We start from the raw sequence: 47,867 nt of genomic DNA, 5'->3' as shown, positions 1-47,867 counted from the left end.
GTAGTGAAATTAAACCACTTTTACCATCCAGAAGAACTTATCGAAGCCCTGGGAAACTTTGTGGACAACTATAACAACAGACGTTATCACGAATCGCTGCAAAACTTAACACCTGCAGATGTCTACTGTGGACGATCTGAAAGAATTTTGGAAAAAAGACAACAGGTAAAAATCGATTCTCTGAATAAAAGAAGACAATTGTATAATCAACAAAAATTAATAAATTTATAACTCGAAAGTCTCCTTAAGGTTTCATCCTAATGTGTCTAATTTAGTTTGAAGACGTACATAGATTCCCAATACCGCGTTTAGCTTAGTCTTCAGCTTGGCCCATATTTCCGGCAATCCGGCCGTATTGGCTCCCGTGCTGGCCTTTGATTTGGGCAGGATATCCACTACGGAAAGGCCCAACGCTTCGGCTACCTCATATACCCTATCTATGGTCCACTTGCTCTCTCCTCTTTCCAGCTTGGAATAGTTTTTCTGGGCTATTCCTATCAGGTTGGCTATATTTTCCTGAGATAAGTCTTTCATACGGCGAACCTGACGGAATCTTTCTCCTATTTCCTTATCAATGTTACTCGGTACACGTGTTTCCATAAGCTTTTCCCTCTAAATAACCATACCCATATCGGCTAAATTATACCTTTTATGTCCTCATTTAGACCCTTAGGGTTTAGCTTAAGCTAATAAATTGGGCAAAATTTGCCTTAAAGGAACAATTAATCATTAGGCAAGGGCTAAAATAGGAAAAATCATGAGAAAGTTACAAGAAAATGAAATGGAAAATTTGAACGGGGGAGAAATAAGTTGTTTAAATGCGGTAATAATTGGTGCAGCAATAGGTGCCGGGTTCGGAGGTATTGGTATTTTTGTTGGAGCACTAACGGCAACGTTTTCTCCATCCTGCATTAGTTAAACAATATCATGCTACCATAAACCAAAACCCAACCAGACAAAAAGCGCCACCAAACTACCGAAAAAATGCCCCCAATGATCTACGTCATCATTGGGGCGTATTTTTGATGCAAAAACCAAAACAATACTCAATACCAATGCACATTGCCAACCATATATTACCGCAACACCAAAAAAATCATAAATTACTTCATTCCTATTAAGAAGGCAAAAATAGGTTATCGTTCCAAAATAAGCACTAGATAACCCCGTTGTACTAAATAAAAAATTGTTTCTGTTCATCAAGGTTGTTCCCAATGCTCCAAAGAAGATCGTAACGAAATACAGAAGAGAGTAGACAAGCAACGATTTATTACCATAATAATCTTGAAATTCTTTTTCAATTCCCACACTCATAACAAGCAAAAACGCCACGTTAAAAATTAAGTGCTGCCACGAATTATGCACCAAACCCATCGTCAATAGCGTCCACCGTCTTTTGCCCCGCCACACGCTATAGGGATGCAATACACAGGCCTTGTACCAAGGGTGATAATAAAAACCTACGACGCTACTGATCAAAATAAGCAGTAGAATAAAAAACGTAGCAGGATGCTGTGGCAGGCCTAGCCACAGTTCCCACAATTCGTCAAATAGTTTCATAAGCCGTTCTTATACCTTTTCAGAAAGAATTACTAAAGTCTGCCATCACGCAACCCGTCCGAACTTTAGCATTCGCTTTTCCAAATATATCCCTAAAGACTTACTAAAGTCTGCCGTCGCATAACCCGTCCGAACTTTAGCATTCGCTTTTCCTTATACCCCAAAGGTATCATTTATACCCTGTAGGTCTAGCAAAAACAAAAACACCTCCTTAAATTTGACTTATACCCAATGCGCAAAGGGAATTACTCAACAAAATGGTTAAACTTTAAAAAAATGAAAAAATGAGAACTTTATCTTTGGAGGAAATGGAATCTGCTGAAGGCGGGAAAGTTACTTTATGTAATGCGTCAGGCGCTTTACTCTCGTCTGGGGCAATCATCTTGGCCGCAGGTATTGCGACAGGGGGTTTGGGCTTTGCAGTTGCGGGAGGACTAGGATTATACTTCAGTGCAGTCACTGGGTTGGGTTGCGCCATGAGCTAATGAACAGTAAAAAAATTAATTACAACAATTTAATAGTCATGAAAAAAATAGATGTTCAAAGAATGGAGGCCCTTGTTGGAGGCCGAGACAAATGGGGAGAGTTTAAAGAAGGACTATGCTGGGGAACGATAATAGGTTTTGGAGTAATTGGTTTTGCTTCATTTTCCGTAGGTGTCGCAAGGGCCTTTAATGTTGCAAGTATAACAGCTGGAGCGATATGTGCTTCATAATTTCCATCCAATAATTTTAAAAGCCTGCTGTGGATGTTTCCAAAGCAGGCTTTTCTTACAAAACGAATGTCTTATGAAATCTTTTTTAATATTAGCAGGAATCTTGCTTTTAGCTGTGCAGCTATATATTTTCTATTCAAAACCTATTTTTTCAACGAATTCAATCCTAAACATCATTCTTAATATATTGCCCGTTATTATTGGTTCGACTCTACTATTTCAAAAAGACACGATAATCAACTATATTAAGAAAAAGAGAAGCAAACAAAAATGAAGGGATTGATATTCAAAAATTTGTATCATGGCTAATTACAGAGGAATTACAACAAAAAACACAACGCTCTTTACGGTACTTATTGCCGTCAGTGCCGTGTGTACCTACATCATCAGCCAGCAACTGCTCACCAAAGAGGTGTACTACAACAGCATGAGCGGACAGCTGAGCATAGACCAGATAAACAATCTCTTGAACACGCAAGAGCAATACCAATGGCTTAGCTATGTCCTACTGGTGCTGTTCTCCGCCATCAAATACGCGCTTATAGCCACCGTGCTGTACACGGGCGTCTACCTCTCGGGATACAAGGCACGATTTGGGCAGGTACTCAAAGTGGTACTGCTGGCCGAACTGCTGCTATTGCTCCCCCTTATCATCAAGATATGCTGGTTCAGCTTCGTGCAGACAAACTATGCCCTGGAAGATATCCAATATTTCTACCCCCTCTCTGCCCTCAGTCTCTTTGACGTGCAGCACCTGGACAACATCTGGATCTATCCCTTCCAATTGCTCAACGTCTTTGAGCTGGCCTACTGGCTGGTGCTGGCCTGGGGACTGCAGCAGGTCATCCAAAAGGACTATGACAGCTCGCTAATGCTGGTCGTGAAATCGTACCTGCCCGCCTTGGGTTTCTGGATCGTATTGGTCATGTTCTTGACCGTGACGCTCAACTAAGCTATAAGTAATAAGCATTAAGTTTTAACAATCGCATTGGTTTTTGCCATTGGAATATTTAATACTTATCACTGATAACGTAAGATTCACTATGAATTTACCTTTATGAAAAAGACATTACCCTTTCTGATTTATGTACTCCTGGCCATCGCCATGGGCAGTCTACTGTACCACACCTTGCAGCGCAGGGCACAGAAAAAACAAGTGACCCAGCAGATGCAGCAACTGCCCGAATTCACTTTTTATAGCCTCCAAGGCGATTCCATCAGCCAAAAGGACGTGGCCAAGGGTAAGCCCCTGTGCATCATCTATATGGATCCCGATTGTCATTTCTGCGAGGAAGAGATGAAGGATATACTAACGCATATAGAGCGCTTCTCCGGCAGCCAACTGCTACTGGTATCGCCAGCCCGCGAGGAACGATTGCAGCAGTATCAAGAGGAGATGGACTTGGTACTGCTACCCGAGGTCCTGCTGGCACGGGACAGGGATTTCACCTTTTCGCAGTACTTCGGCACGGCTACGACGCCCACTATCATCATCTATGGTGCAGATGGCAGGCTACAAAAGAAGTACAGCGGACAGACCAAGATAGAGGCCATACTGGCGCATTTGGACCGTTGACTTTTTTAGTTGTGAGTTGTCAGTTGTGAGTTGTCAGTTGTGAGTTGTCAGTTGTGGGTTGTGAGAATGGTACAAGTTTTAGGCCTTCAGTCTTTCAACTATATAAATGAGATACCCTATCACCCTACATATTGCCGAGGCATACCCGGCGGTGCGCCTGGAGGAAGGCCTGCCACCGGGCTGGGTGGCACAGGTGCCGGAAGTGATGCAGCGCGTGCTGCACTACAGGCACCACGATTTCCAGCTCGTTTGGCAGGACGTGGATGCCCAGCGCGTGTATGCCTGCTACATAGAGGCGCGCTGTGGCAAGCCCATCAGCCTGCCCTTCCAGTGCGAGACGCATGACCTATACATGCTGTGCCAGCTGGAGGGCCAGAGCCATGTATATACCCCGAATCGCACTTCAGTGCTGGAACTGGCAGCAGGTGAATACCAGCTGCCCTATAGCCCACCTGCGCCCTATGTCCTGCGCCTGGGCAAGGGAACCCATCGCTTACTGTTCTTTGCACTGCGGGCCTCGTGGCTGGCGCGCTACCGCCATGGCAGCCTGACAGGTCTGGGTTGGCAAATTGAGGCACTCATCAGTAGGCAGGCACAGTGCATCGGCGGCAATACCAATACACTTTGCACGGAAATGGAAAAGGCCATCCACGATTTCCTGCACTTGGAGAGCCTCTCGGGCCTGGCCCTGGATACAGGGGTAGAGGAGCCACTGGTACGGCTCATAGACCGGCACCTTAACGAGGCAAGAACAAGCACCCAAGTACAAGAAGCAAGCTATCCACCTCACTTCAAGCGCATCACTGCCTTTGTCAACAAGCAAATAGCCAGCGGCGAAGTGCCCAATGCGGTACAACTGGGCGAGCGTTTTGGCTATAGCAGACAAGGCCTGTACCTGTTGTTCAAGCGCCACGTACACATGGGCATCCGCGACTATATACATGGCCTGCGCATGCAACTTGCGCTTGTCCTCTTACGGGAGCAAAAGCTGCCCGCCACGGAGGTAGCAATCCGACTGCACTATGGCGACTATGCCAGTTTTGCCAAGCAGTTCCATGCCTACTACGGCACGTACCCCAGGGCAGCGCAAACTATGGCGGAGGCTCCCACTGCCAAACGTGTACATAAGGACATATAGAGTATACATAGGGACATGCCACAAATGGAAACCAGGGGTTAATTTTGCTTTTCTAGAGAGGAAAGAATGAAAACCCCATTAGTGATGGATATGAAAACCATGGTACATCTGATAGTTAGCGAAAATGCCTGGCGCGATAGACTAAGCAGGAAAAATAGCTTGATCGTTTATTACCTGATTACCGTTGCCTTAGTTGCCGTTTTGGGATTTATCCTAGCAAGCAAGTTGATAGAACACGAAAAATTCATTTTTCAAATGGAACTATCGCCCATGCCCTTGATGAAGGACTATGCCGAATATATCTCCTGGGCGGTTCCCGCTTCCTGCCTGCTTATCCTTAGCCTGCTTTTTGTAAACCATGTGACAAGATGGTGGGGCGTTTTAGCCAGCTTGGTACTATTCGGCACTTTCTCCATATATATCGTTTACATGTTATTGTCTCCCTATTCCCTACCGTGCACCTGCGCCGGATTGGCAAACGGCATATCCTGGGCTTGGCAACTGGTTATCAATATCATTCTCATGCTGCTGGCCTATTGCGGCCTAAAGCTACATCGCCATATCCCCAACACGGAAACCTCATAAAAACAATAAATTTCAAACCATTATTATTTATCAAAAATGAGAACAAAAACAATTAAATTCATCGGAACGGGCTGCATGGCCCTGGCATTGACCCTCAGCTTTGGAAAAGCACTACATGCCAAAATGATGCTCAACAAAAAGGTAGCCCAAGAGGATTCCTACAACTGGCAGGTCAGAACCCCAGGTACAAATGAGTATATCTTGGTCGAAAATCAGACCCGAGCTCAAATCGAAGCGACTTATAGCTGTGGAGGAGCAGGTTTCAGCTGTGCACAAGCGCAAGACGCATTGGGAAATCCTATCCCAGGCGAAACTATTGAGCGATCAACTTTTTAGACACAACTCAGACCTTGAAGAGAGAGCGGTGAGAAAATTTGATGTTTTCTCACCGCTCTGTTTTGCTGAGACATCTTTTGAAACCATTGTAAATACAACTTACTGTTGAAGTAGATCAACATCTATTTCGGATTACCAAAACTTTTAATTTTCGTTTTTCCCTAACCATTTCGATACCGTAATCCCAAAAAATTCTCTTCAGATATTCCGTATCATAATGATGGCTGCCGTTAAAATTCAAGTTTAATGTTATATCTATTGGGTAGCCTATACCTGTTTCATCATAAACTGGCAAGTTAAACATAGTTGTATTAAGTTGATCTACTAGGATGCTAAATCTCTGATCTTGAAATCGATGTAAGGTTGGCCCCTCGTTAGTCCACGATGAATATGGAGTTTTGCCACTTGACCTAGGAACTCTCGATGGATCTACCAATTTCAACACAAAGCAATCTTGATCCTGAAATTCCACAGATGCTTCAACATCAAAAAGGGTATTTAATATCCTAAACATATTCGAAAAGAAAACCTCCTTTGGAAGTCCCTTATCATGCCGTAACTCAAAGCAATATGAATTATGCAAATACCAGTCCTTTATATCATCAATTGATAGTCTGCCCTTTAAACTATCAACAATGTTCGGAGGAAAGTACTTACTTGAATCCTTGACATCGTCGAATTTAATTAAATTGTAATTTGGAAATGATTTGCCATTTGAAAATGCTGAGTAGAATAATTTCAGAATTGGCTGATTAGTAGAAAAATACCTAAACACAGTATCTAATCTGTTCGTTCCAGCACTATCCCTCATAGTAATCATTGTCGGCACATGTAAGTTAGCCTTTTTAAAATTAACAGAGATTAAGGTATTTTCATCTATCTTTAATCCACTATTTGCTTCAAAACTGACATCATCATTTTTGTTGAGGCTAGGAAATTCACCATTTGAGACTGCCAATCTGAAGTTTTCTCCGTTAATTTCGCCCTCCCCAGTCTCCACTCTAACCATTCCTTCTCTATCTATCCAAACACTATGGGGCAACAGCCTATGCGGAAACCAAGTACTGAACAAAGTGTCCGAAAACAGTATCGGAATTGAGGGATTGAGCTTTTTCCGTTCGAAAAAGCCCCTTAGCACAGCTTCGCTCTCATGGCTCACGGCGAGTATCAGTACCTTATCCCCAAAGGCTTGCTGCAGGCTATCGAGCCTCGGCAATGCCTCCACACAGGGCTTGCACCAGGTGGCCCAAAAATCAATGATCAGTATTTTGTTTCTACGAAGCTCTTCCAAGGATCTGCCCGAAAGCTTGCCGTTCAATAGGTTTTCGAGTAGAACATCGGGAATCTTTTGCCCGATGCCGATGCTGTTTTCGTGTTTTTTTACTTGCGCGGATGACCATAAGGCCATCAGCAGCAAAACATATAATGCAAATAATCTTTTCATTCTTCTTAGTTTTAGTATGTATTGGACGCATTGGGCGTCAAGGCCGGATTCTTTTCCATTTCCGACTTGGGGATGGGGTAAAGCATTGCTTCTTGACTCCAATTATGCTTATTGACACCCAATACCTCGTCTACGATGCCCCATCGTTTGAGATCGAAGAAGCGATGCCCCCACTCGGCAAAGAGTTCCCGTTGCCGCTCCTCCACAATGGCAGACAACAGTTCTTCTTTGCCCAGGTCTTCCAAGGGCGCGATGCCCGCTCGTTGGCGCAAGCTGTTCAGATCGTCCACTGCCAATGCCAGCTTGTCCTGCATGGCTCGGGCCTCCGCCCGTATCAGGTATTGCTCGGCCACCCTCAGCAGCATGGCATCCTCTGCCCCAATGCCGGAGGCGGTTACCCTGTTCCGATATTTGTTGAAGTAAGGGTAATCGACGCCTGCCACCTGTATGGCCCCTATCCATTCCCGTTTGCGCAGGTCGGCCTCATCAAAGGCCTCCAGTAAATCCGGTGAGATGATATAACTCGGTATACCGGCTGCAGGGACAAATGAAGCGGCATAATTCACATAGCCCTGTACTTGATGAGCCTGCAGTATAGCCTCGGTACTTCCTCTTCTGAAGGTCAGCTCGGGCGAGCTAAGCGGCGTATACATATCGGAATCGATGACCTCGGAGGCGGCTGCCTCTGCTTCTGCCCATTGTTGCCGATAGAGATAGATACGGGCAAGCATGGCCGTGGCCGTATGACGATTGGCCCGCGTGCGCAAATAGCCGGGATAACTAACGGAAAGCAGTTCCCTGCTTGCCGCCAGGTCGTTCGCCATTTGCCGGAACACCGCTTCCGCGCTGCTCCTTGGCAAGCCTGCCGAAATGTCCAGATCAGTAACGAGTACCAAGGGGACATCACCGAACAGTTGCGTGAGGTAGAAGTAGGAAAATGCCCTCAGGAAGTAGGCCTCCCCCAAGAGTTGTTGTCTCGCCGATGCCGAGATCCCCATGGCACCGGGCAAACCTTCGAGCAGTTCATTGGCCATGTAGATGGCCCGGTAGCACTTGCCCCACACGTTCACAAAGCCGATATGGTCTGCCGTAAAGGCATTGTTATAATAGTCTATGACGCTTTGGTTATTGGGCGAGGGCAAGGCCTCATCGGTGTACAAGGCATTGTATGGCACCAAATTGGCCTCCAGGCCCCCTACTCCGGCTATCTGTACGTATATGTTGGATACAAGCGCGTTTGCCGCACTGTCGCTGGCCAGTACCCTATCCCTGCTCATCAGGGTCTTGGAATCTTCGATCGCGATCATCGATTCGCAGGACAGGCACAGCAATAGGCCAGCTGTGGCTATTAGTTGTAAGTAATGCTTTTTCATGTCGTCATGTGTGCTTAAAGTGTCAGTGAAATGCCAAAGGCCCATGTCCTGTATGGCGGTATCTCGCTCGTGGCCGTCTCGGGATCCAAGCGCCAGCGGCCATTGGCTGCAGCGGTCCAGAGATTCTGCCCCTCTGCATATACCCTTGTCTGCATGCCGTACAGCCACCTGGCAGGCAATATATAGGAAAGAGACACATTCTTGAGCCGGAGGTATGTGGCATCTTTCCAGATGGCGTCCGACTGGGATAGACGCGAGCGGGCGCTGTATTGCTCGGTACCGCTGGTCGTGGTCGCCATCTGTATATCGGTCATATCGCCCGGCTGTTGCCAGCGTTCCAGTACGATATCAAAGTAGTTGTTCATGGGGCCGGGAGCCAGTACCAATGTAGGGGCCAACTGCTTCGAAAACTGGAAGAAGGCCATGGCCTGCCATTGACCAACGCGGAAAGTATTGCCCAGGCCGCCGTACCAGTCGGGCGTGGTCTTGCCTATCACCTCATAGTCCAGGTTGTTGTACAGCCCGTTCCCATCCTTGTCCAGATAGGTGGATATGCCCGTCTCCGGGTCTACGCCAAGGAAACGCAACCGTTGCAATACGGTAAGGTTTTCCCCTACGATGTACTGGCTGGCATAGCTTGTTGCCTCCAGGTTGGGGAAGCTCCTGAGCCTGCTCGATTCAAAGCTGATGTTGGAGTTAATGTCCCAGGTGAACTTGTCCGACTTTATGACCGTGGCACGGAGGCTCAGCTCGGTGCCCTTGTTTTCTACCTCGGCAGGAAAATTGGCCTGATATCCCGTGAAGCCGGTCTGTGCCGGTAGCGGATAGGTGACCAGCATGTTGTCCGTGCGGTTGCGATAGCGTGCGGCGGTCAGCGAAAGGCGATCTTGCCAGAGTCCCAATTCCAATGCCAGTTCCAGCTTCCTATTGGTTTCCCAGCGAAAGGCATCGTTGGCTATCTGATAGGGCGCGAGCGAGGCTGCACCGTTGTACACGGTAGATGCCGTATAAGCAGATAGGTAGCGGTAATTGCCTATGTTGTCGTTGCCCGTGATGCCGTAGCTCATGCGCAGCTTGCCAAAGTGGAGCAGCCCCCTGATGGGCGCCAGCCACTTCTCCTCGGTAAACAGCCATGCGGCGCCCACGGCGCCGAAGTTGCCGAAGCGGCTGCCCGGCCCGAAGCGCGAGGAGCCGTCCCGGCGGAAGCTGGCGTTGACGATGTATCTGTCGGCCAGGTTGTAGGTGAGCCTGGAGAACAGGGAGACATACTTGTACGGCTCGTGCCTATCGGTGCCGCTGATGCTGCCCGCCCCTGCCAAAGTCTCCATCAGCGTCTCGTTGGCATAGTTGGTAGCCGTGATGAAACGGCCCTCCTGCCTGATGTGCTGGTAGCTGGCGCCCAGCAGCAGGTCGAACCGGTTGGCGCCGGTTTGGTAGCGGTAGTTGACCTGCGGGTCTACGGTGAGCGTCTGCGTGGTGCTATTGCCGAAGTTGCTCATGTTGCCGCTGGTGGAGGTGGGCGATAGGGATGCCCTGGGCGTGAGGTTCACCGTGCCCAGCCGGTAGTTGGTATAGCCGCCAGTGAGCTTTATGGTCAGATCGTCGTTTATCCTATAGCCGATATTGGCATTGGTGACCAGGTTGTGCGTATTGGTATTGTTCGTTTGCCGCAATACGCCCAGCGGGTTTGAACTGTACCAGTTGAGGTTGCCGCTTTCGTCGTACAGGGGATAGTTGGGCGGCAGGTTGAGCGATGGGATTACCTTGGGCAGGCCGTTGCCGTCGGCCAGGTAACTGACCGATAGCCCTAGGTCCAGCCTATCGCCTTCGGGCCGGTGGTTTACGGAGAGCATTCCCCCGCCCTTTGTATAGCTAAAATCGCCGGGGAACACGCTGCCCTCGCGGCGGTAATTGCCGCTGAGCAGGATGCCCGTGGTGGCCGTACCGCCCTGATAGGAGGCCTGCAGCTGGTGCATGCCGGCCTTGCCGCCTATAAATTCCCTTTGCCAGTCGATGCCCCTTGTGGTATCCCATACGAGCAGATCCGGGGCATACTGCCGCGAGGTGGGATCGGCCGAGGGCTGCACGCCGTCATTGGCGAATGCCTCGCGGCGCAGGGCCAGGTAATCTTCCAGCCCCAGGTAGCTGGCCATGCGGCTCACCTCGCTCCATCCGCCGTAGTAGTTTATGTTCAGCTTGCCGGCCGTAGCGTCGCCTTTTTTCGTGGTGATGATGATGACGCCGTTGGAGCCGCGCGATCCGTAGATGGCCGTGGCGTCGGCGTCCTTCAGTATCTCTATGCGCGCTATATCGGCCGGATTGAGGCTGTTGAGCGGGCTTACGTTGCCCTGCGCCCCCGTCTGGTTGGCCAGCGAGGTGGTGACGGGACTGGAGTTGAATGGCACACCGTCTATGATGTAGAGCGGTTCCGTGCCTGCCGCAATGGAGGCGGCTCCCCTGATGCGGACACTTACGTTGCCACCCGGCAGTCCGTTCACCGTTTGCACCTGTACACCTGCTGCCCTGCCCGAAAGGGCCGTCAGCACATTGGTCACGGGCTGCGTTTCTATCTCGGCGGCGCTCACCGTGGCCACGCTGCCTGTATTGAGCCTGCGCGTGGTGGTGCCGTAGCCTATCACCACCGTCTCGTCGAGGGTGTTGTCCTGCGGGTCGAGCGCGATATGGATTGGCTCGCCGCTGGCAAGGTCAAATGGCGCCTCCTTGCTTTTGTAGCCAAGATAGGTAATGGTAAAGGTACCTGTCGCTCGGGTGGGGACAATGGTGAACCTCCCCTCCTTATCGGTCAGTACGCCGCTGCTTGTCCCCTTTACCCTGATGGCCACACCTGCCAGCGGGCTGCCATCGGCAGCCGAGGTGACCACCCCGAGTACTCGGGATGGCTCGGACTGCTGCGCCAGCAAGGCGCAGGGACACACAAACAAGAAGGTAATAAGGCCAAAGGCCGAGATTAGGGGCGAAAAATCTTTCGCCCGTACTGCTAGCAGTGTTAAGTAGCATGTAGAGACGTAAGATCTTACGTCTCTACATTGCAAAGCACGGTTTAAATGGTGCAAGAGGCCAAAGGCCGGTTGCTTTATATATGGCGCTGTCAGGTAGTCTGACGTCTGGTGTCTTTTGTCTGATGTCTGAAAAAAGGCACAAAGATGCCCCCTGACGCTTGTAAAAAGCTTCATTTCTGTGTAAGTTTAGATTTCTCATGATTCTGTTGATTAAGAAAAGAATCCTTACAGGTGGGCGCCCTTACCTAAAAGGATAAGATGGCCAAAAGCTAACAGCTCGTCATCCGCCAAAGGCGGACAAGTTTTCGAGCGAAACAAAGTGCAGTCGAGAAATCTCAAATGGCACCGTGCATCCCAGCTTTTGGCTGTCCAGTTACTCTGGGGCTGTGATAAGGTTGCGTAGAAAGTGTTTTTTGGTTTGGTGATTCATGGTTCCCTAAAAGTATGGTCTGAAAACCAGCACTCAACAGAGACAATCACATATATTTTTTGGTGATGGGTGTTCCCTCTATGTACGAGCAAGGAGCCTATAGGAGGGCTAAGTACACGTACAAGAGGGGCCCATCGTTTCTTTTTTGACAAAGATACAATATGGGCACCAGACTCCTGCAACTTGCGTACTTGAAAACTTCCTATATTCCCTTGCACAAGTGCCAGTATCCAAAATGCCTTGGATTATTATTTCGCTATTTACAGTTAAAATTCAATCAATAAGCCTTTGTTTTTATTTACAAAGGCTAAGGTACGTAACTATTTTTAATACTCCAAATTAATATACTCTTATTTAAGAGTAATATTAGATTTTGATTATTGGGAGTTTTAGCGTTCAAAAAGAACATTAGTGGAAAATGGCGAAAAGAACAAAGAAAGAACTCCCTGTTGATGTCAAAAAAATCGGACTAAGGCTCAAGCAAATAAGGAAAGAGCTCGGCTTCGGTAACTCTGATGACTTTGCCTATAAATATGAATTAAATAGGTCTCAATATGGCAAATACGAGGCTGGTTCTGAGGATTTACGTATCAGTTCACTTCTGAATATTCTTGACAGAATTAATATGCTTTTATCTGAGTTCTTTAATGAGGAATATGACAAGATTGATGCAGATAGCGATAACAATTGATGCCATGTTTATACGGTAAATTTAGGCTTTAAATTCGGAAATGAACAATGCTACCCCAATTCGCGCCAGTCTTAGCGGGAAGGGATGGAGCGTTAGCCTGACTAGTGCGCGGAAAAACGTTGCAAAAAGAAAAACAAACGCAAAATGAAAACATTCCAATTTTCATACGCCGTAAATATCGGGAATTGGTTTTGGACGCTCTGCCGGCCGTAGAGACGCAATATTTTGCGTCTCTACAAACGCAAAAACATATACAACCTGACAAATGCAACTGGAAAACAGGACAATAGCATCGTCGATAGAAACAACAAAAGCCATCCCTACATCTATAGGAATGGCTTTCATATTATTGTGGGCATTGAAAGCCCTATTTCTTCTTCTTGGCCAAGTCGGCGCGGACTTTTTCAACAAATTCTTCCGTTACGGTAGCGAAATTGGCAATTTCTGCCGTGGTGAAGCGGTTTGCCAAGATCAGATTGCTGACAACCTCATAGCTCTTGGCCTCAGCTTTGGCCCGTTCATCAGCCAATAGTTTCTCGGCCTTGGCAAGCAGTTCTTTCTGCTCTTTCTCGGCTTTAGCCCGTTCTTCTTTTCTTCCCTCTTCGATCAATAGCTCGTAAGTACTCATAATTACCTCCTGTATGTCTGTGGGTATTTCCCTTATCACTTCTTTTATTTGCTCCTTGGCAAACTCCGTCCGGCCAAAAGCGTACAGCAACATCGACCGGTGGTGGTGACTATCCTTGCCCTGCGAAAGGCCGATGGACACGAGCAGCTTAAAGTTGCCCTGTATCCACTCCGGATCAAAGGCATGCTTGAGCAACAGCAGCGATGCACTCAATACACCGTGCTGTATGGCCAGCAACTCCCCGTCGGGCGCATCCCGCAAATTGTTGTAAACATACGAAAAGCTGGGGATATATCCAAACAATGCCGCATACGGTCTGTCAAACAGATCCTCTAGCGTGCGGTATTTCCATTTTTTCCTGCCGTGGTAGAACAGGATGGGGATGATGGGAGAAGGACCTCCCTTGCGCTGCTCCACCTGCTGCCGGTAGCCGGAGAAGAGGTAGCTCCCGATCTGCAGCATGACGTACTTGTCATAGTAGCTCTTGTGTTCTACGAGCAGTGCGATCTCCAGGGTCTGCGCCGGGGCCGAGGCGAACCCGCAGGAATAGACCGTATCGGACATGGTCTGCTCCAGGCCTTCGGAGATATAGCTGCCCGGCAGGAGCTGCAGGGTGGAAAAGTCCAGCTTTTCCACCAGGTGTGCCGGCAGAACGGCCCGGAAGTACTCCGCGGCGATTTCCCTGTCGTTCAGTATGGAACACAGGTAGCTGTCGTGTATGTTGGCGGGTATCCTTGCCATAGTCCCAAATGTAGGGAAAATCCCGGTTTGGCGCAAGGATTGGCGGAGATAGCCTCATTGGCAGCTAGGACAGCGGAACTGGAAGCGGGGAATGAGAAGCATATCTCTTGTCAGTTGGGTAGGTAAATTGGCCTTGCCAAAGCCGTTCTCATAGATTACCTGCCCAGCTTTGGCAACCATGAATACGCCTCCTAGTCCGTCACTATCGACGAACTCCGTCAGGATGAGGCTATCTATCTGCTTCTCCAGCAGCTGTGCGCAAAGACTACCATGGCTGTTATAGGCAAGGAACAAAAGTACCGAGCAATAAACTCTTTTAGTTCTCACTTTTCGTACGTCCATTCACATAAAAGAAATAGATCAAGAAGCCCAGGGCCACGAATGCTCCCTCAATGCCATAAGGCAAAGGCGAATCGTAATCGTATTGTATGAACTCCAGCACAATGAGGCCAATGCCCGCAAAGAGGATGATGAGGCCCCACTTGAGCGAGCTGTACCTGTTGTCTACCTTGCTGGAAAAAAGTCCCTTAATGAGCTTTTCATCGGTGAGGCCCGAAGAGACGATGCGCGAGCGGAGACGGTACTTCAATATGGTTTCAATAATATAGGCGATGGTGAAGAAAATAATTCCTACTATCAATACTGGCTCTAAGTGTTTCATGATATATCGTTTTTTATTTGTTAAACTTAGCCATCTGACGGCTAGCAGCTACGGAAAGTTGCAAGAATTTCAATTTTATTTTTTTGAAACTTAGTTGAGGGCCACGTCGTCTAATGGACAAATATGTACGCAGACCACGAATTAATAGCCAAGATAAATGCGGGAAATCTCCATGCTTTCCGGCTATTGGTGAGCATGTACGAAAGGCTGGTGCTGCGCATGGTACAAAAGATAGTCAAAGATGAGGATGACCAGAAAGATGTGTGCCAAGAGGTATTCATCAAGGTGTATAAAAACTTGAAGCACTTTAAACAGGAATCCAAGCTCTCGACGTGGATAGCACAAATAGCGTATACCACCAGTCTGGATTTCCTGAAGAAAACAAAGAGAAAGCAAGGACTGACGGATGAGGTGAGCCAATATGAGCACCAGCTAGCAGGAGAAAGCAGCCCGGAAAAAGAGCTGGACAAAAAAGAAATGCGTACCTTTATCCTGGAGATGATCGCGCGCCTACCGGAAAACTATAGGCTCGTGGTCAATCTCTTCCATATAGACGACTATAGCTATCAAGAGATAGCAACGATCACCGGTCTATCGGAAGGCACCATCAAAAGCCATCTCTTCAGGGCTAGAAAACTGCTGAAAGACAAATTATCTGTACTGGTAAAATAAAGGGAGGAAAGATGAACTTGACAGATGAACAACTGAAAAAACTATTGCAGGAACAGGCCGATGGCGAACAGAAGCCCCTGACCGATCAGGATAGGGAAGCCTATACCCTGTTATTTGACATGCTCGAAAAGGAAAAGGACAACCCCATACAACACGAGCCCAATGAGGTAGTCGATGAGGTAATGGCCAAAGTACTGCTCATCGAAGAGCAAAAAGACAAGCAAAAGGACACGATCAACTTCATTGCCGGTATATCCTTGGGCTTTTTGGCCATAGCCATCGCCTTCTTTTTCATAGATCTTCCCTTGTTGAAGTCTTCCCTGCTTTGGGTAAAGGAATACATACCTATCATTGCCTTTGCAGCGGCCATCATAGTTTTGGTACAGTTGGCCGATAAAAAATTGGTGCGCAGGCACCGATAGCTACCGGTGCTTGCCATGCCGTTGCCCTGGCTCATATATTAAGCGCAAAAACGTACCGATGCGTTCATCACTACGATTGATAGGTATAGCTGGTACGATACCTATCAATAAATTGTCGGCCACACTCACGCGCATTTGCGGCCTGATGGTCATATCAAACTCCGTGCTTCTCACTTCCTTGTTGAATTCTATGCCGATAAAGTTGCGCGTACCGGGAATCATATAGTGCACATTGCTATTGATCTGCCAAAGATGATGGCTGTGCCCGTCATAGGTACGACCTATCACGGGGCCCGTATATAGTAGGGTATGGAAATTTTGTCCCCAACGTTTGGCAGCGACGAAGAAAGGATTGTAGACATTTCCCGTAAAAAGCCTTTCTTTTACGTAGCTATTGAAATCGGTCAGTTCAAATTCGTGAATATAGCCTATGGCCATAGACGTTTTGAGCTTTTCCGATACGAAGAAGGAATATTGCGCGGCCAGTTTCAAGCTATTGAGCCTATTAGCCGGCGCAATGCCGTCTGCATTGGCAGAATAGATAGAAAACGGGAGTTCTATCTCCATGCCTAATCTGTTGATGGGCGCAAATTCATATTCCACTAAAGCCAAATATTCATCATAGTGGTTATTGTCCGTAAGCCCCAGGCCCACGTTCCACTCCTTCTCCCCTTTCCGGGCGCCCAAGTCCCTAATCAGATCGATGTACAAAGGTTCTGCATGCAACACCTTATCCGGCTCGTACTTATCTTGCACTTCCTTGATATAAATGCTGTCCAGCTCTTCATGATGCACCTTGGCACTGTCTCTTTCCTGGGCCAAAAGGCTTGAAATCAGTAAAAAAAAGAATGTGGTGGAAAGTATAGTCCTATTCGTCATATGACAGATATAAGCTGCTATTTAGATTTCAACGCCTGCAAAGATAAAAAAAATTGCTAGGTGCCTCAGCTGCATGGCAAATCCAGACAACGGGGTGGAATAAACCAAGATATCGCCGATAAAATATAATTTTTTGGGAAAAGCTAATAGTTGAAAGCATATATGTACCTTTGCAGCGATTTATGGGAACGGACCATAAGTCGCTTTTTGTTTAAAAATTAAATAGTTATGTCCAATATCATTGCCATTGTAGGCCGACCCAACGTCGGCAAATCCACTTTATTCAACCGTCTTACCGAAAGCCGCAGGGCCATAGTAGACGATCTTAGTGGGGTGACACGTGATCGCCACTACGGACAGGCTGAATGGATAGGCAAGACGTTCACGGTGATAGATACGGGCGGGTATGTTCACGGTTCAGACGATGTATTTGAGGCGGCCATTAGGGAGCAGGTTCTTATAGCCATTGAGGAAGCATCGGTCATCCTTTTCGTGGTAGATGTGACCGTAGGCGTAACCGATCTGGAAGATGATATCGCCAATATCTTACGGCAGTCCAAAAAACCCGTTTTTGTTGTCGCCAATAAGGTGGACAACAACAAACTGCAATATGATTCGGCAGAGTTTTACAGCCTGGGTTTGGGAGACATGTACAACATTTCCTCTATAACAGGCTCTGGTACCGGTGAGTTGTTAGACGAGGTGGTCAAACATCTTGAGGAACTTCCTGAAGAGGAAAATACCCTTCCAAAATATGCGGTAGTCGGCAGACCCAATGTAGGCAAATCCAGCTTTATCAATGCCCTAGTGGGAAGAGAACGAAATATAGTAACTCCCATCGCTGGTACCACCAGAGATTCCATCCATATCCATTACAATCAATATGGACATGAATTTATGCTAATAGACACCGCTGGTCTGCGAAAAAAGACCAAGGTGCAGGAGAATATCGAATTTTACTCCGTTATGCGTACCATCAAAGCTTTGGAAGAAGCCGATGTGGTCATTCTTATGATTGACGCGACGGAAGGACTGGAGTCTCAAGACATCAATATTTTCCATCTGGCCGAAAAAAACAAGAAGGGCATCATCCTCTTGGTCAATAAATGGGATCTGGTAGACAAGGACAATAAAACCATGAAACAGTTTGAGGAAACCATTAGGCAAAAGACGGCCCCTTTCACGGACTTCCCTATCATATTCACGTCCGTCACGGAAAAACAGCGCATACACAAAGCCTTAGAGGCCGCAAAACATGTGTATGAAAACAAAACAAAGCACGTGAGCACCTCAAAGTTAAATGATGCCATGCTTCCCATCATAGAGGAAACGCCTCCTCCCGCAATTAAAGGGAAGTATGTCAAGATCAAGTACATCACTCAGCTGCCTGGCAAGTCGCCTATGTTTGCCTTTTTCTGCAATCTTCCTCAGTACGTAAAAGACCCTTACAAACGTTTTATTGAAAACAAATTGCGCGAAAAATTTGATTTTGAAGGGGTGCCGGTACAGATATATTTTAGGCAAAAATAATAGTGGCTATTACTGCCCACGCATAATCTCTACGGTACGGTTCAATACATGGTCCGTGCCGTTCATTATTTTAAAATAAGCTTCACTACCGAAGAAATAACGTGCCACGAGCGCCTTCATATTGGCCTCTATCAAACTTCTGGAAGCCTGTACTTGCACCTTGTTCTTGGCCTCCACTCCTTGCTCTTCGGCAAATGTCACAAAGCGGGAATAGCTACCTTCCGGAAGCTCATAGCTTTGCATAAAATGCTCAACCGCAAAGTCTGGCGGTGCGGACACCAAATGCGAATAGACGTAGCTGCTGATCAAGTCGTGTTGCAATACCTGCTTGTAAAAGCTGCCGTACCCCAAGGTATCAACAGGCACGTAAACATCGGGCATGATGCCGCCACCACCAAATATAGGTCTCCCCATCGTTGTGCGGTACACTATCCCTTTCTGGTAATTGAGGCTGTCCATATTCAATACCCCTTCTAGACCAAACTCGCCCCCTCCTTGATTTCGCCAGAGTATATCATTGAAATACTGATCCCGTCCATTAGCATAAGAACGCTGGATACACCGACCAGAGGGAGTATAATACTTGGCGATAGTGAGGTTAATGGCCGAGCCGTCGTCAAAGTCGAACTGTTCCTGCACGAGTCCTTTCCCAAATGAACGGCGCCCCACGATAACGCCCCTATCCAAGTCTTGCACGGCACCCGCCAAAATCTCGCTCGCAGAGGCCGATTTTTCGTCTATCAATACCGCCAGTTTACCTTCCGTAAACAAGCCCTTACCGTTGGAATGATAATCCACGCGTTGCTCGTGCGCACCCTGCGTATAGACTAACAGCTGTTTGTCACTGAAAAATTGATCTGCTACCGTCACAGCAGACATCATGAAACCACCGCTATTGCCCCTAAGGTCCAATATCAGCTTGCGAACACCATATTGCTTTAGCAACTTGATATTTCGGTCAAAATCTTCATGTGTCCGCGCACCAAAACGCTTGATCTTGATATAAGCTGTTGCCGTATCGATTATATAGGAAGCCTCGATACTACTAACTAAAATTTTATCTCGTTTTACTTGAATCGGCTCCGGCAGATCTTGCCCTTTCCTATTAATCCACAAGCGCACGGTAGATCCGCGCTTGCCACGCACCTTGGCAGATACATCACGTTCATTTGCCCCCACGATAGGCAAATTATCAATGCCAATCAAGCGATCGCCCACCTTTATCCCAGCCTTTTCAGCAGGCCCGCCATTGGTAACAGAGACGATCATCAACGTATCGCGTAAGCGGTAGTACTCTACGCCAATACCGTCAAATGTACCTTCCAACGCCTCGTCCATAGACCGTGCCTGAGAAGGCGTAAGGTAGGTAGAATGAGGATCCAGTCGGGAAAGCACCTGCCGGACGGCCATTTCCTGAAGTGTATCAATGCCGACCACCTCTACATAACGCTCGCTAATCAAGTCAACCAAACGTTGTAGTTTGCCAGTTTTATCGTTCAACATCAATGGGATGATCGATGGCGTGGATGGGTCGTCCTCCCGAACAAATATCTGTCCCAAAACCAGCCCCACCAACAAAACGAAGGCATAAGTTGCAGCAGCTAAGAGGTTTTTTCTCGTTTCGGGACGCATAGTAATAAAGGCGCTAAGGTAGCTATTCGGTTACCATTATCTCAAACCATTTTGCAACAAAATTAACAGAAATTGGGCAATCTAACCGTCTAGGCAAACATCGGTATAGCCGTTATACAGGCAAAAGTGTGCAGACACCAAGTTCGTATTTCCCGCGCGCTAAAAAAGCTTGTGATGAATGGTCTTTAAGCTAAACTATGTATTGCAAATAAATGTCAATTTATCTAAGTTTGTAATAAAAGTGGAAACAATAATTGCTTGGCATATGAATCCGTCTGCCGTTTGTTTATATACGCTTTAAGGCTGAAATTGTTTAATAAATAAGTCATCTTGTTATGCATGAAATTGAACCTTTTTATCGTTGGCGAGATGACTATATCGCTGCGGAGGATGAGCTTTCACCTTTTTATGGAGTTGAGTATAGCGAGTTTGAATTCGACAAGCAGATATATAACTTTTTGTTGCATCCTCAGTGGGACCATTTTGGCTCCAGCACCCTCTATCTCAAGGTGCTTTTTGCTGATTATGACCATGGCTTTGCCATCATTGAATTGATTGGGGAGTGGAACGATGCCATCAACAACGACATCATGTTCTTCAAAAGGGAAATCATTGAAATGATGCTTGCGGCAGGAATACGGAAATTTATTCTCATTGGGGAAAACGTCCTCAATTTCCATTCTTCGGACGATTGCTACTATGAAGAATGGTTTCAAGAGGTGGAAGATGGGTGGATAGCCGGGATCAACTTTCGGCCACACGTAGTAGATGAATTTAAGTCGTCCAATATCGATTACTACATCAATTTTGGCGGTGGCTTAGACGATTTCAATTGGCGTACTATCAAACCATTACAGGTGTATTGGTCTGTTGAAGAACAATTAACTAAAAGGCTATCTTAAACCTGCCGGCAATATTTTGGTATGGTTTTGGCGTCAATTTGGCAACATACTAAAACCTAATGATTTATGATGACACAGAAATTTGCATTTGCCGGTATCTTTTCCCTGTACTACCTGTCTTTTATGCCACTCGCTGCACAAGAGAGCAAAAATGCGGGCAATCCCAATTTTGTAGATCGCAAAAAATTGCCCGTACCAAAGGAAGAAAATCAGCTATTCTACTTGCAAAGAGACCCAAACACCAATACGATTGTATATACACTAAACATGAAAGATGGCGAATTGGTTGAAAAAAACCCGGTGCACGGTTACTGGATTAGATACGAAGACAATGGCGAAAGGGCAGAGCTATCCTTTCTCCAACGCAATATGGCTTATGGGATAAGTAGTAAAAAAACAGATAATCATACCTATGAGCTTAAACTTTCGGCATGCAAGAAACTGCCCCTTTACCTCCATTATGAACCCAACAAAGAAGCGCTCGTAACCATAAAAACAGAAGAGGAAACAACTATTAAAGTCGATTACATATTTGTGCGGATAGATGGTGGCTCCAAACTGAGTCCCAACATAGAATATATAGAAGTCGGCGGCATCAATTGCACAACGAAAGATTATGTAAAGCATCGCCTGAATCCATAAAATCTCACACTGCCTGCTTTCTTACACATCCTTGGCACAGCGGAAGCCTAGGTTATTGCTTCCACTGGAAACTTCTCCTTTACCCCTGCTTCCGGCCTTATAACGTTCACAATATCGGTCATTGCAGAGAAAAGAGCCCCCCCGTTGCACCCTCTTCACCGTGCCCGGCTCGGCAGGATCATGGCTATCGCTAGGTCCTCGCGGATTACTTCTAGGACTTTTCTCATAATAATCCGGACGATAAAAATCCGCGCACCATTCCCATACATTGCCATCCATATCATATAGGCCATATCCATTTGCGGGAAAAGATTTTACCGGAGCGGCATGTTCAAAACCATCTTCTTTTGTATTTTTTGATGGAAAGTCTCCTTGATAGACATTAGCCACCCACTTCCCCTTAGGTTTAAGCTCATCGCCCCAATAAAAGCGCGACTGCTTTTTGCCTGCTCTCGCCGCATATTCCCACTCGGCCTCCGTAGGCAACCGTTTGCCCGCCCATGTGGCATAGGCTTGGGCATCTTCAAAACAAACATGTACTACAGGTTCCCATTCTCGCCCTTGAATAGAGCTTTTGGGGCCTTCCGGATGCTTCCATGACGCACCAGGTAAGTAGGTCCACCATTGCAGGTGATTTTGTAGTCCTACCTTCTGAGCTGTAGGGGTAAAAACGGCAGAGCCTGGCACCAAAGCCTCGGCAGGAACTCCGGGAAAATCGGCAGGATTCAACTCCCGCTCCGCCACAGTGACATAACCCGTCGCTTCTATAAATTGTGCAAATTGTGCATTGCTTACCTCGTGCTCGTCCAACAAAAAATCACTTACCACGATCTCGTGTAATGGCCTTGCATCAGCAAATTCCTCTGCCCCCATCAAAAATGCACCTCCTTTTATCAGCACCATTTTTACGCTGTCCTCCCCTAGCTTCCCTTCATTTTGTGAAGCGTTTGCAATTGCTGTAGTTCTAGAGGGCACTCCGTCCGATACGCAATATGCCACCGAATCCTTTAGAGGATCGAGATTTTGCAGAACCTTAGACTCTTGTTCCGCTTTTTGACCGCAAGCCGCGCACCACCCAAGTAAAAGCAAGCCATATATCTTTGAAGTATTCATTTACGATCGCTAAAATTACAAGGCAAATATAGCAAAGCAAAATACTCTACAAAAAAAGTAGATTATTTTAATAGAATTAAGTTATCTATTTAAATCGCCTTCCGAGGTGCGACTTTGTGCTGAGCTTCACGGATGTCTTCAGCCCGTCGTCCTTAGCTTACTTCCTTTGTCATCATGCAAACAACTTCCTTTTTTGCTTGCATCATCATTACGAAACTTGATATGTTGTCTATGCATTGTAAACTTGCCTAATTGATTGAGTAAACTCATCATACCACAAAAACATTGCTCCAATAAATCGACTCCATAAGGGAAGTAATTTCGCTACTCTTGCTAATCACCAAATTATTGCCGACATTTGCCCAGCTTATTGAGAAAGACGGAGGGACTGGACCCGGCGATGTCTTGGCAACCTGTACTATACAAGGTGCTACATTCTACCCATATTTTATGGGAAAGATAAGCAATAGAAGTCCGCACCTCTAGCTTTTTCTCAATCCAAGCACTTCAAGTACAAACTATATAAAAGGTGTCTCAGCACACCCCAACTATGGATATTAGAAAAGAATTAAATAAGCGTATATTGATTATTGATGGAGCTATGGGTACCATGATCCAGCCTTATCAATTGACCGAGGAAGATTTCAGGGGCGAGCGTTTTGCCAACCATCCATGTGAAGTGAAAGGCAATAACGACTTGCTCAACCTCACGCGTCCCGATATCATTAAGGATATCCATATGGCCTATCTGTCTGCCGGAGCAGACATCATAGAGACCAACACCTTCAGCTCGCAGGTCATTTCCATGGCCGACTACCAGATGGAACCACTCAGCTACGAGCTAAATTTTGAGGGAGCGCGCATTGCCAAGTCGGCGGCCGAAGAATACAATAAACTGACACCGGAAAAACCACGTTTTGTGGCTGGTGCCATTGGCCCGACAAACCGCACCGCATCGCTTTCACCAGACGTAAACGACCCTGGCTATCGGGCCGTTACCTTTGACGATTTGGTCCATGCCTATTACGATCAGGTACGTGGACTGGTAGACGGAGGAGCAGATCTGTTGCTCATTGAGACCATTTTCGATACGCTCAATGCCAAAGCGGCCATCTACGCCATCATGCAATATGAGGACGAACTTAAACATGCAGGAAAATTAGCGAACGATGCGCATCTCGACATCATGATCTCGGGCACGATCACCGATGCCAGTGGCCGCACGTTATCGGGACAGACCGTGGAGGCTTTCCTCAATTCGGTAAAGCACGCGCATCTGCTCAGCATAGGGCTCAACTGTGCCCTTGGTGCGCACGAGATGCGCCCACATATCGAAGAACTTGCCCAAAAAGCAGGATGCTATGTTTCGGCCTATCCCAATGCGGGCCTACCCAATGAGTTTGGGGGCTATGACGAGCAGCCGCATGAAACGGCCCATTTCATAGAAGATTTCATAGACCATGGATTTGTGAATATCGTGGGCGGTTGTTGCGGTACCACACCCAAGCATATCAAATGCATTGCCGAAAAAGCGGCCAAGAGCAGACCGAGAAAAGTCCCCACACCGGAAAAGCTACTACGCCTCAGCGGACTGGAGCCCGTGACCTACGGCCCCGGAAGCGTGTTCATGAACATAGGCGAAAGAACAAATGTCACAGGCTCCCCCAAGTTTGCCAAGCTCATCCTCAACGGCAATTTTGAGGAAGCACTGTCCGTGGCCCTGCAACAGGTGGAGGGCGGTGCACAAGTCATTGACGTAAACATGGACGAGGGCATGTTGGATTCGGAAGCGGCAATGACCAAGTTCCTGCACCTCATTGCCTCCGAGCCGGACATCGCCAAGCTCCCCCTTATGATAGACTCCTCCAAATGGTCGGTTATATTATGCGGGCTAAAATGCCTACAGGGAAAAGGCATAGTCAATTCCATATCGCTCAAAGAGGGCGAAGAGGCATTCAAGGAGCATGCCCGCACCATCATGCGTTTTGGGGCTGCCGTCATCGTCATGGCCTTTGACGAACAGGGGCAGGCCGACAATTACGAACGTAGGATTGAGATTTGTAAGCGTTCTTACGACATACTGGTCCATGAAGTGGGCTTTCCTGCCGAGGATATCATATTTGACCCCAACATACTCACGGTGGCTACCGGTATGGACGAGCATAACAACTATGCGGTCGATTTCATCAAGGCCACACGCTGGATCAAGGAAAACCTGCCCTATGCCAAGGTAAGCGGTGGGGTGAGCAATATCTCCTTCTCCTTTAGGGGAAATAATGTGGTGCGCGAAGCCATGCACTCGGCCTTTCTCTACCACGCCATCAAGGCGGGCATGGACATGGGCATCGTCAATGCGGGCATGCTCGAAGTGTATGAGCAGATAGATCCCGAGCTACTGACCTATGTGGAAGACGTGCTGCTCAATCGAAAGCCAGATGCTACCGAACGCCTGGTAGACTATGCCGAAACCGTGAAGAGCAAAGGCAAGGCCGCTGTCAAGAATGAGGAATGGCGCAATGGTACCGTCGAAGAGCGTCTATCCCATGCCCTCGTCAAGGGAATCATCGAACACCTCGACCATGATGTGGAGGAAGCCCGTCAGAAATACGATCGTCCATTGCAGGTCATAGAAGGGCCCTTAATGGACGGTATGAATATCGTGGGCGATCTGTTTGGAGAGGGCAAGATGTTCTTACCTCAGGTAGTAAAGTCTGCCCGTGTGATGAAGAAGGCGGTGGCCTACCTGCTACCCTTTATTGAAGAAGAGAAACTAAACAATCCCAATGCGAGCACCAGAAGCAATGCCGGAAAAATATTGATGGCCACCGTGAAAGGGGATGTGCACGATATTGGCAAGAACATCGTAGGCGTTGTATTAGCTTGCAACAATTTCGAAATCATAGACCTCGGTGTAATGGTTCCCGCACAAAAAATCCTCGATACGGCCAAGGCCGAAAAGGTAGATATCATCGGCCTCAGTGGCCTCATCACGCCTTCGCTGGACGAAATGGTACATTTTGCCAAGGAAGCGGAACGGCAGGGCTTCAAGGTTCCCATTATGATTGGCGGTGCCACCACTTCGCGCATTCACGCTGCCGTAAAGATAGATCCCAATTATTCGGAGACGATCATCCATGTGCTCGATGCATCACGCAGCGTGACGGTAGCCAGCAACTTGCTCAATCCAGAGACAAAGCAGGCGTTTAAAGCACAGATCAAAGAAGACTACGCCAAGGCGCGGGAAAACCACCTCAACAAAAAGAGCGACAAGCAATATCTCCCCATAGCCGAAGCAAGGACCAATCATTATGCCATAGATTGGACGGGTTATACGCCACCGAAACCAGCCTTTTTGGGCATAAAATCCTTTAAGGATTTTCCTTTGGATGAACTGGTACCTTATATCGATTGGACCCCATTTTTCCATACTTGGGAGTTGCGGGGAAGTTACCCGCGTATTCTAAGTGACAAGACCGTAGGCACCGAAGCCACCAAACTGTATAACGATGCCCAGAAGATGCTCCAAGACGTGGTACAGAACAAAAAACTGAAAGCCAACGGCGTAATCGGCTTTTGGCCGGCCAATTCGGATGGTGACGACATCATCTTATACCAAGACGATACCAGAAAAGTGGAGCTGACAAGTATCCACACCCTCCGTCAACAGGCTGAAAAAGCCAAAGGACAGCCTTATTACGCCCTTTCCGATTTTGTAGCACCGGTGGAAACGGGACTTGCCGATTATTGGGGAGGCTTCGCCGTAACAACGGGCATCGGTGTAGATGAACTGGTCGCACAGTACGAAAAAGATCATGATGACTACAATAGCATCATGATAAAAGCCATTGCCGATAGGCTGGCCGAGGCTTTTGCCGAAAAACTGCACGAACTGGTGCGCAGGGAATACTGGGGATATGCCCAAGACGAGGCACTTAGCACAGCGGAGCTGATCAAAGAGCAATACGCGGGTATTCGTCCAGCCCCAGGCTATCCTGCCTGTCCGGACCATACGGAGAAAACAATCTTATTTGATATATTGGACGCCGAAAAAGAAACAGGAATTTATTTGACCGAAAGCCTGGCCATGTACCCCACTGCAGCCGTAAGCGGCTTCTATTTCTCCCATCCGGAGTCGCGGTACTTTGGTCTGGGAAAAATAGCCAAAGACCAAGTGGAGGACTACGCCAAGCGCAAGGGAATGAGCGTGGAGGAAACGGAAAGGTGGCTTTCGCCAAACTTGGGATATAATTAGTTGTGAGTTGCGAGTTATGGGTTGCGAGAATAGTGAGCTGTAAAAGAACATTATCATTAGACAATGGACGATAAGAAAATAACATCATATACGCAATTGGAGGTTTGGATTCAGGCTAAACAGCTTGTAAAGGACATCTATTTAGCTACATCAATTTTCCCAAAAGATGAATTATTTGGTCTTGTAAACCAAATGAGGCGTTGTGCCGTTTCTATTCCTTCCAATATTGCAGAAGGATGTGGCAGAAATCATACAAAAGACAGTATTCAATTTTTCTTTATTGCCAGAGGATCGTTATACGAACTCGAAACACAACTATATGTATCATACGATTTGAGTTTCATTGAAAAAGAAGTTTTTGATTCATTGCTAAATCAACTTATCAATTGCAGAAAACTACTGAATGGCTTTATCAGATATTATCAACAACTTAAAAACAACCATACAAATTAAACACCTAGTCGCTTGCAAGGAACTCACAACCCGCAACTGACAACTCACAACCCGCAACTGACAACTCGCAACACAATGAAAATCACTGAACATATAACAAATGCCAAAGGAAAGACCTTGTTCTCCTTTGAACTGTTACCACCTATCAAAGGCACCGGTATACAGGGCATCTATAACGCCATAGATCCACTAATGGAATTCAATCCGCCATTTATAGATGTTACCTCCCTTCGGGAAGACTATGTCTACAAGCAACATCCCAACGGACTACTGGAAAAATTGGCTTTAAGGAAACGTCCCGGAACGGTAGCCCTCTGTGCCGCCATTATGAACAAATATAAGGTGGATGCCGTACCACACCTCATATGCGGTGGTTTCACCAAGGAAGAGACGGAGTATGCGCTCATCGATTTGCAATTTTTGGGCATAGACAACGTGCTGGTCCTGCGTGGCGATGCCCGTAAGAGCGACAGCGCTTTTATCCCTACGGCTGGTGGGCATTGCTATGCCTCTGAACTATTGCAGCAAGTTACCAACCTAAACAACGGCATCTATCTGCATGAAGATACCGTATTGGGTGATAAAACGGACTTTTGCGTTGGCGTAGCAGGATACCCCGAAAAGCATTTCGAGTCGCCCAATCTGGATACGGATTTCAAATACCTCAAGATGAAGGTGGATATGGGAGCCGATTTCATCGTCACACAGATGTTCTTCGATGTCAGCAAATACAAGGCCTTTGTGGACAAGTGCAGGGAGCATGGTATTCATGTGCCCATCATACCGGGCCTGAAGCCATTGACCACCAAGAAGCAGCTTATCAACTTGCCGAAGATCTTCCACTTGGATATCCCATTGGAATTGAGCGAAGCCGTAGAAGCTTGTGCCGATGACAAACAAGTCAAGGAAGTAGGTATTGAATGGATGATCAATCAATGCAAAGAGCTCATAAAGATAGGCGCTCCGGTATTGCATTTTTACACCATGGGCAATCCAGAGCCAACCAAAAGAATAGCAGAGGCGGTGCTTTAGGCATTGCCCTCTTTTTATCTCAAGGCGCGGCCCATCAGTACCGCATTTCCTTTGGCGATTTAATTTCAGCTCCGCACGTGGATGGTCTTTATCGCAATATTTACGATTTTATCCAGTACAATGGTCAGTATTCCCATGTGCAATCCGCCTCCTCATGGCACATGATTACGCTAAAGTCTATCTTAGCCAGTTCCATTTGAAGACGACAATTCAATAGGCTGGATCCGACTAAGAAAAACAACTTGATCAACTTTCATCCGCAAGTAAAAAACTGATTGACATAAGAGTCTCAGAACAAAAAAAACGGGGCGATATCGCATCGGCCCGCTTCTCTAACTAAACAATCAGCCCAGAAGTTCAAAAATGGCTATTTTCACCATTCAAGCTTGTCTTTACATAGTTTACACCTACTAAAACACCTGATTTATAAAGGAATACGCTAGTATGGTTCGCCATAAGACAAATCAAGCTTCTAAAAACATCAAAAGCAACCAAATACAACAAAAAAGTTACGCTTGACACGGATATGAACTTGTCCACTTTTTCAAGGAATCAAGTGGCTACGTTATATAGATTGGCCTTTTAAGAAAAAAATGGACATCCTTATGTATATAAACCAAAAATCCGTAAATTGTAAGCGTATTTGGCAAATGGAAGAAAGAACAGAAATCGGGCTTGATTTTGAGGTTGACAAGTTGACCAACTCGATTGAAAATGCCATTTCAGGCGAGGTGTTCGATACGTTGATAAGCAAGCTTGGTTTGGGAGATAGCAGGCAAATTAGAAAGTCCGAATGGACTTTTGACTGGAAAAGGGAAATAAAAGACGGGACTAGGCATGTCTATAAGCTGACCACGGTCAACAACCCAACCATCGTTCACGGCCTGATTAGCTTGACGGACAAAGGCGACCATGTTTTTATGGATTTGATAGAAAATGCCAAGTTCAACAAAGGCAAGGGTAAACTGTACAAAGGTGTTGCAGGCAATCTAGTTGCGTTCGCATGCAAAACATCGTTTGAACAAAAGTATGGGGGAGTTGTTTCTTTCATGGCGAAGACACAGCTTGTCGATCATTACAAACAGACCCTAGGCGCAAAGGTATTCAGCGGAAACCGCATGTTTATCGACACCAAGGAGGCACTTGTTTTGACTACTAGGTATTTTAAAGATTTCAGGTTATGATAGACTTCAAGAAAATGGACGAAAAGGACTTTGTTTTTGTAAACAAGCCTTTGAGCGAAAAGGAAGAAAAAGAATTTAGCGAGTTTTTGAAAGCACGCAAGGCTAAACAAGCGATAGCCAAGACAAAGAAGAAGCAAAAGGCTCCCATAAATAGGTAAAAGTAATCCCTAAATTAATTTTTGGGATAGCGCGATATTTTAAAAGTTAAGCCTTATGGGATTGATAAAAGAGCCGAAGAATATTGATTTTTAGGCCAAGTCCGTACCTTGGACCAAAAAGGAACTTGCCGATTTTAGGGAGTTGATGAAGGAAATAAAGGCAAGGAACAGTAAAAGGATGATCGAGTGGAAGAAAAATCCAGAAATTAAAAAGGCTGCTAGGCCATGACAAACAAAGAAGAAGAAGATAAAAAGACCATCACCAAGGAAATCAGCCTCAATTTCATCAGAAATAGCCCACTCAATCAACTCAACAAGCGCTATTCCTTTAGTTTATCTTTTGACCAAATTAAGACAACGGAATATGATAAAGAAATTTCCGATTACAGAGATTGTAATAATAAAATGAACCAAGAATACAACGAATGTAAAAATCCCTTTGAAATCAGCCGTGTAAAAGACAAACTTGAAGAATACAATAAGCTAAACAAAAAAATAATACTGGCCGATTTTAAAAAGAAACAATGGGCATATTCACTTGACAAAGCATATCAAGAATGTGAAAGGAAAATCGGACAAGGGACATCAATCTCTTTTGCGGGTAGTAATTTGCCATCACTAGGTTATTACTCTCTTATAAGTGTAAGAGAAGAAAATGCAGAGGGGCGCACTGAAACAGATAAAATTGCCACGGTTCATTACAAAAAATTGATTGATGACAAATGGGGCAATGTTGAATTTGACATACGAATTAATCCCTTAGCAAATAACGATTCTGAAAGTATTAGTAAAAATAAAATCTTTACTGGACTTGGACCTAAAAAAAGAGATATTAACAATTATAAAAACTGGCGGGAAAAATTATAAATATTTCTGCGATACACCTCGTAGAGGAAAAAAACGTTTATAGCTTTACTTGGGAAATCATTCCTTTACCGACAAATTGAGAAGCCGCATCCCCAGAATTTACAAAAGCCAATCTAAACAGTCTTCAAATATTAGTTCACTTCATATGTGCCTTATCTAAAAGAACCACGAGGTTAATTCGGTGACCATCACAAAAAATTATATAGGTACAGCAGCATAAAACAAAAAAAGCGGGGCGATATCGCATCGGCCCGCTTCTCTAACTAAACTAAACAACTAAAAACTATATAAACAAACTATATAGGTTTCTTTTATGGCATTAAGCCAAAACTTCTTCTACAATTTCACGCCATGCAGCAAGCTCCGGAATGCCAGGCTTCCGCTTGCCAAAGAACTGCACAATGGTATCGCCCAGCGCATCGTAGCATTCTATGCTGGTGACCACACCATCTTTGGTAGGCTTTCTTACCATCCACGCATGTGCTATGGCGTCTTCCCGCAAGTGCATATTGAACGTCGGATCCAGCACATTGAACCAAGGTCCCGTTTGGAGCAAACGGTTCACCTGACCCGTATGGATCTGTATGCAGCCCCTATTGCCGATAAATACCATGATTTCCACTTCTTTTGCGGCCGCAAGCTCCATGATTTGCTTCACCTGGGCCACGCTGATCTCCGTGACGTAGCCCTTTGGCGCCAGCCGCATAGCCTGCGTGCGCTTGACATGGTGCGCCTTGAGCATGGCATGAAAATCGTGCGTATCCTGCAAGGCAACCCATGCATCCTGAAACGATTTGACATCGATTTCTGAATCCGGCAGTTCTTCTTCCCTTTCAGGATAATGTTCTTCTATCGGTGCCAATCCCTGTACGGGCGACTTATAACGGGCCACCAGTTCATCATATGCCGCTGTATTGCTTTCTTCCTGCAAGTACACCTTATGGATAGCGTCACCTTCCTTGCCGAAAAACTGGATACTCTGTCTTTCGTTTTCACTGACGGCAAAAACGTATTTCCAGACACCAAGGAACAATCTCAGGTCGATATCCGGGTTAACCACCAGGCCAATGCCGCCATTGATGGCCACCTTGCGGTATTCTCCCTTGCGCTCGTGTACGGCATAATCATTTCTGGTCAGCGCCATTACGTAACCCAACTGCGGTATATCCTTCAAAATAGCCTCAATATCGTCTTGCAGCCTAATGGCGGTCAATGCGACCAATTCGGCTTCGCTTACGCCCAGCTGCTTGGCAGCATCCCGTATACGCACCTTCGGGTTCTCCGCCTTAAAGTGTTCATATCGCTCTTTGAGCGATGTCATTACGTTATTTTCCATAATCCCAAATTCTTTATTAACTATTCAAACCATTATATCTCAGGCACCACCAAAGGGCAACCACAATGCTCATAAGGAACCAACCTCACCTTGATGCCGAATACCTGATGAATGGTATCGCAATTTACAACTTCTGCGGGACGCCCGAAAGCCATTTCGTGCCCATCCTTGAGCATCAATATCTTGTCCGAAAAACGAGCCGCATAATTGATGTCATGCAATATGCTCACCACGCAATACCCCCTGTCTGCCAAATTCCTTGCCAATTGCAGTACCTGCTGCTGATAGAGCATATCCAGTCCATTGGTCGGCTCATCCAACAACAGAATGCCTTCTGGCTGATCGTACACCTGTGCCAGCACGCGCGCCACCTGCACCCGTTGCTGCTCACCACCCGACAAGGTATGGTATGCCCTGTTGCGACAGAGCAACATGCCTACCTCTCCGAGGGCACTGTCTACGATCTCTATATCGCTAGGTGTGGGCTGACTGCCAAAATGGGGGTATCTTCCCATCAGTACCAATTCTTTCACCGTAAAAGAGAGGGATAGCGTATTGTGCTGGCTAAGAACGGCCCTGAACCTGGCCATCTCCCCCAGGTGATAGTCGTCGATGCGACGTTCCTTGATCCAAATCTCTCCAGATGAGGCTTTTTGGTCCCCGCACAACAGCTTCAGCAAGCTACTTTTGCCGGCACCATTGGCGCCTATAATAGACACCAATTGGCCAGAAAGGGCCTCAAAGCTCACTTGATGCAGCAACTCTTTCTTACCAACACGGTAGCCGACACCATCTACACGAATCATATGCGCTGCCTCCTTTCTCGGATAATAATCAACATAAATATAGGCGTTCCTACCAAGGCCGTGATAATCCCAATGGGCAACTCGGATGGAGCCACGATGGTCCTGGCCAACAGATCGGCCAATACCAGCACCGCCGCTCCCAACAGGCCCGAGGCAGGGATGACCAGCCTATAATCGGCCGTAAAGGCCATACGCAAAATATGGGGCACCACGAGCGCCACAAAACCAATGGTTCCCGATACGGCCACGCAGGCACCCACTCCCAAGGTAGCCAACAATACGGTCCACCTTTTGGTACGCTGTACGGATACGCCTAAGTGGCTGGCCTGTTCCTCGCCCAGCGAAAAGGCATTTAACGGCTTGGCCAGAAAAGGAATGCCCACCAGCGAAATAAATACGAATGGCGATATGGCCAATACGGTTTTCCAACTGGCCCCTCCTAAACTCCCCAAGCTCCAAAACGTAATATCGCGCAGCTGCGCATCCGATGCCACATAGGTGAGCAATCCCGTAAATGAGCCTGCCAAGGCGTTGATGGCTAAGCCAACCAATAAGAGAGTAAGCACGTCAGTCCTGCCCTTTTTCACCGCTATACCGTATACAAGAAAAGTAGTCAAACAGGCTCCAATAAAAGCGGCAATGGCCAAAGCATAATAACCGAACAATTGTCCCAACCAAGGAAAGTAGTCGGCCTGCAGTACGATGGTAAGAACAGCAAAAAGGGAAGCGCCCGAGGAAATGCCTATCAACCCGGGCTCAGCCAGAGGATTGCGGAACAAGCCCTGCATGGCGGCGCCCGACATGGAGAGCGTAGCCCCTACCAACAGACCCAAAACCACCCGGGGGAGCCGTATACCCACCAAGACAGATTGCTGCTGTGCACTGAAGCCCATATGATCCGAAAGGTGCAATTGGTAGGCCAATATGGAAACAAGCTCATCGAAACGAATGTGCAGGGCACCTACGCATGCAGCCAAGCTCACCGCCAGCAGAACCAGTAGCAACAAGGCCAACAATACCTTTACGATGAGCTTATTCGAATCCATCCGCGTTCTTTATCTCAATGGTTAATTTTTTGTTTCAGTTCCAGCAAGGCCAAGCCTAGCCTGGGCCCGAAGCCCGTGAGCAACTGTCCGTCCATGTCTACAATATTTTTGTTCCTGCCCGCATTGGTTTGCATTACGCCCTGCACCGCTTCCAGTCCATTTGCACCTCCCAAGCTTTCCAAACCACTGGAAAAGAGCAGCAGTACATCTGGATCGGCCGCTACCAAGGCTTCGGAAGTGAGCGGCTTGAAATCTGAAAAACCGCTCACTGCATTCTCTCCGCCTGCCAAACGGATCATTTCCTCCATCTGCGTTCCTTCTCCGCCCACCATCATCGTTCCCGTACCACGGGCATAGATAAAAAGTACCTTGGGCTTGGGTTCCTTGCCCGGGATGGCCTCCACCTTTTTCAGGTCAGCCTCCAATACCTGTATAATGGAATCGCCTTTTTGTACAAGTCCCAAACTATCTGCCACACCTTTTATCAATGACTTAGTGCCGTCTACGCTAAAAACATGCTCAAAAATAAGCAATCTGGCTCCTGCCGATCGCAACTGTTCTTCCAGTTCCGGTGTTACATCTTCCCGTACGCCCAGCACCAGATCGGGGTGCAAGGCCAGTACACCCTCTGCCGCAATTTTCTTGCCGTGTCCCACCTTTGGTTTGCCATACAAGCTCGCTGGATAGGTGCTCGCTACATCCGTGCCCACAATGTGATTTTCCAAGCCCAGTGCAGCCACTATCTCGCTTAGGGTGCCATTGAGCGAAACTATTTTGGTGGAATCGTTTATCAATTTCGATTCCCCGCCATTCCCAATTCCCCTGCACCCGACAACAAACCATAAAAAGGTTGCCGTTAAAATAAGATATACACCACTTTTTTTCATCGTCTCCGTTATCAGCAATATACTTGTTCTATTTATTAAAAGGAAAGCTACCCCGGTTAGCATGGGGTAGTTTCCTGAAAAATTGGAATCTAAGACCCCCTCTTGACTAAAGCATATTCGATTTCGGGATAACCCCGCACTCCGCCATCGCTTGCATGGAAACTATTAAATTTCAACTTGTAAACATTTCCAGCAGCATCTTTAACAACATAAAAGCGGTCTTGTTTCACCCCGATAGTTCCCGTTGTCGCCCTCCAGTTGGAACCAATAACGTTTCTCGAGTTATCAAATGTCAATGAAGTAATGTTGCTCTCTGAAAAATCCGCGTAAGAGACGGTTTCGGTCAAAACTTCGGTAGCGGTCGCCCCACCAAGATTGTTGATAAATACCATGTCGGAAAACGCGTAGGGGAAAGTAGCAGTATAATACATACTGTAAGACCAGACGATATCCCAATCTGTTTTCTTTGGCTCGCCGCTAACAAATCCTCCTGTCACGAAAGACACAAAACTAAAATTGTACTCCGTGTCTTTAGACACCTCAATACTTGCGATATTGGTTGCGTCCAACTTAGCGTACTGCAGGATATATCCACCAGAACTATTTCGCGTAATAAGCACTTTATATACATCGTCCAGAACAGGCGCGGTGCCACCTTTTGTGCTGATGACATATACCTTATTGCCTGTAGTGGCAGCAGAAATCTCATCGATAAAAGTACCGCTTATTTCGCCGCTTGGATTGTCAATCATCGACAAAGTTCCCTGTCCTTGTCCTATTGCCAACGTGCTTATATCAAAATTGGCAGAAGTGACCTCCGTCAAGTTGGTAAATTCAGTTTCGATAGCGGCCGATCCCGCAAAATTGTTCAAGCGCACACGGAACTCACTACCAGAATAAAAAGCCAAATCCCACGAATATCTCAGTACGGAATCCTGTGTATCCGTACTAAAGCCAACAAACACCGAGTTTTGTGCTCCTGCACCACCAGCGCCACCATTTAATGTCAAGACAGTTCCATCGGAAGGCGGAATGTCTGGCACTACTACTTCGTCCTTGTCGCTACAAGCTACAGAGAAAAGCGAAAACAGGGCAAGAAAAGCATATGTTGTTGTTTTTATTTTCATTTTTAAGATTATTTAATTGTTGTTAATTATTGATTGTTAATTGATATTGCAAGCCTAGAAAATAGGATCTTCCGTACCCCATGGGCACCGCACCTCCCGTACTATGCGCTCCACTGGTGTCGATAGAGGTATTACTGAGTCGCACCACATTGAACAGATTACGCACACCTCCTGAAAGGCTTATTCCCCGCCAAAAGACCTTATTTACACTAATGTCGGCCATATGGAATGCGGCAATCTCCGCTCTATGGATGTCTAACGTTCCCGAGGCATCTGTCGCCGTTTCATACGAAACCAACTTCCCTGTGAACTTATAATAGGCACTTAGGCTAAGTTGCGCTTTTGGCCAGCGGTAAGATATATTGGAATTAACTTCAGGCGTCCACCTCATACTTGGCACCTGCGCTTCATCGCTGGAAAGTCGGTTATACCGTCCGATATATAAGAAACCGATCGTGCCAGTGAAGTTCTTTATGGCGACAGCATTTTCAAAAGAAGCGCCGACGGTACGGTACCTATCAATATTTATATAAGTAGTTACGCTGTTATCGCCAGATAGGTAACCCGTCGTTATTTGGTCGCGGAAATCGTTGTAATATCCTCCCACCGTTGACGAAATATTCCATTCCTTTTGCTGAATGCCATACCAGCTCAGGTAGGCGTTAAAACTATTGGAATGCTCTGCCTTTAAGTTCTCATTCCCGCGTATGGAATGGCTGGCATCAAAGAAATCAAAATATAGTTCACGCAAAGCTGGCGCTCGAAATCCCCGTGCATAAGCCATCCGAAGGTCGAAAGACTTATTGATATTGAATTTGGTGTTTAACGATGGTATTACGGGTGGAGCATCATAAACGGAGTTTTTGGTAAAACGTAGCCCCGGTCTCAAATTTATCCACGCTATAGGCTTCCATTCCGAAGAGAGAAAGAACGCGTAATCATTGATTGATGGATTGCCCAGAATACGCTGGCCACTTGTAGAATTTAGGTTTATTTCAACGCCTGGTTGCATAAAAAACTGCTCAGAAAACCGCTGCTGCAATGTTGCCCTCACAATGCCCGATTTAAACTTGGAGGTGTCCTGGGTGCCGTCTTCAGTTGACGGCCAACTGGTACCCGCCCGAAAATCGTTCACCATAGTCCGCGTCCTGCGTGCGTAGTCCTGATAAGAGGCAGCTAAATTCAAACTTGTATTTGCAGTGAACGAATAGCTTCCCTGCAGCTGATGACTAAACCTATCCGTGATATAATCTTTATCTGTAGCGCGGTAATTATTGGTGTTCAAGGCACCCGGTGAGTAAATATCCTCATTCAAATAGTCCAATCGATACCAAGAATCCAATCGCCCCTTCCGATAGCCAACATTTCCCCTAGCCATCCATTGCTCTTTGGGCAGCCATTCCCACTCCCTGCCAGTTTTATTGCCTTTCCACCCTCCGAAGTCATTGCGGGTTCCAGACGCCCCAAACGACCATGCCTTTCCGTACCAATCCAAGGCTAGATTTCCGTTGTGGACTCCAGCACCATCTATTGTGCCATAACCGTCCCCTGCACTTTCCTCTTGAAAACGAGCCGCAACATTCATTTTACTGTTTACATTATTCCGGTTTTTGGTAATAATATTGATAACTCCCGCCAGTGCATCCGTACCGTATATCACGGACATTGGCCCTTCCACGATTTCAATGCGCGCTATATTATTTATATCTATTTGGCTCAAGCTCTGTTTGGTAGCACCTCTGTCTATTAATGGCAAGCCATCCAACAATATCTTCACATTTTGGCCACTCATACCCATAAGCTCAATATCGGCTTCGCCCAAAGTCAAATCATTTGAAAACCTTATTCCCAATTCCGTGTTCAAGACATTTTCTATACTGGTACTGCCGCGAAGGCTAATCTGCTCGCTACTGATGCTTCTCACACGATATACCGAATTTCGAACTGACTGTGGCATATATTGCCCTGTGACCACCACTTCACGAAGCGTGTCTTTTTTGGCAACTATGGTATCTAGCGGAGTTAAAGCTTCAGCTAACGATTGCGCCCTTACCTGTATAAACCATAACGCTATGCCCAAAATCAATACCCTTTTCACTTCTTTGTTTAGAAAGATTATAAATAACAGTGCAAGTATATGTTTTTATTTAGATTAGTTACAAATAAATATGGAAATAATTTTCAGAAGACTTCTCTTTATTTCTCAAGAATGTTTACATAAAACTGAGGGAAATGCCGATTTTTTGTCCCATTTTTGATTGGCTAATAGCTAATCAAAAGGAAAAACTTATGAAGGCAACATTTGGAGGAGGGTGCTTTTGGTGCACGGAAGCGATATTCAAAAATTTAAAGGGTGTTTCTAGCGTATTGCCTGGCTATATGGGAGGAACAAAGGAAAATCCGACTTATAAAGAAGTATGTACGGGACTAACCGGCCATGCCGAAGTGATCCAGATCGAATATGATCCGCAAGCAATAAGCTACCAAGAACTTTTAGGGGTGTTTTTTCGCACCCACAATCCCACTACGCTCAATAGGCAAGGCAACGATGTGGGCACGCAATATCGTTCGGCGATATTTTTCCATGATGAGGCACAAAGAGAAGAGGCAGAGGCTTTCATTAAACGTTTGACGGATGAACAGGTGTACGATGATCCCATCGTGACCGAAATAACGCCTGCCAGTACATTTTGGGAAGCCGAGGACTACCACCATGATTACTTTGCCAACCATCCAGAAAACCCCTATTGTGCGGCCGTCATACAGCCCAAGGTAACTAAGTTCCTAAAAAGCTTGGTGCACTAGACAATCCTATATACGAAATTCAATAACGGTCAGGGGTTAGAACAATTTCCCCTGACCATTTTCATCTGTATCCGCATCATCGTCTAGATCGATATCATCCGGATTGGTAATTTCAAAAGAAACGGGTGACGATTTTTTCATCTCACCATCGTCACTTTTCGTTAATTCCTCAACCGATCCACTCTGTATTGGTTCCTCTGGTCCTTGCTCTCCCACCTTATTGTTTACTGGCTTACTCAGATCCATTTCCTCGGTCATAAGAGAAACACTTTCTACCGTATGCAAGCTCAGGCGGTTGCCTTGCGCTTTCATTCCCTTGACATCGATTAATGTAGCCAAATCTTCTTCGGTTATTTCCTCTGTCTGGTTTTTACCTTTCAAAACCTTCAACTTCACTTTCGCCTGTGGATTATTGGTCAGCAGGATCAACCGCGACCCTAGCTCATCGTTGATAATAGAGCTTACCTTCCCTATTGGAGTGGCATCAAAAACAAAGCGCTTCACATAATAGTTCTTGCTCTTGCCATCCTGATGAACGGCACTATACACCCATTCGGGTCTGAACTTTTCTATGCGCAATAGCTTGGGGTCGTAATGGTTGGTAAGCTCAAAACTGGTGAGCGTGTAACTGCCGTCGGGCATCACCACTAGGATACGGTCATCACCGTCAAACTCACCCAAGTATTTACCCCGTTCGTCCACATTGAGGCGATGTAGCACCTCATCATACCAAATCTTTCTACCGGCCAAGGTGGACACACCTTTTGATTTTAGCAAAATTTTCTTGACAGGGTATTTACTCACGATATTGCCTTGCGAGCCCCTGCCCTTGATGGCTATTTCGGCAAAGTCAAGATCAAAGTTCAGCTTGCGCAATTTGGAATGTGGTTTCAACTGCACGTTGACCACCTCTGCCTCCCCATTGGGATTGGCCGTAAAATAAAGCACCTTAGACCCCTTGCTTCCTTTGGTCAGATCGTACTCCTTGTCCCGAGTAACGCCAAGTATCGAAAAGCGCTTGATGTAGGATACGCCTGTCTTACCATCTCGGTAAACCATGTTGTACACCGTACGCTCGTCGCCTTTCTTGAAAACGGCCACGTGGATGATGTCTTTTCCAACAAACACCTTATCCTGTACCTTCGTGACCAGACAGGTGCCATTGTCGCGAAAAGTGATGATATCGTCAATATCCGAGCAGTCACCTACGTACTCATCCTTCTTGAGTCCCGTACCGATAAAGCCATCGGCTTTGTTTACATAGAGCTTTACATTGGCCAATGCGACCTGGGCTGCTTCTACCTTCTCAAAGACGCGGAGTTCTGTCTTTCGCTCCCTGCCCTTGCCGTACTTGTCTTTCAACTTCTGAAACCAAGCAATGGCATAGTCGGTCAAATGCTTCAGGTGATGGCGCACTTTTTTGATTTCATCTTCCAGTGCTTTCATCTGCTCATCAGCCTTTTTCACATCAAAGCGGGTGATGCTACTCATCGGCTTGTCGATCAGTTTTTTGTAATCCTCTGGCAGAATGGTACGATAGAACTGGGAGAAAAATGGCGTAAATAAACGATCCAACACATCGACCACGACTTCAAATGCGCCGGAGTTTTCATAATCGGGATGCTTGTACATCCCCTCTTGGATAAAGATCTTCAGCAAAGAGCTGAAAAAAATCCTTTCTTGCAACTCATTTAACTTTATTTCCAGTTCTTGTTTCAATAGAGCCTTGGTGTGCACCGTATTCTCTATGAGTACGTCATTGACGCTCATGAAATAGGGTTTATCCCTCTTGATGACACAGGTGTTGGGCGATATGGACACTTCGCAATCCGTAAATGCGTAGAGTGCATCTATGGTCACATCGGGCGATATACCAGGAGCCAGGTGCACCATAATCTCTACATTGGCCGCCGTATTGTCCTCTATCTTCTTTATTTTAATCTTCCCTTTGTCGTTGGCCGCTATCACACTTTCGATAAGCCCCCCCGTGGTCGTCCCAAAGGGGATCTCCGTAATGGCTAGCGTCTTCTTATCTCGCTCCTCAATACGGGCCCGTACCTTGATACGCCCCCCTCTTTGCCCTTCATTGTATGCAGTCACATCGGCCAAACCGCCCGTTGGAAAATCGGGCACCAAGTTGGGCCTTCCGCCTTGCAGCACATCGATAGAAGCATCTATCAGTTCATGGAAATTGTGGGGCATAACCTTGGTGGCCAATCCCACGGCAATACCTTCCGCTCCCTGTGCAAGTAGCAAGGGAAATTTCAGGGGCAAAGTCACCGGTTCCCTGTTGCGCCCATCATAACTGAGTTGCCACTCAGTCGTATCGGGATTGAAGGCCACGTCCAACGCAAACTTGCTAAGCCTTGCCTCAATATAACGAGCTGCAGCCGCTGAATCGCCCGTTATCGGATCGCCCCAGTTTCCTTGGCAGTCGATCATCAGATCTTTTTGCCCAATCTGCACCATGGCGTCACCTATAGAAGCATCGCCATGAGGGTGGTATTTCATGGTATTCCCTATCACGTTGGCAGCCTTGTTAAAACGACCATCATCCATTTCCTTCAATGAATGCAGAATACGCCGTTGCACGGGCTTCAAGCCATCATAAATATGGGGCACAGCCCGATCCAAAATAACATAGGAGGCATAATCCAAAAACCAATTCTCATACAGCCCAGTCAACGGAATCGTCTGGCTGCTCAATTGATCGTCCGCTTGTTGTTCAGGTTCTTCGTTCGGGTTATTTATTTCTTCGCTCATTTATAGGTGTCTCTTTATCATTAGATCGTCAACGGTCAAAGATTTCAATGATGCTGTAAAAATACAAAGAAAAAAGTAATTTAGCCCATGATAGCATGAAGCGAATATCCGATCTACAACATACAAATTTTACACCCATGACAGTGAACAAGATAAAACATCTGTGCCTTGCCCTATCAATAATTGGCACGGCTTGCCAAAGCAGCCCCGATAAACAAATCTCCGAAGCGGCCAGTAGCATTACGGAAGAGGGATTTGACCACTACATGGCTGTTATTGCCAATGACTCCCTATTGGGGCGCAAACCTTTTACGGAAGGAGAAGTCCGTACCATAAACTATCTGGAACGTACATTCAAAGAATTGGGGCTTGCCCCTGGCAATGGCGATAGCTATAGGCAGGAAGTGCCTATGGTGGAAATCACCTCGTATCCCCAACAAGAGATTACGTTTAATGGAAAGAACGGGAAGTTGGCCAGCCACCTTTTGGATGATATCGTACTGGGCAGCAGAAGGGTACAGGAAAAGGTCGATGTAACCAATACGGACTTGGTGTTCGCCGGTTTTGGCATTGTTGCGCCAGAATATAATTGGAATGATTACGACGGACTAGATGTAAAGGGGAAGACGGTTGTGGTGATGATCAACGATCCCGGATTTTACGATCCCACCCTATTCAAGGGCAAGAACATGACCTATTATGGTCGCTGGACATACAAATTCGAGGAGGCGGCAAGACAAGGCGCCACGGGTGCCCTCATCATTCACCAGGAAGACGCTGCCAGCTATGGGTGGCATGTGGTGCGCAATGGCTGGAGCGGCCCGCAGCTCAACCTGCAAACAGAAAACAATGGAGCGGACAGGGCCGCCTTTGAAGGATGGATCAGTGGCGAGACGGCCGCAAAGCTGCTCCAGGTAGCAGGGCAAAGTATCGATTTACTGGAACAAGCAAAAAAACCGGGATTTAAGGCGGTCGATCTACAAACAAGCACATCCGTACATATACAGCAGGAACTAAAAAAATCAACATCGAACAATGTGCTCGGGCTACTCAAGGGCAGTGAAAGACCAGAGGAGGTGATCGTCTATTCGGCCCATTGGGATCACTTCGGCGTGGGAGAACCTGTTGAAGGCGATTCCATATACAACGGTGCCGTAGACAATGGTACGGGCATTGCAGGCTTGCTCGAACTGGCAAATGCTTTTAAGAAAGCGCCAACATCCCCAAAGCGTAGCATATTGTTTATAGCGCTCACAGGTGAAGAAGAAGGGTTATTAGGCTCCGCATATTATGCCGCTCATCCCATATTCCCATTGGAAAAAACCGTGGCAAACATCAATATGGATGCCATGCAGCCCATTGGCAAAACAAATGATATTGTTATCGTGGGTCTGGGACAATCGGAAATGGATGAATACGCAGAACGGGCGGCAAAAAAACAAGGACGGCACATCGTGCCTCAGGCAGACGCCTCCAATGGCTGGTTTTATAGATCTGACCATTTCAACTTTGCCAAGGTAGGTATACCCGCGCTATATCCGGCCACGGGCGACCAGGTTATTGGGCAAGAGAGTGTTTATGGCATTCAGTTAAAAAAAGAATACAATAAGCAACGCTATCATCAGCCGCAGGACGAATACGTAGCGAGCAAATGGAACATTGATGGGATTGTAGAGGATCTAAAGTTATTGTTCGATGTGGGCTATACGTTGAGTATGGAGAAGGACTATCCTAAGTGGAAAAAAGGCTCGGAGTTTAAGTCTATTGGAGAACAGTTAAGGAAATAAACAGAAATTTTCCTTGTTTGCTCTTGGGCAAAAGTACCTTTTGCCCAAGAAACGCACAAAGAAAGGGCAATATCTTAAACTCATCCCCATGTAGCCAATCATATTGCACATAACGTTCGGTTGATTGAAAACCAAATTTATGTCAATTTTTTGTTACATACAAGAGGTGAGTGGTTATTTCCAAAGAAAAAACGACAATTTCTTATCAATACCTATGGAGATTGGGGTGGATTGCGGAAAACCCTAAACATTTAAGTCAAAAAGACAACATGTTTACCTGAAATGCCCATGCAATTAAATGGTTTGAATTGCGTAAACCCAAACGTTTAATGACATTTCTTCTATGAGTTTGTACCGTTTGCTCACTAATGAACAACATTTTTCCTATCTGCCTGCTATTATAGCCTAAAGACATCATACGTACAATTTCAGTTTCCCGACGACTAATCAGCTGCTGATTTTCGTCTCGATTAATCTTCACTGTCATAGCTTTGAATAATTTCTTGAATTCAAACCTACATACTCCTTAACATTAATTAACACTTCAATTTACCCTTTTTGCCAGGGTATTTTTACGGTAGTCAAAAAGGGTGATTTACTCATTGCATCAACGATATAAAATGCTGATTTTTAACCCAATCAAAAACTTAAAATTAAACGGACATGAAAGATTCAAAAACATCCATTTCGCTGGAGAAAGCAAAAAAAATGAGGGCCGCATTTACTAAATCTGATGCAAGACATGCAAACGGCGGATCGAATACAAGGGGAATATGGTTCAGCCTAGAGCACTTAACAGCACTTGTTGAAAAACTAAACAAGCACAAAGATGAACTGGGCATAGATGGCGTGCGTTTTTACCTAGCAAAATACACCAAGGAAAACATGGATGAACTGGACAACCCAAAATATGAAGGATATACCACCTTAGTACATGTTGCAACCGTGAAAGATGGCAGCGGGCATAAAGATTATGTAAACGAGGCTAAGTCTTTCTCTTATGAGAATAGGAACTACCTTTGTCCACCCGAGACAGGCTGTGAAGAAAATCCGACTGAAAATTAAGCCTCTATAGATGTTTTTTTTTAACCCTGGATTATTCATAGAATTCACCTGTTTTTTTATAGCATTTTTTACGCTATTTAGAGACCGACAAGTTTTTTGGAAGATCACGATTGTGTATTTGTTATTCACTTGTATAATAGAATTGATCACCTTTATATTATTAAAAGTGTATCACCAAAGAACATTTTGGCTTTATAATTTATATATTCCAGTCGAAGCAACCTTTATAACATATGTTTTCCACACCTTTCTTAGGAGGTTAACACGCATAAATCACCTGTTTTGGCTGGGATATGGTATCATTATCACAGTATATATTATCGAATTATTCAAAAGGAATTTTGGTTATACATCCACCGCAGTATCGGTAATGTCTGTTATATTTGTATTATATGCTTTTTATTTCTATGCACTTTTGTTGAAAAATGATGAGTACGTAGTATTGAAATACTACCCTCCTTTTTGGATGATAGCGGGCATATTACTATTTTATTTCGGAGGAACGGCCTTTAATTTGATCTACGACTTAGTATTGGTAAAAATGGAAGTCAGAAACCCTTTACTAAGTTATATTAATCCGACATTAAGCTTTCTTTTGTATGGTTTTTGGAGTTATTCATTTATATGCAGAGCACGCCAACGGAAATTGTATCGATAATCTTGCTTGCCTCATTAGTGTTTTTGCTGGCTCCACTGTTCTTGCTATTATACATTGTCTCGTATAACAAGAAAAAGAAACTGCATCAACAGGAAAAAGAGCTAATTACGGAACGTTTTGAATCTGAGCTATTGAAAACCTCCATTGAGGTGCAGGAGCAAACTATGCAGACAATAGCTACCGACCTACATGACAATATAGGTCAGTTGTTAAGTCTCACCCATATTACCCTGAGTTCCATCAATTTGAATGATTACGAAAAAGCAAAGCATAAAATAGATCACTCTCTGGAGCTCATAGGAAATTCCATCCGCGATTTACGACAGTTGGCAAAAGTAATCCAGGGGGAGCAATTGTTAGAAAACGGCCTAAGTCAAGCTTTAGAAAAAGGAATAAACTGGCTTAAACATTCTAGGAACTACAATATTACCTTTGAAAATGGGCTAAAGGATACCGAGCTCAGTTCCGCCAGCAAAGATCTAGTCATACTGCGGATATTCCAGGAAGTGTTCAACAACATTGTAAAACATGCAGAAGCTGGTCATATTGACGTAATAATGGAGTTGGAAAAAGACAAACTTTCCATCGTGATCAAAGACGACGGAAAAGGATTTGACATCACTGAGTCCTCATCCAGAAATCAGGGACTCGGACTAAATAATTTGAAAAAGCGTAGCAAACTCATAGGAGGAGACATGGACATCTCTTCCAAATTGGGAAAAGGAACACGTATAAGTATTACAGTGCCGTATCCATGACACGATTGTCTATGGCTAAGAGATTTCTATAAGACAGCATGAAGGGAGATAAGAAAATCACGCTTGGATTGGTCGATGATCATACGCTATTTCGCAGAGGAATTGCTTCCCTCCTAAGGGAGTTTGATGAATTGGATGTACTTTTTGAGGCTGCAAATGGCATCGAACTTCAGGCACAGTTAAAGGCTCATGAAAAGCAGGTGGACATCATCCTCATGGATATCAGTATGCCCAAAATGAACGGGTATGAGAGCACAGCTTGGATAAAAGACAACTTCCCGCACACAAAGGTGTTGGCCTTAAGCATGTTTGAAGATGAAAAAGCAATTATCAATATGCTAAAGGCAGGCGCTGTGGGGTATATGTTGAAAGAATCGAGGCCATCAGATCTACTGATGGCCATGAACACTATTATGGAAAAAGGATTTTATATTAATGAATTAGTTACAGGGAGATTATTGAGTTCCCTGCAGCATGATAAGCAAACACAACAAACATCATTAAAAATAACTGAAAGAGAGCTAGAGTTCCTTCAATATTGCAGTACCGAGCTTACCTATAAAGAGATAGCAGCCGCCATGAACGTAAGTCCCCGTACAGTGGACAACTATAGGGAATCTCTCTTCGCAAAGCTAAACATCAAATCAAGAACAGGATTGGTGGTCTATGGCATCAAAAACGATTTGATAAAGCTCTAAGAAACCTTGGCTGCACAGAAATCCCCATTTGAACAAAAATGCGTCGAAGATCTACCTTTGCGGAAAAGACTCCGCCTTAGATCTTTTTACCAACGTACTTGCCATATTTCAAATACTTGTACAGTTCACCAAACAGAAAAACGCTAGAGGTCATAAGTATTACCACAAGATATTCCCAAGGATACACAAACTCAAAACCAAATAAGTTCTCAAAGAAAGGCATCTCTACAGCCGCAATCTGCACGATGATAGACCCCGTCAGCGAATATATGACGTATCGATTCGTAAATGGCCCTATCTGGAAAAGTGACTTCCTTAAGGAACGCATATTAAGCACATTCCATAATTGGCAAAACGCCATCGTTATAAACGCCATCGTTCTGGCCTTATTGAGCCCTTCATCCAGGTAAAGATAGAAGACGCCCAAGCTCAGCAAGGTCATGAGACCAGCATTAATTACCAGAAAGGGAAGCACCTCTTTGGTCACTATACCCGTGTTTTTCTTCACGGGCTTGGTGTCCAGTTCATCTCCATGGCCATGCTCTGTGGATAAGGCCATATCATTCGCACCATCAGTCACCAAATTGAGCCACAATATCTGTATGGCTGTCAACGGCGTAGGCAACGCAATAGCCATAGCGGTAAGTAAAGTGGTAATCTCAGCAAAGTTGGTGGTCAATAAGTAATAGGTGGTTTGTCGTGTGTTGTTAAAGACTATACGTCCCTCCTCAATGGCGTGCACAATAGTAGAAAAGCGGTCATCTGCCAATATCATTTTGGAGGCGTCACGGGCCACGTCCGTCCCCATAATGCCCATAGCTATTCCCACATCCGCCTTTTTCAGAGCGGGCGCATCATTCACCCCGTCGCCAGTCATGGCGATCAATTCGCCCCTGGCCTGTATCCTGCTGGCGATGCGCAATTTCATGGTTGGTGTCAACCTGGCAAACACCCGACAGGTAGACACGGCTTCGTCAAATTCTTCTTCGGTCATTTCAAGCAAGTCGCTCTCCGTCAGTACCGCTTCATCATGAGCATCCGGCGGCACAATGCCCGTAGCTCTTGCGATAGCCAAACCTGTTTTTGCGTGGTCACCCGTAGCCATAATGACCTTTATGCCAGCGCGGCGACAATCGTTAACGGCATCCTTTACATCTAGGCGCGGAGGGTCTATCATGCCGGTAATACCCGCAAACACTAAGCTAGGGTCTGCTGAAAAACTCAATGATTTTTTCAGCAGATTTTTGAGTATTGGGGTATGAGGTTGTAATCTTTGCGCAGATCTACCACATATTTGATTACTATATTGATAATGCAATAAAGTGCTAGCTCGGCCAATTTGACCAAGTTAAGCACCAATACGATGCAGCTAATCCAAGCTTCGCTGGTTCTTGCTAGACGAGCTAAAATGAGATTCATTCCGTAACCAGTCTTTGCTTGACCAAACTTTCCTTCGATCGGATTGCGTTCTCCTGGACTTACACGATTCTGCGAG

General features: G+C 46.0%; 46 protein-coding genes, 1 pseudogene and 1 riboswitch. Of the genes and pseudogenes, 26 read left to right on the top strand and 21 right to left on the bottom strand.

What is annotated here, in order from left to right; genetic code table 11:
• Positions 1-231 (top strand): annotated as a pseudogene (locus A37S_RS27830) (IS3 family transposase); the annotation flags it as partial.
• A 21-nt stretch (positions 232-252) separates the two neighbouring features.
• Here A37S_RS27830 and A37S_RS25310 read toward each other — a convergent pair.
• On the bottom strand, positions 253-600 hold the full coding sequence (locus tag A37S_RS25310) for a helix-turn-helix domain-containing protein (RefSeq protein WP_051293302.1): 348 nt from the start codon (positions 598-600) through the stop codon (positions 253-255).
• A 157-nt stretch (positions 601-757) separates the two neighbouring features.
• Here A37S_RS25310 and A37S_RS27245 point away from each other — a divergent pair, with 157 nt between their 5' ends.
• A complete protein-coding gene (locus A37S_RS27245) occupies positions 758-919 on the top strand; it encodes a hypothetical protein (protein ID WP_157278850.1) in 162 nt (53 codons plus the stop codon).
• A gap of 11 nt (positions 920-930) precedes the next feature.
• On the opposite strand, the gene A37S_RS0118865 is transcribed toward A37S_RS27245, so the two are convergent.
• The gene (locus A37S_RS0118865) at positions 931-1,560 is read right to left on the bottom strand and encodes a rhomboid family intramembrane serine protease (RefSeq protein ID WP_028298338.1); all 630 of its coding nucleotides are present in this window, start codon (positions 1,558-1,560) and stop codon (positions 931-933) included.
• Positions 1,561-1,844: 284 nt separating this feature from the next.
• On the opposite strand from A37S_RS0118865, the gene A37S_RS27240 reads away from it, so the two are divergent.
• The 7 genes from A37S_RS27240 to A37S_RS0118825 all read left to right on the top strand — a co-directional run bounded on the left by A37S_RS27240 (position 1,845) and on the right by A37S_RS0118825 (position 5,910).
• A complete protein-coding gene (locus tag A37S_RS27240) occupies positions 1,845-2,045 on the top strand; it encodes a hypothetical protein (RefSeq protein WP_157278847.1) in 201 nt (66 codons plus the stop codon).
• On the top strand, positions 2,045-2,275 hold the full coding sequence (locus tag A37S_RS0118855; protein ID WP_028298337.1) for a hypothetical protein: 231 nt from the start codon (positions 2,045-2,047) through the stop codon (positions 2,273-2,275). Before A37S_RS27240 ends, A37S_RS0118855 begins: the two co-directional genes overlap by 1 nt.
• Positions 2,276-2,576: 301 nt before the next feature.
• Positions 2,577-3,227: a hypothetical protein gene (locus tag A37S_RS0118845; protein ID WP_028298335.1), complete on the top strand. Its 651-nt coding sequence runs from the start codon at positions 2,577-2,579 to the stop codon at positions 3,225-3,227.
• Positions 3,228-3,332: 105 nt separating this feature from the next.
• On the top strand, positions 3,333-3,851 hold the full coding sequence (locus A37S_RS0118840; protein WP_028298334.1) for a peroxiredoxin family protein: 519 nt from the start codon (positions 3,333-3,335) through the stop codon (positions 3,849-3,851).
• A 106-nt stretch (positions 3,852-3,957) separates the two neighbouring features.
• Positions 3,958-4,989 carry a helix-turn-helix transcriptional regulator gene (locus A37S_RS0118835; protein ID WP_028298333.1) on the top strand — a complete coding sequence of 344 codons (1,032 nt, stop codon included), beginning with the start codon at positions 3,958-3,960 and terminating at the stop codon, positions 4,987-4,989.
• Between the two features lie 66 nt (positions 4,990-5,055).
• Positions 5,056-5,574: a MauE/DoxX family redox-associated membrane protein gene (locus tag A37S_RS0118830; RefSeq protein WP_028298332.1), complete on the top strand. Its 519-nt coding sequence runs from the start codon at positions 5,056-5,058 to the stop codon at positions 5,572-5,574.
• A gap of 36 nt (positions 5,575-5,610) precedes the next feature.
• Complete coding sequence (locus A37S_RS0118825) at positions 5,611-5,910, top strand: hypothetical protein (protein WP_028298331.1); 300 nt, start codon at positions 5,611-5,613, stop codon at positions 5,908-5,910.
• Positions 5,911-6,025: 115 nt separating this feature from the next.
• Here the strand turns inward: A37S_RS0118825 and A37S_RS26420 are convergent, their stop codons facing one another.
• The 3 genes from A37S_RS26420 to A37S_RS25295 are packed head-to-tail and all read right to left on the bottom strand — an operon-like array spanning position 6,026 to position 11,921.
• The gene (locus tag A37S_RS26420) at positions 6,026-7,354 is read right to left on the bottom strand and encodes a TlpA family protein disulfide reductase (RefSeq protein ID WP_084163968.1); all 1,329 of its coding nucleotides are present in this window, start codon (positions 7,352-7,354) and stop codon (positions 6,026-6,028) included.
• Between the two features lie 11 nt (positions 7,355-7,365).
• The gene (locus tag A37S_RS26415; RefSeq protein ID WP_169719533.1) at positions 7,366-8,727 is read right to left on the bottom strand and encodes a RagB/SusD family nutrient uptake outer membrane protein; all 1,362 of its coding nucleotides are present in this window, start codon (positions 8,725-8,727) and stop codon (positions 7,366-7,368) included.
• A gap of 14 nt (positions 8,728-8,741) precedes the next feature.
• Positions 8,742-11,921, bottom strand: coding sequence for a SusC/RagA family TonB-linked outer membrane protein (locus A37S_RS25295; RefSeq protein ID WP_084163966.1), 3,180 nt, complete (start codon positions 11,919-11,921; stop codon positions 8,742-8,744).
• Between the two features lie 674 nt (positions 11,922-12,595).
• Between A37S_RS25295 and A37S_RS25290 the strand changes: the two genes are divergently transcribed.
• Positions 12,596-12,868, top strand: coding sequence for a helix-turn-helix domain-containing protein (locus A37S_RS25290; protein WP_051293298.1), 273 nt, complete (start codon positions 12,596-12,598; stop codon positions 12,866-12,868).
• A 367-nt stretch (positions 12,869-13,235) separates the two neighbouring features.
• Here A37S_RS25290 and A37S_RS0118795 read toward each other — a convergent pair whose 3' ends face one another.
• From A37S_RS0118795 to A37S_RS0118785, 3 genes are read right to left on the bottom strand one after another with little or no spacing between them, the layout of a single operon-like run.
• Positions 13,236-14,237, bottom strand: a complete 1,002-nt coding sequence (locus A37S_RS0118795) for an Rpn family recombination-promoting nuclease/putative transposase (protein ID WP_028298329.1) — start codon at positions 14,235-14,237, stop codon at positions 13,236-13,238.
• A gap of 54 nt (positions 14,238-14,291) precedes the next feature.
• Complete coding sequence (locus A37S_RS0118790) at positions 14,292-14,564, bottom strand: hypothetical protein (RefSeq protein ID WP_157278841.1); 273 nt, start codon at positions 14,562-14,564, stop codon at positions 14,292-14,294.
• Complete coding sequence (locus A37S_RS0118785; RefSeq protein WP_036603205.1) at positions 14,554-14,898, bottom strand: DUF6249 domain-containing protein; 345 nt, start codon at positions 14,896-14,898, stop codon at positions 14,554-14,556. Before A37S_RS0118785 ends, A37S_RS0118790 begins: the two co-directional genes overlap by 11 nt.
• Positions 14,899-15,021: 123 nt before the next feature.
• Here A37S_RS0118785 and A37S_RS0118780 point away from each other — a divergent pair, with 123 nt between their 5' ends.
• Together A37S_RS0118780 and A37S_RS0118775 are read left to right on the top strand one after the other, a co-directional pair.
• Complete coding sequence (locus A37S_RS0118780) at positions 15,022-15,570, top strand: RNA polymerase sigma factor (RefSeq protein ID WP_028298326.1); 549 nt, start codon at positions 15,022-15,024, stop codon at positions 15,568-15,570.
• An 11-nt stretch (positions 15,571-15,581) separates the two neighbouring features.
• Positions 15,582-15,992: a hypothetical protein gene (locus A37S_RS0118775; protein ID WP_028298325.1), complete on the top strand. Its 411-nt coding sequence runs from the start codon at positions 15,582-15,584 to the stop codon at positions 15,990-15,992.
• Here A37S_RS0118775 and A37S_RS0118770 read toward each other — a convergent pair whose 3' ends face one another.
• Positions 15,993-16,871 carry an HAEPLYID family protein gene (locus tag A37S_RS0118770; protein ID WP_028298324.1) on the bottom strand — a complete coding sequence of 293 codons (879 nt, stop codon included), beginning with the start codon at positions 16,869-16,871 and terminating at the stop codon, positions 15,993-15,995.
• A gap of 228 nt (positions 16,872-17,099) precedes the next feature.
• On the opposite strand from A37S_RS0118770, the gene der reads away from it, so the two are divergent.
• The gene (gene der / locus A37S_RS0118765) at positions 17,100-18,401 is read left to right on the top strand and encodes a ribosome biogenesis GTPase Der (protein ID WP_028298323.1); all 1,302 of its coding nucleotides are present in this window, start codon (positions 17,100-17,102) and stop codon (positions 18,399-18,401) included.
• A 9-nt stretch (positions 18,402-18,410) separates the two neighbouring features.
• Here the strand turns inward: der and A37S_RS0118760 are convergent, their stop codons facing one another.
• Positions 18,411-20,033: a S41 family peptidase gene (locus tag A37S_RS0118760; RefSeq protein WP_028298322.1), complete on the bottom strand. Its 1,623-nt coding sequence runs from the start codon at positions 20,031-20,033 to the stop codon at positions 18,411-18,413.
• A gap of 335 nt (positions 20,034-20,368) precedes the next feature.
• Here A37S_RS0118760 and A37S_RS0118755 point away from each other — a divergent pair, with 335 nt between their 5' ends.
• Together A37S_RS0118755 and A37S_RS0118750 are read left to right on the top strand one after the other, a co-directional pair.
• A complete protein-coding gene (locus tag A37S_RS0118755; RefSeq protein ID WP_028298321.1) occupies positions 20,369-20,935 on the top strand; it encodes a hypothetical protein in 567 nt (188 codons plus the stop codon).
• A gap of 66 nt (positions 20,936-21,001) precedes the next feature.
• Complete coding sequence (locus tag A37S_RS0118750; RefSeq protein WP_051293297.1) at positions 21,002-21,577, top strand: DUF4833 domain-containing protein; 576 nt, start codon at positions 21,002-21,004, stop codon at positions 21,575-21,577.
• Positions 21,578-21,598: 21 nt separating this feature from the next.
• Here A37S_RS0118750 and A37S_RS0118745 read toward each other — a convergent pair whose 3' ends face one another.
• Entirely contained in the window at positions 21,599-22,690 is a 1,092-nt protein-coding gene (locus A37S_RS0118745; RefSeq protein ID WP_084163965.1) for a formylglycine-generating enzyme family protein, read from the bottom strand.
• A gap of 364 nt (positions 22,691-23,054) precedes the next feature.
• Positions 23,055-23,156: riboswitch (SAM riboswitch) on the top strand.
• Between the two features lie 84 nt (positions 23,157-23,240).
• On the opposite strand from A37S_RS0118745, the gene metH reads away from it, so the two are divergent.
• From metH to A37S_RS0118710, 6 genes are all read left to right on the top strand, one after another.
• Positions 23,241-26,942 carry a methionine synthase gene (gene metH, locus A37S_RS0118740; RefSeq protein ID WP_028298318.1) on the top strand — a complete coding sequence of 1,234 codons (3,702 nt, stop codon included), beginning with the start codon at positions 23,241-23,243 and terminating at the stop codon, positions 26,940-26,942.
• Positions 26,943-27,005: 63 nt separating this feature from the next.
• Entirely contained in the window at positions 27,006-27,395 is a 390-nt protein-coding gene (locus A37S_RS0118735; protein ID WP_028298317.1) for a four helix bundle protein, read from the top strand.
• A gap of 75 nt (positions 27,396-27,470) precedes the next feature.
• Positions 27,471-28,427, top strand: coding sequence for a methylenetetrahydrofolate reductase (locus A37S_RS0118730; protein ID WP_028298316.1), 957 nt, complete (start codon positions 27,471-27,473; stop codon positions 28,425-28,427).
• A 650-nt stretch (positions 28,428-29,077) separates the two neighbouring features.
• The gene (locus tag A37S_RS0118725) at positions 29,078-29,611 is read left to right on the top strand and encodes a hypothetical protein (protein ID WP_028298315.1); all 534 of its coding nucleotides are present in this window, start codon (positions 29,078-29,080) and stop codon (positions 29,609-29,611) included.
• On the top strand, positions 29,608-29,769 hold the full coding sequence (locus A37S_RS27570; protein ID WP_169719532.1) for a hypothetical protein: 162 nt from the start codon (positions 29,608-29,610) through the stop codon (positions 29,767-29,769). The genes A37S_RS0118725 and A37S_RS27570 overlap by 4 nt, the downstream gene beginning before the upstream one ends.
• Before the next feature lie 225 nt (positions 29,770-29,994).
• On the top strand, positions 29,995-30,636 hold the full coding sequence (locus A37S_RS0118710) for a hypothetical protein (protein WP_028298314.1): 642 nt from the start codon (positions 29,995-29,997) through the stop codon (positions 30,634-30,636).
• Positions 30,637-30,955: 319 nt separating this feature from the next.
• Here A37S_RS0118710 and A37S_RS0118705 read toward each other — a convergent pair whose 3' ends face one another.
• From A37S_RS0118705 to A37S_RS0118680, 6 genes are all read right to left on the bottom strand, one after another.
• A complete protein-coding gene (locus tag A37S_RS0118705; protein WP_028298313.1) occupies positions 30,956-31,972 on the bottom strand; it encodes a hemin-degrading factor in 1,017 nt (338 codons plus the stop codon).
• 32 nt (positions 31,973-32,004) lie between these two features.
• Positions 32,005-32,778, bottom strand: coding sequence for a heme ABC transporter ATP-binding protein (locus A37S_RS0118700; protein WP_028298312.1), 774 nt, complete (start codon positions 32,776-32,778; stop codon positions 32,005-32,007).
• Positions 32,775-33,824: a FecCD family ABC transporter permease gene (locus A37S_RS0118695; RefSeq protein WP_036603202.1), complete on the bottom strand. Its 1,050-nt coding sequence runs from the start codon at positions 33,822-33,824 to the stop codon at positions 32,775-32,777. The genes A37S_RS0118700 and A37S_RS0118695 overlap by 4 nt, the downstream gene beginning before the upstream one ends.
• Positions 33,825-33,838: 14 nt before the next feature.
• Positions 33,839-34,711, bottom strand: coding sequence for a heme/hemin ABC transporter substrate-binding protein (locus A37S_RS0118690; RefSeq protein ID WP_084163964.1), 873 nt, complete (start codon positions 34,709-34,711; stop codon positions 33,839-33,841).
• An 89-nt stretch (positions 34,712-34,800) separates the two neighbouring features.
• The gene (locus A37S_RS25285; protein ID WP_051293296.1) at positions 34,801-35,838 is read right to left on the bottom strand and encodes an HmuY family protein; all 1,038 of its coding nucleotides are present in this window, start codon (positions 35,836-35,838) and stop codon (positions 34,801-34,803) included.
• 22 nt (positions 35,839-35,860) lie between these two features.
• Positions 35,861-37,936, bottom strand: a complete 2,076-nt coding sequence (locus tag A37S_RS0118680; RefSeq protein ID WP_211229823.1) for a TonB-dependent receptor plug domain-containing protein — start codon at positions 37,934-37,936, stop codon at positions 35,861-35,863.
• Positions 37,937-38,127: 191 nt separating this feature from the next.
• Between A37S_RS0118680 and msrA the strand changes: the two genes are divergently transcribed.
• Complete coding sequence (msrA, locus tag A37S_RS0118675; RefSeq protein ID WP_028298308.1) at positions 38,128-38,643, top strand: peptide-methionine (S)-S-oxide reductase MsrA; 516 nt, start codon at positions 38,128-38,130, stop codon at positions 38,641-38,643.
• A gap of 36 nt (positions 38,644-38,679) precedes the next feature.
• Here the strand turns inward: msrA and A37S_RS25280 are convergent, their stop codons facing one another.
• Positions 38,680-41,406 carry a DNA gyrase/topoisomerase IV subunit A gene (locus A37S_RS25280; RefSeq protein WP_051293294.1) on the bottom strand — a complete coding sequence of 909 codons (2,727 nt, stop codon included), beginning with the start codon at positions 41,404-41,406 and terminating at the stop codon, positions 38,680-38,682.
• A 143-nt stretch (positions 41,407-41,549) separates the two neighbouring features.
• Here A37S_RS25280 and A37S_RS0118665 point away from each other — a divergent pair, with 143 nt between their 5' ends.
• Positions 41,550-43,193: a M28 family metallopeptidase gene (locus A37S_RS0118665; RefSeq protein ID WP_245586426.1), complete on the top strand. Its 1,644-nt coding sequence runs from the start codon at positions 41,550-41,552 to the stop codon at positions 43,191-43,193.
• A 256-nt stretch (positions 43,194-43,449) separates the two neighbouring features.
• Here the strand turns inward: A37S_RS0118665 and A37S_RS0118660 are convergent, their stop codons facing one another.
• Positions 43,450-43,680 carry a response regulator transcription factor gene (locus tag A37S_RS0118660; RefSeq protein WP_028298306.1) on the bottom strand — a complete coding sequence of 77 codons (231 nt, stop codon included), beginning with the start codon at positions 43,678-43,680 and terminating at the stop codon, positions 43,450-43,452.
• 176 nt (positions 43,681-43,856) lie between these two features.
• On the opposite strand from A37S_RS0118660, the gene A37S_RS0118655 reads away from it, so the two are divergent.
• From A37S_RS0118655 to A37S_RS0118640, 3 genes are all read left to right on the top strand, one after another.
• The gene (locus tag A37S_RS0118655) at positions 43,857-44,258 is read left to right on the top strand and encodes a hypothetical protein (protein WP_028298305.1); all 402 of its coding nucleotides are present in this window, start codon (positions 43,857-43,859) and stop codon (positions 44,256-44,258) included.
• Positions 44,259-44,882: 624 nt separating this feature from the next.
• A complete protein-coding gene (locus tag A37S_RS0118645; protein WP_028298303.1) occupies positions 44,883-45,674 on the top strand; it encodes a sensor histidine kinase in 792 nt (263 codons plus the stop codon).
• A gap of 38 nt (positions 45,675-45,712) precedes the next feature.
• On the top strand, positions 45,713-46,372 hold the full coding sequence (locus tag A37S_RS0118640; RefSeq protein WP_028298302.1) for a response regulator transcription factor: 660 nt from the start codon (positions 45,713-45,715) through the stop codon (positions 46,370-46,372).
• Positions 46,373-46,448: 76 nt separating this feature from the next.
• On the opposite strand, the gene A37S_RS25275 is transcribed toward A37S_RS0118640, so the two are convergent.
• Entirely contained in the window at positions 46,449-47,597 is a 1,149-nt protein-coding gene (locus A37S_RS25275; protein WP_157278837.1) for an HAD-IC family P-type ATPase, read from the bottom strand.
• A gap of 8 nt (positions 47,598-47,605) precedes the next feature.
• A partial coding sequence (locus A37S_RS28345) for a transposase (protein WP_036603197.1) occupies positions 47,606-47,867 on the bottom strand: 262 nt, incomplete at its 5' end.

Origin of the sequence: Olivibacter sitiensis DSM 17696 (assembly GCF_000427965.1) — a bacterium.
Classification (GTDB): Bacteria; Bacteroidota; Bacteroidia; order Sphingobacteriales; family Sphingobacteriaceae; genus Olivibacter; species Olivibacter sitiensis.
Note: the sequence above shows the minus strand (reverse complement) of the source record. Positions and strands in the feature narration are given on the sequence as shown.

Bases quoted from the DNA above. Each gene is read 5' to 3' on its own strand.
- A37S_RS25310 (WP_051293302.1), bottom strand. From the start codon at position 600: ATGGAAACACGTGTACCGAGTAACATTGATAAGGAAATAGGAGAAAGA.
- A37S_RS27245 (WP_157278850.1), top strand. From the start codon at position 758: ATGAGAAAGTTACAAGAAAATGAAATGGAAAATTTGAACGGGGGAGAA.
- A37S_RS0118865 (WP_028298338.1), bottom strand. From the start codon at position 1,560: ATGAAACTATTTGACGAATTGTGGGAACTGTGGCTAGGCCTGCCACAG.
- A37S_RS27240 (WP_157278847.1), top strand. From the start codon at position 1,845: ATGAGAACTTTATCTTTGGAGGAAATGGAATCTGCTGAAGGCGGGAAA.
- A37S_RS0118855 (WP_028298337.1), top strand. From the start codon at position 2,045: ATGAACAGTAAAAAAATTAATTACAACAATTTAATAGTCATGAAAAAA.
- A37S_RS0118845 (WP_028298335.1), top strand. From the start codon at position 2,577: ATGGCTAATTACAGAGGAATTACAACAAAAAACACAACGCTCTTTACG.
- A37S_RS0118840 (WP_028298334.1), top strand. From the start codon at position 3,333: ATGAAAAAGACATTACCCTTTCTGATTTATGTACTCCTGGCCATCGCC.
- A37S_RS0118835 (WP_028298333.1), top strand. From the start codon at position 3,958: ATGAGATACCCTATCACCCTACATATTGCCGAGGCATACCCGGCGGTG.
- A37S_RS0118830 (WP_028298332.1), top strand. From the start codon at position 5,056: ATGAAAACCCCATTAGTGATGGATATGAAAACCATGGTACATCTGATA.
- A37S_RS0118825 (WP_028298331.1), top strand. From the start codon at position 5,611: ATGAGAACAAAAACAATTAAATTCATCGGAACGGGCTGCATGGCCCTG.
- A37S_RS26420 (WP_084163968.1), bottom strand. From the start codon at position 7,354: ATGAAAAGATTATTTGCATTATATGTTTTGCTGCTGATGGCCTTATGG.
- A37S_RS26415 (WP_169719533.1), bottom strand. From the start codon at position 8,727: ATGAAAAAGCATTACTTACAACTAATAGCCACAGCTGGCCTATTGCTG.
- A37S_RS25295 (WP_084163966.1), bottom strand. From the start codon at position 11,921: ATGAAGCTTTTTACAAGCGTCAGGGGGCATCTTTGTGCCTTTTTTCAG.
- A37S_RS25290 (WP_051293298.1), top strand. From the start codon at position 12,596: ATGGCGAAAAGAACAAAGAAAGAACTCCCTGTTGATGTCAAAAAAATC.
- A37S_RS0118795 (WP_028298329.1), bottom strand. From the start codon at position 14,237: ATGGCAAGGATACCCGCCAACATACACGACAGCTACCTGTGTTCCATA.
- A37S_RS0118785 (WP_036603205.1), bottom strand. From the start codon at position 14,898: ATGAAACACTTAGAGCCAGTATTGATAGTAGGAATTATTTTCTTCACC.
- A37S_RS0118780 (WP_028298326.1), top strand. From the start codon at position 15,022: ATGTACGCAGACCACGAATTAATAGCCAAGATAAATGCGGGAAATCTC.
- A37S_RS0118775 (WP_028298325.1), top strand. From the start codon at position 15,582: ATGAACTTGACAGATGAACAACTGAAAAAACTATTGCAGGAACAGGCC.
- A37S_RS0118770 (WP_028298324.1), bottom strand. From the start codon at position 16,871: ATGACGAATAGGACTATACTTTCCACCACATTCTTTTTTTTACTGATT.
- der (WP_028298323.1), top strand. From the start codon at position 17,100: ATGTCCAATATCATTGCCATTGTAGGCCGACCCAACGTCGGCAAATCC.
- A37S_RS0118760 (WP_028298322.1), bottom strand. From the start codon at position 20,033: ATGCGTCCCGAAACGAGAAAAAACCTCTTAGCTGCTGCAACTTATGCC.
- A37S_RS0118755 (WP_028298321.1), top strand. From the start codon at position 20,369: ATGCATGAAATTGAACCTTTTTATCGTTGGCGAGATGACTATATCGCT.
- A37S_RS0118750 (WP_051293297.1), top strand. From the start codon at position 21,002: ATGATGACACAGAAATTTGCATTTGCCGGTATCTTTTCCCTGTACTAC.
- A37S_RS0118745 (WP_084163965.1), bottom strand. From the start codon at position 22,690: ATGAATACTTCAAAGATATATGGCTTGCTTTTACTTGGGTGGTGCGCG.
- metH (WP_028298318.1), top strand. From the start codon at position 23,241: ATGGATATTAGAAAAGAATTAAATAAGCGTATATTGATTATTGATGGA.
- A37S_RS0118735 (WP_028298317.1), top strand. From the start codon at position 27,006: ATGGACGATAAGAAAATAACATCATATACGCAATTGGAGGTTTGGATT.
- A37S_RS0118730 (WP_028298316.1), top strand. From the start codon at position 27,471: ATGAAAATCACTGAACATATAACAAATGCCAAAGGAAAGACCTTGTTC.
- A37S_RS0118725 (WP_028298315.1), top strand. From the start codon at position 29,078: ATGGAAGAAAGAACAGAAATCGGGCTTGATTTTGAGGTTGACAAGTTG.
- A37S_RS27570 (WP_169719532.1), top strand. From the start codon at position 29,608: ATGATAGACTTCAAGAAAATGGACGAAAAGGACTTTGTTTTTGTAAAC.
- A37S_RS0118710 (WP_028298314.1), top strand. From the start codon at position 29,995: ATGACAAACAAAGAAGAAGAAGATAAAAAGACCATCACCAAGGAAATC.
- A37S_RS0118705 (WP_028298313.1), bottom strand. From the start codon at position 31,972: ATGGAAAATAACGTAATGACATCGCTCAAAGAGCGATATGAACACTTT.
- A37S_RS0118700 (WP_028298312.1), bottom strand. From the start codon at position 32,778: ATGATTCGTGTAGATGGTGTCGGCTACCGTGTTGGTAAGAAAGAGTTG.
- A37S_RS0118695 (WP_036603202.1), bottom strand. From the start codon at position 33,824: ATGGATTCGAATAAGCTCATCGTAAAGGTATTGTTGGCCTTGTTGCTA.
- A37S_RS0118690 (WP_084163964.1), bottom strand. From the start codon at position 34,711: ATGAAAAAAAGTGGTGTATATCTTATTTTAACGGCAACCTTTTTATGG.
- A37S_RS25285 (WP_051293296.1), bottom strand. From the start codon at position 35,838: ATGAAAATAAAAACAACAACATATGCTTTTCTTGCCCTGTTTTCGCTT.
- msrA (WP_028298308.1), top strand. From the start codon at position 38,128: ATGAAGGCAACATTTGGAGGAGGGTGCTTTTGGTGCACGGAAGCGATA.
- A37S_RS25280 (WP_051293294.1), bottom strand. From the start codon at position 41,406: ATGAGCGAAGAAATAAATAACCCGAACGAAGAACCTGAACAACAAGCG.
- A37S_RS0118660 (WP_028298306.1), bottom strand. From the start codon at position 43,680: ATGACAGTGAAGATTAATCGAGACGAAAATCAGCAGCTGATTAGTCGT.
- A37S_RS0118655 (WP_028298305.1), top strand. From the start codon at position 43,857: ATGAAAGATTCAAAAACATCCATTTCGCTGGAGAAAGCAAAAAAAATG.
- A37S_RS0118645 (WP_028298303.1), top strand. From the start codon at position 44,883: ATGCAGAGCACGCCAACGGAAATTGTATCGATAATCTTGCTTGCCTCA.
- A37S_RS0118640 (WP_028298302.1), top strand. From the start codon at position 45,713: ATGAAGGGAGATAAGAAAATCACGCTTGGATTGGTCGATGATCATACG.